Origin of the sequence: Pseudomonas sp., assembly GCF_049653025.1 — a bacterium.
In the GTDB taxonomy this organism is placed as follows: Bacteria; Pseudomonadota; Gammaproteobacteria; order Pseudomonadales; family Pseudomonadaceae; genus Aquipseudomonas.
The window spans coordinates 1-55,168 of record NZ_JBASFM010000011.1; the positions used below are offsets into that span (position 1 = coordinate 1).

Below are 55,168 nucleotides of genomic sequence, written 5' to 3' on the forward strand. Positions count from 1 at the left end.
GCTCAGTGGTGCGCCAGTCGATCTGCCCTCAGAGGCACAGTGGGAGTTCGCGGCCCGCAACCGGGGTCAGCACGTTATCTACCCGACCGATACCGGCACCCTGGATTTCGGCCGCAACTACCCACCAAGAACCGACGAAATGCATGTGCCTGTTCATCCCGTGGGTAGCTTTGCGCCTAACCCGCTGGGGTTATATGACATGGCGGGCAATGCCAAGGACTGGGTCAATGACTGGTACGACCCCGATTATTACCCTAATTCGCCGCTCGATAACCCCAAGGGGCCCGAAACGGGGCTCTACAAGATCATGCGTGGGCATGGCGTGGATGAGGCTCCGTCGATTCTAGCAAATACTGTCGTGCGTTGGCCGGAAGCACCCGACCAGACAGCCTATTCGACAACCGCCAGCTTTCGCTGCTCGGTCCAGTCGAGCAATTCTCTCAAATAAGAAACCACTCTAGCTTTAGGCAGCTATGCATTTAGTCCACGCTCGCGCTCCAGGTCGATCAAACGAGTAAGTTCGCGCTCATACTGCTTCGACAAGGATCGTCCAATGCTTTTCCGTGTGCCTCTGGCTGTTCTCTTATTGGCGTTAACGGGCTGCCAGGCCCAATCAGAACCGTTGCTCAGCAGTAGCAAACTAGCGCCTGCCAAGGTCAAGGCGATCGCAGCGGCGATCACCCAGCGCCACCCCGATCTGTCCGCCGAACAGCACGATGCGGTGCTACGCACAGTGGTGCGCTCGCTGGACGATATGGTGTTTATCGAAGGTGGCGAATTCGAGGCAGGCGACTTTGGCTGGCCCTGTGATCGCAATCTTGCAGATGTATGCGAATGGCCATGTGGCGTGCCGCGCGAGCTGCTGTGCCGGATCACCGTGAACGGCGAGGATGATGAGCTGCACCATGTGCGACTTTCTGGTTATCACTTGTCGCGTTATCAGACCCGCCTAGGCGACTTCGATCTATTCCAGCAGGTCAATGGTCGACCGATCATGGATGCCGACGAGCGCGAAGAAGAAGCATTGAAAGACTGGTATCAACCAGACAAGCCGGCACCAACCAAGGATTGGCAACAAGCTAAAGACTACTGCCGCTGGGTGGGAGATCTTAGTGGCTTGCCTGTCGATCTACCTACGGAAGCGCAGTGGGAGTTTGCGGCACGCAACCGGGGCAAACATGTGGTCTATCCCACAGACAACGGGCGATTGGATTTCGGACGCAACTATCCGCCGCGCCAGGAGGACTGGACGGATGGCACCTACCCCGTCGGTAGTTTTCCACCCAACCCCCTGGGGCTTTACGATATGGCCGGAAATGCCACGGACTGGGTCGGTGATTATGATCCGGGCTATGACGATGGCGTCCCACGCGAGAATCCCAGGGGGCTGAACACTGGTACCTACAGAGTCAAGCGTGGCAAGGGCATGGATGAGCACCCCTGGATTCTGGCAAATACCGTTGTAAGGTGGCCGGAACCGGCAGTGCAGGAAGACTATTCGCTGTACGCCAGCTTCCGTTGTTCGGTGCAGACGGATCAGCCCCTCAAGTAGCGGGGGCTTCGTTCAGGCCATTCCGTCAAAGTGGCCGCTGCGCCGTGCTGCCAGCACCATCAAGACTTACCTCGCCACCTGCTCCAATGGACTCGGGAGTGTTCCCGCCGTTTTGCGCCAATCGGGGCTGTCGAAATCGCGAACCACGAAGTACTTGAGCGTCGTAATGGTCGGTGAGAGCTGGCTAATCATGTAGCGGTCATTAAGGAAGAGTTCGAGCACGTCTTCGATATCGAAACTCACCGTCACCGCAACCGGTGCGTACCACTCGTCAAGCAGCGCCTGAGTCGGCGCGGAGTATGAGTGTCGGCCAAGCATATCGGCCTCCATCTGCACCTGCTCCAACCAACCCAGACTATTGCGGAGTGCGGCCTTACGGGCCCGCACCTGAGCCAGTACGCGGTCGCGGGTGGCGGCCTGAGCGGGGCTTTCGTTACCCAGGCCCAGGTGCCGGGCAAATACACCGCCACTGCCCATAAGCGGACGCTCCAGCCGTGCCTCCTCCTCCTCGAAGGCGCGGTATTGCTCGCGATACATCTGCCACAGCCCACGCAGACGGCGGATATACCAGCGCCGGTGCTGCAAAAATGCGTCGGCGGACGGTTGCCGAGCCCCTACTTTGTCCTGGTAGCGCGTGCTGGCATCGAGCGCGCTGATGCCGTTAATGTGGTCATTCAAAACAAAGAAGCTTGCTACGTATTTATCCTCACGCTGTAGCTGCTCCATCTGAGGAAAAGGCACTCCAGCCCGATACGCCGCCCGGTACATCTCGTGCAGGCAGGCCAGATGCAGCTCACGACTGGATGGCGCATCCTCTTTACGCAGACCGCCGCCGACATCTTCACTGATGCCCGGCACCAGCCGCTCCTCCCAGCGCGGGGTGGACACACCAGTGCCAATCAGGCGGGCGCGTCGAGTACCCCGGCATTCATGCGCCGCCACTAGGTGCAAGGCAGCCTTGGTGGGGCCTGGCAGGCATTCGCCATCGTCCACCTGACTCACCAGTGGCAGCCAATAATCCAGCACAATCGAGCTGGCCATGCTGCGATCCACCGCATCGAACAGCCCGGCAAAGACGATATCCAGGGCAATGCCCTGATAGCGCGTGGTGCCGGGTTCGCACTCGGCAAATAGCTTGTGACTAAAGGCCCGCGCCAGGGTCGCGCCAAAATCAAAGCCATACACCGATACGGCGATGCGCTTAAGGGGAACATCGCTTTGCGCACGGACTTTATTCAACGTGTCGTTCAACGCTTGAGCGGCGGCCTCCAGGCGTGTCTCCACCCCCGTCTTGAATAACTCGGCCATTTGTTCGTTGTCGCGCATAATTGGCACACCTTCGACACCGGCGGTGACCACGCCAGTAGCCGCGCCAGCAAGACCACGGACGCGCAGCTTTTCCGGGGAGAGGTTGTTTAGCATGCGTTCCCACCAGTTCTTGCCGGTGAGGATGTCCTGGCCTGCCTCTACGCCCATGTCTGTGGCAGTACCTGCGGGCAACTTACTCAGGTTGTCCTTGGCCTTGCTGGCGGCACCGGCCATTCCTGTACCCGCCAATGCAGCGCCGCCGCCCAATGTGGAATCGAAAGGTGCACCCAGCCCGGAGATATAGAAGCGCTTATGGCGCTCAAAGGAATTGGCCGAGGGGGCTAAATCATCGTCAGGATGCGCCATAAATAGACGCCCCACATTGCTGGCGCGATCATCTTGCAGGTCTTGCTCAAGATTGCGGGCAAAACCGTCGAAAAAACAGCCTATGTGCAAGGTGGCACCGCAAGGCAACACCGCCGTTTTACCCTTGCACGCATCGCTGCTGACACGCGCGCTAATGGCCTCAGCGCGATCGAGATTAGCCGGGGCGCTCATGGATTAGTTCCTTGCTCACTGGTCTTTGCTGTATCTGGGCGCGGCACAAACGGACTGAACAGATCGGGACTCCAACCCAACCGTACCTTGTTACCGGGGTCAAAACGTACATGCAGATAACGGTCATCACGACTTCGTGGTGGCATGGGCACCTCGATTTCGTGACGCTCAATTCTCATCCCTTGGTCTTCCTGTGATTGGGACATGCTTAGAATCCACACCACCTTGGCGGTCGAGTCATCCAGGCGGCGACAACACATGATGCCTCCCCCCCCCATTGCGGAAAGATTCCCCCCCCAGAAGTCGTTGACCCAAAAGCTCCCGACCGGTCTGTCCATATAGTTTTCAGACGTCAGCATCGCCCCTGGCGTACGTAACAATCCATAGAGATAAAAAATCGCAGAGGGCAGCAGCAATATCAGCAGGCCAAAAATCAACCCACGCCGCCGCCAGCTGCGTTGTCGAGGGGAGTTCAAAATCAGGCTCATGGCGTAACGTTCCTGTTATTGAGATGGGAGGTTTAGACTTGCCCAAGTAGGCGTCCGCCCGTACTTGTTGGTTGCGGCCTTCCCCGGCCAAAGCAGGAGCACGATCCAGCAAAAGCTGAGCATTAGTACGGGGACCACCCAGTAACCGCTGAAGCCCATGTCATGCAGGCGGCGTATTGCCAGGCTGAACTGGGCAATGGTCAAGTAGAGTAGGGAGATCACCACGAACGTGTTGATCAGCAGTGTCCGCACGCCGTTATCTGGCAGCAGAGAAAAGCTCATCAACACCAGAAATGGAGAGAAGCTGAGCAGTGTGAGAGCCAGGTAATGCAAGCGGGCGATACGGCCACTTGAAATCAGCGGGGCTATCGCCAAGAACAACAGGGCGTTACCGACCTTTGTCAGCATGCTCGTGAGATTCAGACTCATGCGGATAGCCTCTTCAGCGCCTGCGCGAGCGGCTGCTGTTGCTCTTGAACCTGGGTTAAAACTTGCGCCCAGTTCGGGTGATTGGCCGGGAAGTGGCGGTCAAACAGTTGCAGGGTGGCGAATAGGCTGAGATCGGCCGGCTGTTGCAGACCTTCGCTGCGGCCTGCATCGACGGCGCGTGTTACCTGCGCGAGGCGGTCACTATGACACTCGCTGGTAAACACTTCGGCGGCGCTCTTTTCCAATTCGCTGGTCAGACTAAAAGCCAGCGGATCAAGTTCCAAGGCTTGCCATAAGTCGGCATCCAGGTGGATCGGCTGGTAGTCGCCAGGGCGCTCCACGCTCAGGCCCGATAAGCACTGCCAATCTGCGTCGGCGCTTGGAAACCACCAGTCGTGCATCGGGCCGAACAACCAAGCATGCCAGGACGCGGCGCGGCGGGCATAAAGTATGGGCAATGTAGTTGGGGTGTAACTGCGCAACAGGTAAACACTATTCGCGTCATCCTTGGCCAGCAGGGCATCGCTCAAGTGTTCGACAAGATCGGTAAATGAGCAGTCGGTACGTATCCAGCCCATCAGGGGCGAGGTACCGATGAGCTCCTCCAGCGCTAGAAACTCATTGAATTCGAGATGGCCGAGATCCAGTAGCCAAGGACCATGTGCGCGTAGCGCAGCAAACTCTTCCTGCTGCATCAGTGACTGTTTGAGGAACTCGGTTTGCAGCAATTGCAAACGCGCTGAAGCTGACAGTAAACCAACCTCGACAATGGCATAGCAGTTCTGCTCGCTTTGCTGGGCATCAGCCCAGGCCTGTTCAACCTTACTCAACATCATCCTGGCGCTCCTGCTTGCAAGGCTTGATTTTCGCGTATGGCCTTTTTCCAGCACTCCACACAGATGCCTTGGGGCGGCTGCAATTTTGCTTGTTTGGGCGCGGCCAGCAGTGATTTACCAGCCTTATCCGCATCCGCCGGCTTAACCTTGCCCGGCAACATCGGCGCAGCGCCAGAGCCACTACCCGGCGCGCCGCCGGAGTTGAGTTTGACGATAGGGCCGACCAGGGTGACGCCGCTGGCATCCAGTTTGATAAAGCTGCCGGCGGCCTGGAAGGTCAGTTCGCTGCCGGCTTCGAGTACGACCTTCAGGCCGCTGGACAGGTGGATCTCCTGGCCCGCATTGATAAATTGGCCGGTGCCGATTTTGATGTGCTGGTTGTTGCCGACGCTGAGGTGGTCGTTGGCTTTGATTTCGCTTTTACGGTCGGCGTGGGTGGTGCGGTGTTCTTCGGCTTTGAATTCGCTGTAGCTGTTGGCTTCGACGCTGTCGTGTCGCTCATTACCGATACGAATCTTCTGGTCGTGCTCGATGTTTTCGTCCCAGTCGCGCTGGGCGTGCAGGTAGATCTGCTCGGCACCTTTCTTATCTTCGATGCGCAGCTCGTTGTAGCCGCCACCGCCCGGACTGCTCAGGGTCTTGAACAGGCTGCGGGTCTTGTTCGCCGGCAAGGCGTAGGGCACCACGTGTTCGGCGTGGTACAGGCAGCCGGTAACCAGCGGTTGATCGGGGTCGCCTTCGAGGAAGGTGACCAGCACCTCCATGCCCACACGCGGGATGGCGATGCCGCCGTAGCGGTCGCCGGCCCAGCTTGAACTTACGCGCAGCCAGCAGCTGGTTTTGTCGTCGGCCTGGCCTTCGCGGTCCCAGAAGAATTGCACCTTGATGCGGCCATATTCGTCGCAGTGAATCTCTTCACCCGCAGGCCCGGTGACCACCGCGCTTTGGCTGCCGAGAATGCGCGGTTTTGGATGGTGCTGCGGCGGGCGATACAGCACTGCCCAGGGCGTAGCGGTGAAGCGGTTGCGGTAGCCCTGCTGGAAGCCATCGCTGACTTCGGTATGGCTGGTGACTGACTCTTCCAGCACCTGCGGCTGCTTGCCCTGGTGATGGATTTCGCTGAGCAGCCAGAGGTCGTTCCAGCTGGAACGCGGATGCTCGGTCAGGGCCAGGAAATGGCCGCTGACAAGCAGCGGCTGATCGCCATCGCCTTGCGCCAGTTCGAAGTCGTGGCGATGGCGTTCGAGGATGCGCTGGCTAAGGTGTTTGCCGCGCTCGCGGTCGACAAACCGGCCAGGGTAGTCGTAATCCTCAAGGTCGGGCTTGAACGCGCTCTTGGCGGCCGCCTCCATCAGCAGCTTGGGCTTTTCAAAGTCGTAGTCGCGGCGGGTCACCCGGTTCGAACGGGTTTCCACACGCACACCGAAGCGCTTGATTACCGGCTTGTCGGCAACCAGGCCGCTGTCTTGTTGATAAGCGGTGGGCGCGAGCGTGGGGAACGGCGTCTGGTCGTCGCCGAACACTAGTACATGGCCTTGTCCGCTGTGCTGGAAGTGGTAGTGAATACCTTCTTCCTCGCACAGGCGTTGGACGAAGTGCAGATCGGATTCGTCGTACTGCACGCAGTACTCGCGCTCGGGGTAGATCGAGCCGAGTTGGAATTGGTAGGCGTTGGCCTGGATGCCGTGCTCTTGCAGCACTTGGCTGATGATCTTCGCAACTGTCAGGTGTTGAAAGATGCGCTGGTTAGTGCGGTGCGCCAGGTACGCCAGCTGTGGGCGCAGGGTCACGTGGTAGCGGGTCAGGCGTTTGCCGGACTCACCCTGGGCGACGCGGTAGATCAGCCCATGAATACCGTTGCCGGCCTGGGACAACGCCAGAAACGCCGGCTGATGCAGCAGGCTTTGCCGGTCGAGGTCGGGGCGTTCGCTGACCAGTTCCAGCTCGAACTCGAAGGGCTGACTGATCGCCTCACGACCTTTGAATTCAAGGACCTGCAGGTCGTGGCTAACGCCTTCGATGCTCAGGCTGAAATGCGTCTGGTTGGCAGGGGCGAACATTCGTTGTTCCTCTTGTTTCATTCCATGAATCGAACCGCTGCGGGTTTTTATCCCAGTTTTGACCTGACGGGTGTACGCCTTCGCGCTTTTCAGCATTGCCCTTAAGCGTTTGGCGAAGCAGGTCTCACTGAAAACGCAGCGGCCAGGACGATGCCTGGCCGCTGCGATGGAGCGCGATCTCAGCCTGGATTAGGCGGCGATCGGGGTACGCCAGTCGTCGGAACCGGAAGTACCGGACACTTCGTGGGTCCAAACGATTTTGCGATAGGTGAAGTACACGTCTTCCAGGTGAGTGAAGTGCGACATGTTCGGATCCTGGCAGTTCGGCATACGCGACTGCACGTCAACGATCACGGCATCTTCCAACTCGATGGTGAAGTAGTGCTCTTGAGTACCGGTGGAGGAGGTGCGGTACCACTCCAGACGGCACTTGGACAGACGCTCACCGGAAGTCAGGGAGTTGAAGATCAGTGGCGAGGATTTGTCGAAGACTTTGGTGATCATCAGCGGCTTGTGCACACGCTGACCAGTCGGCTGACCGGACTGCGGATCACGCGGGATGATCACCTGGTGGTTGAAGGCTTGAACCAGAATCTGGTCTTCATGACCTTCCTGGAAGATGTTGCCGACGGAATCTTCGGTGAAGGTGCCGGCGGTGATCAGGCCTTGTTTGGTGCCTTCGAGGGACAGATACGCGGGTGTTGGCATGAGTGCTTTCCTTGCCTTGGGTCATGGATCTAAACGTGATCCGGAGCCCTGCATAGAGCGATAAGCATGCCACTTATATAAAAAGTATATAAATCAATAAGATATAAAAACAACTGTGCTGCCAAAGAACATCCTGTGAGCGGACTCACATAAATCTGAGCAACATCCTGCGCAGCCCTGCGCAACAAACTGCTCACCCTCGACAAAGTCAGTAATCACGCGACGTTCAGGCTGTTTAGCCGAGATTTCCCGACAACATACTGCGCCAAAAGCTGCGCAGCAGATCGTAAGCAGGTTCTTAGCGCCAGCCGCGCTCCTTGTAATAGCGCAGCGCGCCTTCGTGCAGGGGTGCGCTGAGACCGCTGCTGATCATCTCGGCCTCATTCAGCTCGGCAAAGGCTGGGTGCAACTGCTTGAAGCGCTCGAGGTTGTCGAACAGCGCCTTGACCAGCTGATAGACCACTTCCGGGCTGACTTGGGCCGAGGTGGATAACACCGCTTTGCTGCCAATCGAGGGGGTCGGCGTTGGGTTGCCGGGGTATAGGCCACCGGCAATCTCGGCCTTGCTGTAGTACGTCTTGGCCTGCAGAAGCTGGTCGATTGCTGCGCCGCTCACCGGCACCAGCAGCGCATCGGTGGTGGTGGTGGCTTCCTGGATCGCCGCATTGGGATGGCCGACGAAGTAGGTCATGGCATCGATATTGTTATCGCCGAGGGCGGACGCCTGCTCGGCGGCGCGCAATTCAGCGGCCATGGCAAATACCGAACTGTCCCAACCCTTGGCTTGCATGATTTCTTCCAGGGTTTCGCGCTGCCCCGAACCGGGGTTGCCGATGTTCACCCGTTTGCCTTTAAGGTCGTCGAGGCTGCTGATAGCGGCGTCACGCCGGGCCAACACAGTGAACACTTCACTTTGCAGGGAGAACAGCGCGCGCAAGTCCGTTAACGGGCCGTCCTTATCAAAGGGCGGCACACCCTGCTGAGCCTTGTACTGATGATCGGCCTGCATAAAACCGAACATGAACTTACCGTCGCGGATGCCCTGCACATTGGCCACGCCGCCAGCGCTGGGCAGAGCATTACAGGTCAGACCGTGGGTGGACTCGGCGCGGTTGAGAAAGCGGCAGATCGATTGCCCGGCCACGTAATAGATACCGGTCTGCCCGCCTGTGCCGATGCTCAGCACCTGCGCAGCGTGCAGTGCGCCACTCTGGGTGAACGTGACCAGGGCCGCCAACAGCACCCAGGCGATGGGTTTAGCGTTCATGAGGTTCTCCTTGATCAATGAGCGTGACGGCCAGCACGAGCAACCTAGACTGCTGAGCCTAGCCAATCTGCCGGCGGTTGCCGGGCGATGACGCGCCAGGTAGACGCCGAAGACCTATCGTCAGGCCACGGCTTTGGGCAGAATCAGGCCATGCCAAAAACCACACTCGACTCGCAACACACCTCCGTCAGCGCCAGCATCACCCTGGCGGTGCTGCACGCGGCCAGCCGTCTGGGCCTTGATCGCAACCAGCTGATGCTTGAATGCGGGCTGCACGACAGCCAGCTGACCGACCCCGATGCCCGCGTGCCCTTCGCCGCGCAGGAACGCCTGTGGCAACTGCTCAGCCAAATTGCGCATGCCGAACCGGGGCTGGCCCTGGGTAGCAACCTCGCGCCGGGGCCGTTCAGCGTGCTCGGCTATCTGCTACAGAGCAGCCCGACCCTGGGCGATGCCCTGGCCGCCGGGCAGCGCTACCAGCGCCTGGTGGGCGAGGGTGGCGAAGTGCAGCTGCGCGAACAGGCGGATGAATTACTGCTGCTGTATCGCCCCTTGCACCCCGAGTTGCCCGCCACCCGTACGCGGGTATTGGCATTGATGGCCTGCTGGGTGCAGATGCTCCATCCGTTGCTAGAAAACTGGCAGTTGCTGCGTGCGCAATTCGTGCATGCCGAGCCGCCTGACCTCAGCGCCTATACGCAGACCTTTGCCTGCCCGCTGCAATTTGCCGCCAGTGATTACGGCATCGCGCTACCCAAAGCGCTGGCCAGCGCGCCGCTGATCCAGGCCAACCCGCCGTTGCAGAACCTGCTGCGTCAGCATGCCGAGGCGTTGCTCGCCCGCCTGCCCAGCGAGGGGCTGAGCGCCCGTGTGGTGGCTCTGCTTGGCGAACAGCTGGCGCGCGGTGAGCCGGACCGAGCCGAGCTGGCGCGTCGGCTGCACCTCAGCGAACGCACCCTGCAACGGCGCTTGGCCGAGGAAGGCTGCAACTACCAGCAGCTGCTCAACGACACACGCCAGCAGCTCGCCGAGCACCACCTGAGCAACGGCAGCCTGCCGGCCGCGGAAATTGCCCTGCTATTGGGCTATTCGGAGCCCAGCGTATTTTTCCGCGCATTCCGCCAGTGGACAGGGCTGACGCCCGGCGAATACCGCGCGCAGCAGAAACCGCACTAACCGAGACGGTTGCGCCCGGCAATGCCCTGCGCGCGCAGGAACGCGAGAAACGCCTCACGCGAGGTATAGCGCGGGCTAAAGCCGAAGTGCTGTTTCAGCCGGCGATTGCTCAGTACCGGACGATAGCGCAGAAAATCCACCTGCTCGGGGCCGTACTGGCTCAGGCCCAACGGCTTGAGCACCTGCAATACCGTGCGCACCAGCCAGGCCGGCAGCGCACGGTAGGGTTTGTCGAGCAGCACGGCGATTTCCTTGAGCGACAGTGCACCATCACCGGCCAGGTTGAAGATGCCTTCGCTGCCATTGCGCAGGCCGCGGCAGATGATGTCCACCACGTCCTGATCCCAGATAAACACGAAGCGGCTGTCGCTGCCGCGGATGCCCAGTACCGCCGGCTTCTTGAACAGCTCGGTGATCTGGTTGTTCACCTGCTTGCCCAGGATCGTGCCGGGGCGCAGCACCAGCTGCTTGAGCTGCGGATGGAGCAGACGGGTTTGCGCCAGCAGGCATTCAATTTCGCGCTTGTGCTTGGCGTAGGCGAAATGCGCATGGCCGCGCAGTGGCTGGTCTTCATCCAGCCACTCGGCATTCCTCGGGTCATAGCCATAGGCCGCGCCCGAACTGGTAACGATCAGCTGCTCGACGCCCTGCTCCAGCGCTGCCTGAATAATCGCCTGGGTGCCACCCACGTCGATGGCGTGCAGCTGCGCTTCACTCATGCCCGGCGGCGGGGTTACCACCGAGGCCAGGTGCACAATCGCCTGCGGCTTGCAGGCGGCCACACATTGGCGCACGGCCTCGGCCTGGCTGATGTCGAGTTGCACGGTTTCGATGTTCAATTTCAGACCGGCGCTGCACTGCGCACGGATATCGGCGGCGATCAGCGTCCACTGCGGGTGCTGAATAGCCAGTTGATTGAGCAGTTGCTGGCCGATAAAGCCGGCGGCTCCAGTGATCAAGACACGCATTAACTTCTCCGGGCGCAGTCCCTGGCCTGATTGACGACGGACATGGGGCCGCGCTTGTGGCGCGCCCTATTGCAGCCTAGTGCAGGGGCCTGCGGGCGGCAGTGGCAAGGCTGGCCACGGCCGATGACCAATCGCGCCAGTCGATTCAACCTTTTGCATGCCGCCGCGTTATGCTCTGCGCCCGCCACCCCAGCGACAACCGCCGCGCCGTATGGACGGAGTATTCGGATTCAACTCATGCACCTGCTGAAACAACAGATGTTCAAACTGATCGGCCTGATTCAACGCAACCCCGGCATGGTCGCGATCTTCGGCTTTGCCTCAGGGTTGGCGAGCTTTCTGCTGGTCGAGCGCCAGGCCGGACTGGCGCGGGTGTTGGCACTGGTGATGTTGGTCAGCTGGTTGTGGCTGATTCTGGAAAACATCCTGCGCGAGCGTATCGCTAAGTGGTTCGGCTTCGAACTACCGCCGCCGCTGCTGCGCTATGCCACGCAGATGATTCACCAGGAAAGCCTGTTCTTCGTTCTGCCGTTCTTCTTTATCACCACCACCTGGAACAGCGGTCAGCTGCTGTTCAGCGGGCTGCTGGCCAGCGCGGCGCTGGTGTCGATCATCGACCCGCTGTACTACAAGTGGCTGGCCCCCAAGCGCTGGCTGTTCCTCGCTTATCACACCCTGGCGCTGTTCGCCGTGCTGCTCACGGCGCTGCCGATCATCTTCAAGCTGACCACCCCGCAGAGCTACCAGCTGGCGCTGGCGGCAGCGGTCGTGCTGTCGTTTCCCTCACTGTTCGCGATCATCACCGTGCAGCGTTGGTGGCGTGGTTTGCTGCTGGTCGGCATGACCCTAGCGATAGGCGCAGGCGGCTGGCTGGCACGGGCCTGGGTGCCGCCGGCGACCCTGTGGCTGACCGAGGTGGCGGTGACCAGCGAATTCGATAACCAGAACCGCGCACCGGGCGAGAGCATCAAGCAGTTGAGCGTGGCGCAATTGCGCAGCCAGGGCCTGTTCGCCTACACCGCGATCAACGCGCCGCGCGGGCTGAACGAGCGGATTTATCACGTCTGGCGACGCGACGGTGGCGAAGTCGAGCGCATTGCCCTGGATATCCACGGCGGGCGTAAAGAGGGCTACCGCGCCTGGACCCACAAGCAGAACTTCCCCGTCGACGCCGTGGGTCGCTGGCAGGTGCAAGTACTGACCGAAGCCGGGCAGATGATCGGCGTGCTGCGTTTCCAGGTCACCGAATAACGCTTAGCCGAAGAACCAGTAACAAACGAATATAGCCGCCATCACCCCGGCCAACTCGGCCAGCAGGGCGCAGCCCACGGCGTGGCGCACGCGCTGAATACCGACTGCGCCGAAGTACACCGCCAACACGTAGAAGGTGGTTTCGGTGCTGCCCTGGATGGTCGCCGCGACCAGGGCCGGGAAGCTGTCGACGCCGTGGGTCTGCATGGTTTCGATCAGCATGGCGCGCGCCGCGCTGCCGGAGAACGGTTTGACCAGGGCGGTGGGTAGCGCCTCGACAAAGCGCGTATCCCAGCCCAACCATTCGATCAGCCAGCGAATGCCGTCGAGGCCGAATTCCAGCGCGCCGGACGCACGCAGCACGCCAATCGCGCAGAGCATCGCCACCAGGTAGGGCAGCAGGCTCTTGGCCACGTCGAAGCCTTCTTTCGCGCCTTCGACAAACTCCTCGTACACCGCCACCTTCTTCAGCGCACCAATCAGCAGAAACAGCAGGACGATGCCGAACAGGGTGAGGTTGCCCAGCAGTGACGACAGGGCCGCCAGCGCCGTGGCCGACAGCGTAGCCAGCAGCGCCATAAAGCTGCCGAGCAGCAGCGCACCGGGAATCAGATAGGCCAGCACCACCGGGTCCCACAGGCGCAGGCGCTGCATCAGCGCCACCGACAGCAGGCCAACCAGGGTCGAGGCGCTGGTGGCCAGCAGGATCGGCAGAAACACCAGAGTCGGGTCGGGCGCGCCCTGCTGCACCCGGTACATAAAGATGCTCACCGGCAGCAGGGTCAGCGACGAGGCGTTGAGCACCAGAAACAGGATTTGCGCATTGCTTGCCGTGGTGCTGCTGGGGTTGAGCGTTTGCAGCGCGCGCATGGCCTTGAGGCCGATGGGGGTAGCGGCGTTGTCCAGGCCTAAGCCGTTGGCGGCGAAGTTCATGGTGATCAGGCCCAGCGCCGGATGGCCGCGCGGCACCTCTGGCATCAGCCGCGCAAACAGCGGGCCGAGCAGACGCGCCAGGGCATCCACCAAACCGGCTTTTTCGGCGATGCGCAGCAGGCCGAGCCAGAGCGTCAGGGTGCCGAACAGCAGCACCATGACCTCGACCGACAGCTTGGCCATGGCGAACAGGCTCTCGACCATGGCGGCAAACACCGTCGGATCATCGCCAAGCAACCAGCGCGACAGGCCGGCAATCGCCGCCACCACGAAAAACCCCAGCCATAAGCCGTTGAGCATGCGTTCTCTCCCCCAATCGATGGGCGGGATAATAGCGCGGCTTATGCAGCTGGGGTGGGGCTTCGTGGCCACTGCGGCCCGAAACTGCAGCGGCACTGCTGGTGGCGGGCCGCTACAGCCTGTCGCGTTCCATCAGGCGCTGCCGATTGGGCATTGACAGCGCCAGGCTCTTAGACGTGGCTGGCGGCGACTGACGCCGTAGCGCGCGGCCTGACGCTTGCCGGCGCATGCTCGTCCTCAGCCACGATCGGTACTTCCTTACCCTCGGCGTCGAACAGCTTGCCGCCCTTGAAGTAATCGCCCTCGCTCAAGCCGGCCACATCCTGGTAACGCAGGGTGCGGTCGCTGCCCGCAACAAACACCGACTGTTGATCCGAGTTGCCCGCCTTGAGGTGGTTGAACGTCAGGTTGAGCAGGATTGCCATGATCGCCGCCGAGCTGATGCCCGAGTGGAAGATGGTTTCGAACCAGGCCGGGAAGTGGTGGTAGAAGGTTGGCGCGGCGATCGGGATCATGCCGAAGCCGATCGAGGTGGCGACGATGATCAGATTCATGTTGTTGCGGTAGTCGACCTTGGACAGGGTGCGAATGCCGCTCGCGGCCACGGTGCCAAACAACACCACGCCTGCACCACCCAATACCGCCGTTGGCACGGCGGCCACCAGGCGACCCATCACCGGCAGCAGGCCGAGGGTTACCAGAATCAGGCCGGCCGAGGCCACTACATAGCGACTCTTCACCCCGGTGACGGCGACCAGGCCGACGTTCTGGGCGAACGCGCTCTGGGTAAACGAGCCGAAGATCGGCGCGAACATGCTGGAGATCATGTCGGCACGCAGGCCATTGCCCAGGCGCTTGGAATCGACCTTGGTCTCGATGATGTCACCGACCGCGAGGATGTCCGCCGAGGTTTCCACCAGGGTAACGATGATCACGATCAGCATCGAGACGATGGCCGCGATGTGGAAGGTCGGCATGCCGAAGTGGAAGGGGCTGGGGAATGCCACCATTGGCCCCTCGGCCACCTTGGAGAAATCCGCCATGCCCAGCGCTACCGCCACCAGGGTGCCGATGACCATGGCCAGCAGAATCGACAGGCGCGAGATGCTGGCGCTGCCCAGTTTGCTCAGCAGCAGCACGGTGACCAGGGTCAGCGCGGCCAGGCCGATATTGTCCATGCTGCCGAAGTCCGCCGCCTGGCTGTTGCCACCCATTGCCCAGCGCGCCGCGACCGGCATCAGCGTCAGGCCAATCACGGTGATGACGATGCCATTCACCAGCGGCGGGAAGAACTTGGTAATTCGCGAGAACACCGGGGTGATCAACAGCCCGATAAATGAGGCGGCAATCACCGCGCCGAGCACCGCCGGCATGCCGCCGGCTCCGTCGCTGCCGATGATCGCGATCATGGTCGCCACCCCGGAGAACGACACGCCCTGCACCAGTGGTAGTTGGCAGCCGAAGAATGGCAGGCCGATGGTTTGCAGCAGGGTCGCCAGGCCACCGGCGAACAATGAAGCGGCGATCAACAGGCCGATATCCGCCGGCGACAGACCCGCCGCCTGGCCGATGATCAGCGGCACGGCAACGATGCCGCCATACATGGTCAGTACGTGCTGCAGGCCATAGGCGAGGTTGGCACCGATACCAAGGTTTTCGTCTTCCGGACGCTGCGCGGAGGACGGCGTAACAGGTGAAGTCGTCATGCTGAGGTACTCGCTGTTTGTTCTTGTCCGGACAATGTAGACAAACAAAAAGCCTCTTGGCTACAACTTTGTATACATTTTCAGACAAAAGAGCGTCTACAGAACGATTACCGAATGAGCAGTCTAAAAATCAACGAGCCGGCATAAAAAAACCGCCGAGGCAGACGCTGCTCCGGCGGTCGTTAATTAACAGAACGCTAACAGCGCTTTTCAGTGCTGCGCAGCCATCCCGGCCAGCACCACCAGCAACGCTGCCGTCTGCGTATCCGGCTCGCCGTCATAGCGCGCCGGGCGGTACTTCATCTGGAAGGCGGCGATGACATTGCGCGTGGCCTGATCCAGCTCGCCATGGCTGGGCACCGTATAGCCCTGGCGCGCCAACTGCTGCTGGAACCACTGCACGCTGGGCAGACTGCTGGCGAACAGCGCCTGCTGGCGCGCCACGGCGTCGGCATCCGGCCAGGGCAGCAGGCCGGCCTCGGCCAGGCGCTGCCAGGGGAACAGCGGGCCCGGGTCGACCTTGCGCTGCGGCGCGATATCACTGTGCCCGAGGATGCTGCCAGGGGGCAGTTGATGGCGCTGCATGATGTCTTTCAGCAGCACGATCAGCGCGTCGATCTGCGCCGGAGCATAGGGCTGCCAGGTGCGACCATTGGGGCCGTCAGAAAAGCCCTGGTTGACCAGCTCGATACCGATCGTGGTGCCGTTGAGCCAGGTGCGGCCCTGCCACTGGCTGTCGCCGGCGTGCCAGGCGCGGCGGTCTTCATCGACCAGACGGTAGATGGTCGCAGGCGCTTCACCGATCAGGTAGTGGCTGCTCACCTCGGTCTCGGTCAGCAACTGCAGCGAACGCGCCAGATCGGTGGAGGTGTAGTGCAGCACGATGTACTGCACCCGACTGTTTTGTCCGCTGGCAATATGGCTGTCGTCGATCCGTAGACCGCTGCTGCAACCGGCCAGCAACAGCAGCAAAACACTGAGGCAAAAAACTTTCATGGGGCGATATGCAACACGCTTTGCAGGTTATCCAGCAGCATGTCGACGCTGAGCATGATCAACAGCATGCCCATCAGCCGCTCCACTGCGGTCAACCCGCGAGGTCCGAGAAAACGCTGCAGGAACGAGGCCTGCAACAGAATGAATGCGGTCGCCGCCCAGGCCAGCAACACCGCGACGTAGAGTTCCCAGAGCGGCCCGTCATGGGTATTGCGCAGGGTCATCAACACCGCCAGGGCCGACGGCCCGGCCACGGCCGGCGTGGCCAGCGGCACCAGCATCGGCTCGCCATCGGGTACATCACCGAGCACCCCTTGCGGGCCGGGGAAGATCAGGCGCATGGCGATCACAAACAGGATGATACCGCCGGCAATCGCGGTTGCCTCCCGCGACAGGCCGAGGGCGCTGAGCACTTTGTCACCAAAGGTGAGGAACAACAGCAGCAGAGCCAGGGCGAACAGCAATTCGCGGCCGGCCACCCACAGGCGGCGCTTGGCCGGCACGTTTTTCAGCGCGGCGATAAAGATGGCGATATTGCCGAACGGGTCGGTGACCAGAAAGATCAATGCGGCGATGCCGAAAATGTCCATGTAGCACTCCTCAACAGATCAACAGAGTTTAGTGCTTGTCGGCGCAGAAAACGCCTTTGATCCCGCAGAACAGCTGCGTCGGTCTGCTGCTGGAGGCGTGCGCGAGGTGACGCTGCTAAGCTTGAACTGTACAAGAAAGGAGTTTTTGTACAGCTATTGGAGGGCAACCCATGCGTGCGCTGCTGTGGTTCAAACAGGATCTCCGCCTCGACGACCACCCCGCCTTGCAGGCCGGCCTGACGGCCGAGTGCCTGCTGCCGCTGTATGTGCTGGACCCCGCACTGCTGCAACTCAACGAATTTGGCACACGCCGCATGGGTGTACACCGCGCGCGCTTCCTCCTGGAGAGCCTGGTCGCGCTGGAAAGCGAACTGCGCCAGCGCGGCTCGCACCTGCTGGTGATTATCGGCACAGCCGAGCAGACCATCGCCCAGCTGGTGGCCCAGTTCAACCTGGACCAGGTGCTGACCCTGGAGGAAATCGCCCCGGATGAGCGTGCCCAGGTGGCCCGCGTGGCCCGTCGCCTCGGCGATATAGCGCTGCTACAAGCCCCGGCCAACAACCTGCTGCGCGTGGAAGAGCTGCCGTTTAGCCTGGAACAACTGCCCCACGTGTTCAGCGCTTTCAGAAGCCAGGTTGAAGAGCGCCTGCAGGTGTTCCAGCCGCGGCATGCCCCCGAACGCCTGCCGGCCCTGCCCGATGGCGCGCTGGCGCTGATGCAGCCCTTGCCGACCCTGTCCCAGCTGGGCCTGGGCGAACCGCTCAGCGTAGCGGCCAGCGCCTTCCCGTTCTCCGGTGGCGAGACCGCCGCCCTCGGCCGCCTGCGTGATTACTTGTGGAAAACCCAGGGTGTGCGTCAGTACAAGGACACCCGCAACGGCATGATCGGCAGCGAGTATTCGTCCAAGCTCTCGCCCTGGCTGGCCAACGGCAGCCTGTCCGCCCGCCGCGTGGTCGCCGAGTTGCGCCGGCATGAGGCGCAGTTCACCCGCAATGACTCCACCTACTGGCTATGGGTCGAGATGCTCTGGCGCGATTTCTTCCGCTGGACCCTGCTGCGCCATGGCAGCGCGCTGTTCAAGGCCGGCGGCCTGAAGATCACCGCGCAGGCCTCCACGCTGCTCGATCAGCGCTTTCAGGACTGGTACCGCGGCAGAACCGGCATGCCGCTGGTCGACGCCAATATGCGCGAACTGTCCGCCACCGGCTTTATGTCCAACCGCGGTCGCCAGGTGACGGCCAGCTACCTGATCAATGACCTGCAACAGGATTGGCGACACGGCGCGGCCTGGTTCGAAGAACACCTGATCGACTACGACCCGGCCAGCAACTGGGGCAACTGGGCCTACCTGGCCGGCGTGAGCAAGGACCCACGCCACAGCCAGGTGTTCAACGCCCTGCGCCAGGCCCGCGAATACGACCCCGACGCCAGCTATGTCAGCCTCTGGCTGCCGGAACTACGCGACGTACCACAGGCGCTGCGGCACACCCCGTTCCTGCTCGCTGGCGGGCATTTGCGCAGCCTTGGTTATCCGCAACTGAAGAGCATTCCGGAGAACTGGAAGCCCTATCTGCACAACGTCGCCTGAGCCTGGCGCAGGCGGGTCGGCAAGGCCCGGCTAGCCATGCTCGACGCGGTTGCGCCCAGCGCTCTTGGCGCGGTACAGCGCCTGATCGGCACGCTCGAATACCTTGTCGCCGTCCTCGTCATTGGCAAAGGCCGTCAGCCCGGCAGACAGGGTGATGGTCACGCGCTCGCCACGGAAATGAAACGGGCACTGCTCGACGCCATCGAGCAGGGTTTGCAGCAATTGCAGCCCGCCTTCGAGAGGGGTCGACGGGATCAGCAGGACGAACTCCTCACCGCCGAAACGCGCGATAAAGTCGGTTTTGCGCAACCGTTTGGCCAACTCACCGGCGATGATCTTCAGCACCTTGTCGCCAGCCAGGTGGCCGTAGTTGTCGTTGATGCGCTTGAAGTGATCGATATCCAGCACCGCCAGCAGCAGTTCGCCGCCATAGCGCTTCCAGCGCGCCATCTCCAGCTCCAGGCGCTCGCTCCAGCCGGCGCGGTTGGGCAGCCCGGTGAGCGGATCGATCAGGGCTTTCTGCCGCTGCTCCTCGAGGTGATCGCGGAAGCTCTGCGCCTCCTGCTCCATGTCGGCAACCTTCTGCGTCAGGCTCTGCAGGCGCTTGGCGACATCTTCCTCATGGCCATCGCGGTGCTTCTGGTGCTCGCTGACGGTACTCAGCAAACCATCCAGACGCGCCTCGAGGGATTGCTTGAGGGTCTGCAGGTCGGCGGCCTCTTGCACGCTGGCCTGCAAGCCGCTGACCTGCTCACGCAACTCCTGGTTAAAGCTGCGCGCGCTTTCCACCGACTCGCTGTAACCCTCGTGCGCCTCGCTGAGGGTATTGAGAAACGACGCCAGGCGCTCGTTGAGCTGCTTCAGGTAACTGGCAAATTCGCGCTGACCACTGTCGGTCACCGCCAGCACCAGCACGGCCAGGTCGTCCAGCACCGATACCAGCTCGTACCAGTTCAAGCCGCCCTGCACCCGCTGGCGCAACGCCTCGCCCTGCGGCTGGTGGCGCTCCGGCAGCTCCAGCTCGTCGAGCAGGCCCATCAGGCTGTCGCCGATATGTGGCGCGACGACACTGTAACCAGGCTCGGGAATTTCCGGCAGGGCGTAGGCCGGATCGTCGGCAACCCGCGGCGGCGTGGCAATTTCAGGCGCTGGCCCGGGCTCCGCCAACGCGGCGGGCAGCACCGCGTGCACGGCCTGGGCCACAGGTTCCGCCGGCGATACCGACGGTGCTGCAACAGCGGGCAGCGGCACCTCAAGATCCAGGTTCGCCAGCACGGCCTCCGCAGGTGGCGGGCTGGCGGGCTGGACAGCGGCGGCGGGTTGCAGCTCAGCCTGCGCTGGCTCGCTGCCGGTCGGGCTGGCTGGCACCACCTCCTTGCCGCCAAACAAACGCTGCAGCAAGCCCGGGCGCACCACGGCCTCGCCACCCTCGAGCGCAGCCAGGGCCTGCTGTTGCAGGCTGCTCAGTTCACCCAGCAGGGCCGGTAGTTCACGGGGCTGACTGGCGCGCTCCTCGATGCGCTTGGCAAACTGCTTGAGCGCCTTGCGCACCTCGCGCGGCGGCTCCAGGGCAAGCAGCTGATCGGTCAGGCTGGTAACCCCGGAGATGTTCTGCGCAACCCGGTCCTGACGGCGCTTTTCCGAATCCAGCACAGCCTTTTCCAGCCGCGGGATCAAGGCCGAGAGGCCGGCATCGATATCGTCACGCCGCAGGATGTCGCGCAATTCCTGCATGCACTGGTCGACCGACTTGTCACTGCCCTCGGCGGCCAGCGAGCTGCGCACCAGGCCGCGCCTTAGCAAATCGAGCCGCGCATCCCAACTGCGCTCAAGCTTCTCTTGCTGTTCCAGGCTTTCCAGATACTTGCTTTTCCAGCGCTGGGAATCATCGGTCATGGTGGTGATCCAAACTTAGGGCTCAATCAGCATAGGCGTTGCAGGGACGCACAGTGAAGTGGGTAGACGAATCTGCACCGCCACCGGCAGATGGTCGGAAATCGGCTGCGCCAGCACTTCACAGCGCTGCAGCTGCAGGCCGGGGCTGAGCAGAATGTGGTCGAGACAGCGCTGCGGCCGCCAGCTGGGGAAGGTGGCCTCGATCTGCGGGGCCAGCAGGCCAAGATCGCGCAGCGGTGAATGCAGCAACAGGTCATTGGCGTGGGTATTCATGTCGCCCATCAGCACCATGTGCCGATAGCCGCCGAGCAGTTCGCGGATATAGGCCAGCTGACGGGTACGGGTTCGCGCGCCGAGCGACAGGTGCATCATCACCACGGCAATCGCCTCGGGACCCGCGCCGAGACGCAGTAATATCGCCCCGCGCCCGGGCGGGCCAGGCAGCGGATGGTCTTCCAGCAGGTTCGGCCGCAGTCGGCTGAGCACGCCATTGCTGTGTTGAGCCAGGCGGCCGAGGTTGCGATTGAGTTGCTGGTACCAGAACGGGAAGCCGCCGAGGTGGGCGAGGTGTTCGACCTGATTGATATAGCCGGAGCGCAGGCTGCCGCCGTCGACTTCTTGCAACGCGACCAGGTCGAAGTCGCCGAGCATGTCGCCAATCCGCTGCAGGTTGCCGCTACGCCCGGCGTGCGGCAGCAGGTGCTGCCAGCTACGGGTCAGGTAATGGTGATAACGCTGGGTGCTGATGCCAACCTGGATATTGAAGCTGAGCAGGCGCAGGCAGCCATCTTCAGGCCAGTCGGCGGCCGGCGCGCAACGCGGGTTGACCTGCGGGTGACAGAGGTCAACCGCGCGTTTTGCCGGCCAGCGCCTGAGCATCTGCGCAATACGCGCGCGGGCCGCTTACTGCGCGGCGCGCTCTTTGGCGATCAGCTGGTCGGCCACTTGCAGGGCTTGCTGCGGGCCACCCGAGCTGCTGATGTCGAAACGGTATTTGCCGTTGACGATCATCACCGGCACGCCGCTGATCTGATAGGCCATGGCCAGTTTCTTGGCCTTCTCGACCATGCCCTTCACCGCGAAGGAGTTGTAGGTACTGAGGAACTTGGCACTGTCGACGCCCTGGCCCGCGAGGAACTCGGCCATTTCTTCCGGGGTGGCGAGCTTCTTGCCCTGCTTGTGGATACCGTCGAATACCGCGGCGTGTACCTGCGGTTCGACCTTCATCGCATCGAGGGTGATAAACATCTGCCCGTGCACGTTCCACATGCCGCCAAACATGGCCGGGATGCGCACGAAGTTGACGTCTTCCGGCAGGGTTTCGATCCACGGATTGATGGTCGACTCGAACTGATAGCAGTGTCCACAGCCGTACCAGAACAGCTCAACCACTTCGATCTTGCCGGGTTTGGCAACCGGTACCGGGTTGCCCAGTTCAACGTATTGCTTGCCGGCTTCGATCGGCTCGGCTTGCGCGGCCATGCCGAACAGGCTGGCGGCGGCGAGAGTGGCACTGAGGATCAGGTTACGCATGCATGACTCCTTGGCTATAAACGGTACGGGATGACGAACCAGGGTTCGACTCGCGAGGCACCGACGGGTTCCGCTCATTGTAGCGATGCGCAGAACGAAAAAGGGTGGCCGAAGCCACCCTTTTTCGATCACTGCATGTCGTGGTGTTACACGATCAATGCAGGCCTTGGATAAAGCTGGAAACCGCTTCGATGTCCTTGTTGCTCAGCTTGGCTGCAATCGAACGCATGATCATGTTGTCGCCGTCGTTGGTGCGGTTGCCTTCGCGGAAGTCAGTCAGCTGCTTGGCGATGTAGGTTGCGTGCTGACCACCCAGCTGCGGGTAGCCTGCGGCATCCAGGCCGGCACCGTTCGGCGAATGGCAACCGGTGCAGGCCGGCATGCCTTCAGTCAGCTTGCCGCCGCGGAACAGTTCACCGCCGCGCGCGACCAGCTTGGGATCAGCTGCGCCAACGCCCATCTGCTGGCTGGCGAAGTAAGCAGAGATGTCCGCCAGGTCTTCATCGCTGAGGTTGTCGAGCAGACCGGTCATTTCCACCACCTGGCGGTTACCGGATTTGATGTCCTTCAGCTGCTTGAGCAAGTAACGCTCGCCTTGCCCAGCCAGCTTCGGAAAGTTCGGGGCAGCGCTGTTGCCGTCGGCACCATGGCACGCGCCACACACAACAACCTTACCCTGGCCGGCTTCAGCATTGCCTGCGGCATGTGCCAGGCCGGTGATGCCCAGGGTCAACAGCAGACTCACGAGTACTTTGTTCATCAGCTAATCCAATTTACGGCTAAGAGAAAGAGTTTATAAGCCGGGCTTACTCGGTCATCAACTTGATGACCGCTTGGTAATCCTCGGCCGAGCAGTCCATGCACAAACCACGCGGCGGCATAGCGCCCAAACCATTGGTGACACTCAGCACCAGGGCATCAGTGCCTTTGGCCAGGCGCGGCTCCCAGGCGGCCTTGTCGCCTTTCTGCGGCGCGGTCGGGATCTGCCCGTTATGACAGACGCCGCAAGCGCGCGCGTAGACGGCTTCTGGGTCCTGTGCAGCCTGAGCACTCAACGACAGCATCAATACACTGGCTGCAATCAGCAAGTTTTTCATCAGATCAACCTCATCAGGGAGAGGAACGTCCTGCTTTCTACGGGCAGATGATCTAAATCGTTCCGGTGAACACTTATCCAACAGCGGGAGAAAGCGCACACAAAATCTGCGCCATTATATACTGGCGTCATTGAAACGGAAACGACGCAGCTTGCCGCGCTACCCCCGCCAGGCAGGCTGCGCGCAAATGTCGCAAGGGCATCGCGCCTGTAACGCCACCCTACGCTCGCCCTCACGGATACCCAGATGCAAGCCAAGAACCCAATTATCGGTCTGTGCCAACAGGCTACTTTCCTTATCAGCGCGGCCAAAGTTGACCAGTGCCCTGAAGATTTCGGCCATGAAGTGGCCTTTGCCGGGCGTTCCAACGCCGGTAAATCCAGCGCCCTGAACACCCTGACCCACGCCAGCCTGGCGCGCACCTCGAAGACCCCAGGGCGCACCCAGCTGCTCAACTTCTTCAAGCTGGATGAAGAGCGCCGCCTGGTCGACCTGCCGGGTTATGGCTACGCCAAGGTGCCGATCCCGCTGAAACTGCACTGGCAGAAACACCTGGAAGCCTATCTCGGCAGCCGTGAGTGCCTGCGCGGGTTGATGCTGATGATGGATATCCGCAAACCGCTGACCGAGTTCGACGTGCTGATGCTCGACTGGTCGGCCGCCAGCGAAATGCCCATGCACATCCTCCTGACCAAGGCCGACAAGCTGGCCTTTGGTGCGGCGAAAACCACGTTGCTTAAGGTGCGTCAGGATATTCAGCAGCGCTGGGGCGACCGCGTCAGCATCCAGTTGTTCTCCGCGCCCAAGCGCATTGGCATCGAAGATGCCCAGGAAGTGCTGGCGCAATGGATGCAGCTGGGCGAGTTTGCCCTGCCGGATGACGAAGAAACCGAGGCCTGATCCAGACTGCAGCAATCGCAGGAACAAAAAATTGCCCGGAACAATTTTTAACGCTGCGTAGCAGCGGCCCGAAGGGTGGTCGCCATGGATGGCGAACATAAAAAAAACCCCGAACTTCTTATGGGGGAGGGAAGTTCGGGGTTCAACGTCTGAACCGCTAGGGCGGGGTCCAGAATCTGCCAACACTTAACACAACAAAGGAGCATCGAAGGGCTGTCTAAGCCGTTCATAAGCTCTGAGTGCTCAAGCCAAAACAAAGTTCAGGGCCAGGCGTAATTAATTAGTTATAAGCAGCGTCGTATTGATACTCATGCGCCTTTAGCGCCCGCCATCCGGGCGCTGCAGCCAAAAACAGGGGCGCAAATTAATGTGCCTCATCCCAGTTATCGCCCACACCCACTTCGACCAGCAGCGGCACATCCAGCGCGGCGGCATTGCCCATCAGTGGCTTGATCTGCTCGCTCACCTGCTCGACCAGATCCTCACGCACCTCCAGTACCAGTTCGTCGTGTACCTGCAGGATGACCTTGGCATCCAGGCCGGACTCGCTCAGCCAGCTGTCCACCGCGACCATGGCGCGCTTGATGATGTCCGCCGCGGTGCCCTGCATCGGCGCGTTGATCGCCGTGCGTTCGGCCCCCTTGCGCAGGGCCTGGTTCTTCGCGTGGATATCCGGCAGGTACAAGCGACGACCGAACAGGGTCTCGACAAAGCCCTGCTCGGAAGCCTGCTCGCGGGTGCGCTCCATATAGGCCAGCACGCTGGGGTAACGGGCGAAGTACACGTCGATATAGGCCTGCGCCTGCTTGCGGTCGCAGCCGATCTGCTTGGCCAGGCCGAAGGCACTCATGCCGTAGATCAGGCCGAAGTTGATCGCCTTGGCGCTGCGGCGCTGATCACCGGTGACCTCTTCCAGCGGCACGCCGAATACCTCAGCAGCGGTGGCCTTGTGCACATCGCGGCCATGGCGGAAGGCGTCCAGCAAACTCTCGTCCTTGGCCAAGTGCGCCATGATGCGCAGCTCGATCTGCGAGTAGTCCGCCGCCAGCAGCTTGTAGCCCTTGGGCGCGACGAAGGCCTGACGAATACGCCGCCCTTCGGCCGTGCGGATCGGGATGTTCTGCAGGTTCGGGTCGGTGGACGACAAGCGCCCAGTCGCGGCTACCGCTTGGTGGTAGCTGGTGTGGATACGCCCGGTGCGCGGGTTGATCTGCTCCGGTAGGCGGTCGGTGTAGGTGCTCTTCAGCTTGCTCAGGGTGCGGTACTGCATCAGCACCTTGGGCAGCTCGAAGTCCTGCTCGGCCAGTTCGGCCAGCACCGCTTCGGCGGTCGATGCCTGGCCCTTGGCGGTCTTGCTGATGATCGGCAGGCCGAGTTTCTCGTAGAGAATCACCCCGAGCTGCTTGGGCGAGGCCAGGTTGAATTCCTCGCCGGCAATCTCGAAGGCCTGGCGCTCCAACGCCACCAGCTTTTCACCCAGTTCGTTGCTCTGCAGGCCGAGCAGGTTGGCATCCACCAGCGCGCCCTGGCGTTCGATACGCGCCAGCACCGGCACCAGCGGCATCTCAATCTCGTGCAGCACTTTGGCCAGGCTCGGCTCGGCCGACAGTTTGGCCCACAGGTGCTGGTGCAGACGCAGGGTCACGTCGGCGTCTTCGGCGGCATAGGGCGCGGCCTGGGCCAGATCGATCTGGTCGAAGGTCAGCTGCTTGGTGCCTTTGCCGGCGATGTCCTCGAAACGGATATTGCTGTGATCCAGGTACTTGAGCGCCAGGCTGTCCATATCGTGACGGGTGGCGGTGGAATCCAGCACATAGGATTCGAGCATGGTGTCAAAGGCCACGCCCTGCACCGCGATGGGCGTGCTGGCATTGGCGAGGATATTGATGTCGTACTTGGCGTGCTGACCGACCTTGGCCTTGTTCGGGTCTTCGAGAATCGGCTTCAACGCCTGTAGCACAGCATCGCGATCGAGTTGAGTCGGCACACCCATATAGGAATGCGCGACCGGGATATACGCCGCTTCGCCGGCCTTGACCGCAAAGGACAGGCCGACCAACTGGGCCTTCTGCGCATCCAGGCCGGTGGTTTCAGTGTCGAAAGCGATCAGCTCGGCGTTGCGCAGTTTCTCCAGCAACTGATCGAACTGCGCCTGATCGAGGATGCACTGGTAATCGCCCAACGAGGCCGCGGCGGGCAACTCGGCAACAACCGCGTCGGCAGTCGGTGCATCAGCGGCCACTGGAGCTGGCGCGACTAAAGCGGCGGCACTGGCGCTAGGAGCCAGAGCAAACAAGTCACCGGCAGGCACTGCGACCGGGGCTTTGACCGCCGGGGCCGGATTGCTGCGCAGCAGTTCATCACGCCAGGTTTTGAATTCCAGCTCGGCGTAGAGCTCGACCAGTGCAGGTACATCCATCTGGCCCGGATGCAGCGACTCGATGGCGATATTCAGCGGCACATCCAGCTTGATGGTCGCCAGGGCGTAGGACAGGTATGCCATGTCCTTGTGCTCGGCGAGTTTGGCCGGCAGGGTCTTGGCACCGCGGATCGGCAGTTCCGGCACTTTATCGAGGTTGGCGTAGAGCACATCCAGGCCGCCACCGACGCCGACCAGCAGGCCCAGCGCGGTCTTTTCACCGACGCCCGGCACGCCGGGAATGTTGTCGACCTTGTCGCCCATCAGCGCCAGGTAATCGATGATCAGCTCAGGACCGACACCGAATTTCGCTTTCACGCCATCGATGTCATAGACGCTACCGGTCATGGTGTTGACCAGCGTAACGTGCGGGCAAACCAGCTGGGCCATGTCCTTGTCGCCGGTGGAGATCACCACATCACGCCCCTCGGCCGCGCACTGGCGAGCCAGGGTGCCGATTACGTCATCGGCCTCGACGCCCTCGACGCACAGCAGCGGATAACCCATGGCCTTGACACTGGCATGCAGCGGCTCGACCTGCACGCGCAGCTCATCCGGCATCGACGGGCGGTTGGCCTTGTAGTCGGCATACATTTCGTCGCGGAAGGTGCCGCCCTTGGCATCGAACACCACGGCAAACGGGCTTTTCGGGTACTGCTTGCGCAGGCTCTTGAGCATGTTCAGCACACCCTTGACCGCGCCGGTGGGCAAGCCCTTGGAGGTGGTCAGCGGCGGCAGCGCGTGGAAGGCCCGGTAAAGGTAAGAAGAACCGTCAACCAGAACGAGGGGAGCTTGGCTCATGAGCAGGATCAACCTTTTCGGCGGGGGCGGCGGTAACAGGCCGTTGAAAAACGTAAGCGAGGCCGGCAGGACCAGGCAAAAACAGGCGAGGAAGCGGAGTTTACGTGCTGTAAATGAGCATTCCGAGCCTGTTTTTAACGCAGGATTGCCAACGCAGGTAGTTTCTCAACAGCCTGTTAGAATGGCCGCACCATTGGAATCAAAGGGACAAGGTTATCATGCGCGCACTCAATCGCCTGTTGCTGGCCAGCCTGCTGGCATTCACCTCCCTGGGCGCTCACGCCGAGGACCCGGTCTCGGCCGACCCGGACGTAACCATTCGCCAGGATGGCGACAAGACCATCCATGAATACCGGGTCAACGGTTTTCTCTACGCGGTCAAGGTCATCCCGAAAGGCGGCAAACCGTACTTCCTGGTACGCGCCGATGGTAGCGATGGCAACTTCGTCCGTTCGGACAGCCCGGATATGCTGATCCCGGCCTGGGAAATCTTTAGCTGGTAAATAGCGATGTCTGTCTTTACGCCACTCGAACGCCACGAACTCGAAGACTTTCTCGCCCCCTATGGCCTAGGTCGTTTGCGCGACTTTCAGGGTATTGCCGCGGGCAGCGAGAACAGCAATTTCTTCGTCAGCCTGGAGAAGGGTGAGTTCGTTCTGACCCTGATCGAACGCGGCCCCAGCAGCGACCTGCCGTTCTTTATCGAGCTGCTCGATGTGCTGCATGAGGCCGGCCTGCCGGTGCCGTACGCCCTGCGCACCGCCAGCGGTGAGGCGTTGCGCAGCCTGGCGGAAAAACCGGCGCTGTTGCAGCCGCGCCTGGCCGGCAAGCATGTGCACGAAGCCAACCCACATCACTGCCAGGAAGTCGGCGCACTGCTGGCGCGTATTCATCTGGCTACCCGTAATCAGCCGCTGCCGCGCAAGAGTGATCGCGGGCTGGACTGGATGCTCGCCGAAGGGCCGAGCCTGGCGCTGCAGCTACCCGATGAGCAGCTGCCGCTGCTGCGCGATGCGCTGGCGGAAATCCACGCACTCAAACCGCGCATTCTCGCCTTGCCACAGGCCAACCTGCATGCCGACCTGTTCCGCGACAACGTGCTGTTCGACGGTAACCATCTGGCCGGGGTGATCGACTTCTACAACGCCTGCTCGGGGCCGATGCTCTATGACTTGGCAATTGCCCTGAATGATTGGTGCTCTTGCGAAGACGGCAGCCTCGACAGCAAACGCGCGCAAGCGCTGCTCGGTGCCTATGCCGGCTTGCGGCCGTTTACTGCAGCAGAAGCCGAGCTGTGGCCGTCCATGCTGCGCATTGCCTGCGTACGCTTCTGGTTGTCACGCCTGATTGCCGCGGAATCCTTCGCTGGCCAGGAAGTGCTGATCCACGATCCAGGCGAATTCCAGCGGCGCCTGGCCCAGCGCCAGCAGGTGGATCTGACGCTGCCATTCGCGTTCTAAAGCGTTTCGAGACAACCCGCCAACTCACCCGCCAGATTTTCCAGCAAGGCTTCGTAGCCGTTTGCATCCACCGCCAAGCCGGCACCCATGGCGTCTAGCTCGGCCAGGGTAACCGGCAGGCCGGCGGTCAGGGTTTGCGCCAGACGCGGGCGTAGCGGCGGCTCGCTGAATACGCAAGTCGGGCCAACCTGTTGCAGGCGCTCACGCATGGCCGCGACATGCCGCGCACCAGGCTGCACTTCGCCGAGCACGCTGAACACCCCGGCGTGCCTGAGGCCGTAAGCGGCTTCGAAGTAGTCATAGGCTTCGTGGAAGACGAAGTAAGGCTTGCCCGCCAGCCCTTGCAAACGCTTTTTCAGACGCTGATCGAGGGCGCTCAGGCGTTCGCCAAAGGCGTTGGCGTTGGCTTGATAACGCGCAGCATTGCTCGGATCGGCGGCGGCTAGATCGGCGGCGATCTTCGCGGCAATCACCTGGGCATTGGCCGGCAGCAACCACAGATGGGCATCCAGGCTACCGGGACGGTGGGCATGGTCATGGATATCGTCATGCTCATCCGCCGCCTCGTCATGCCCATGGCCGGCGTGTTGCGCATGCTCGTCGTGCGACTCGCCAAAGTGACGCAAGTGCATGCCCGGCAGGTCCTGCACGGCCACGCTGGGCTGGCTGCGGCCAGCCAGCACGCGCGGCAGAAAAGTCTCCAGATCGGCACCGACCCAATACAGCAGCTGCGCTTCACGCACGTTACGCACATCGGAAGGACGCAGCGCATAGTGATGCGGCGAGGCCCCCGGCGGCAGCAATACGGCGGGTTGGCCGACACCGTCCTGCACGGCAGCGGCAATCAGCTGCAGCGGCTTGATGCTGGTCAGCACGCGCACATCGGCATGCGCGGCAAGGCTGGCGGTCAAAGTAAGCAGAAACAGGCAGGCAACAGAAAAAAGACGTGACACGGGCAGCACTCAAACGGAAAGGAACGGGTAATATAATAACGTCTCTCACCATTTTCGTCGTTGCCCATGACTCAAGCGCCCTTGGCTTCACGCCCACATGACCATTCCCACTGCGTCAACCATGCCCTGACTGAGGCCGAAACGATCTGCGAGCGCCAAGGTTTGCGCCTGACCGCTCTGCGTAAACGCGTGCTCGAGCTGGTCTGGCAGAGCCACAAGCCGCTGGGGGCCTACGACATTCTCGGCGTACTGAGCGAAGCCGACGGCCGCCGCGCCGCGCCGCCGACCGTTTATCGGGCGCTGGATTTCCTTCTGGAACACGGCCTGGTGCACCGCATCGCTTCGCTCAACGCCTTTATCGGCTGCAACCATCCGCAGCATGCGCATCAGGGCCAGTTTCTGATCTGTCGTGGCTGCCATGCGGCCATCGAGCTGGAGCAGCCGACCATCAGCCAGGCGATCATCGCCGAGGCCGCTGGTGTCGGCTTTGCCGTGGAAAGCCAGATGGTCGAAGTGGTCGGCCTCTGCGCAGGCTGCCGGGAGGCCGCATGAGCGATGCCCTGATCCGTCTCGACGCGATCAGCGTGACCTTTGCCGGCCAGCAGGTGCTGCAGAACGTGCAGCTGAGCGTCAAACCGGGCGAGATTGTCACCCTGATCGGCCCCAACGGCGCGGGCAAAACCACCCTGGTGCGCAGCGTGCTTGGCCTGCTCAAGCCGGACAGCGGCAGCGTCTGGCGCAAGCCCAAGCTGCGCATCGGCTATATGCCGCAGAAGCTTCATGTCGATGCCACCCTGCCGCTCTCGGTGCTGCGTTTTCTCCGGCTGGTGCCAGGTGTGGCGCGTGCTCAGGCATTGGCGGCGCTGGCCGAAGTCGGCGCCGAGCAGGTAATCGACAGCCCATTGCAAAGTATTTCCGGCGGCGAACTGCAGCGCGTGCTGCTGGCCCGCGCGCTGCTGCGCGAGCCCGAACTGCTGGTGCTCGATGAGCCGGTGCAGGGCGTCGATGTCAGCGGCCAGGCCGAGCTGTACCGGCTGATCACCCAGCTGCGTGATCGCTATGGCTGCGGCGTGCTGATGGTGTCCCACGACCTGCACCTGGTGATGAGCACCACCGACCAGGTGGTCTGCCTTAACCGCCACGTCTGTTGCTCTGGCCACCCGGAGCAGGTCAGCTTTGACCCGGCCTTTGTCGAGCTGTTCGGCCAGGACGCCAAGAGCCTGGCGATCTACACCCACCACCACGACCATGACCACGACCTGCACGGCGCGGTGGTGCCCCCTACGGGCGCTGGCCTGAGCATCAAAGGCCCGGTAAAACCCCATATCCACGGTGATGACTGCACGCATGGCTGACTTTCTCCTCAACGCCCTGCTCGCCGGCCTCGCCCTGGCGCTGGTTGCCGGCCCGCTGGGTTCCTTTGTGGTGTGGCGGCGCATGGCCTATTTCGGCGACACCCTGTCGCACGCCGCACTGCTCGGCGTCGCCCTCGGCCTGATGCTCGACGTCAGCCCGACCCTGGCGGTGACGGTCGGCTGCGTGCTGTTGGCCGCGCTGCTGGTGACCCTGCAAAGCCGCCAGCCGCTGGCCTCCGACACCTTGCTCGGCATCCTCGCCCACAGCACCCTGTCGCTGGGCCTGGTGGTGCTGAGCTTTATGCAGGACGTGCGCATCGACCTGATGGGCTACCTGTTCGGCGACCTGCTCGCCGTTGGCCCGAGCGACTTGGCCTGGATCATCGGCGGCAGCGCGCTGGTGCTGGTGCTGCTGGCGCTGCTGTGGCGGCCGCTGCTGGCGATTACCGTGCACGAGGAACTGGCCAAGGTCGAAGGCCTGCCGGTGGCGGCGATTCGCCTGAGCCTGATGCTGCTGATCGCCGTGGTGATCGCCGTGGCGATGAAGATAGTCGGCGTGCTGCTGATCACTTCGCTGCTGATCATTCCCGCCGCCGCCGCCCAACGCCATGCGCGCACCCCGGAGCAGATGGCGCTGGGCGCCAGCCTGCTAGGCATCGTCGCGGTGTGCGGCGGGCTGAGCCTGTCGTGGTTTCAGGACACTCCGGCCGGCCCGTCCATCGTGGTGGCGGCCGCCAGCCTGTTTCTATTGAGCTTTGCCCTACCTCGGCGCACAGCCTAGGACCTGCGGTTAAACGGCTTCTCGTAGGGTGGGTTAGGCGCTTGTTACAAGCGGGACGGCCTGTGCGATTTGCCGTTGCGCCGTAACCCACCATCGACGCAACACGGGAGATCGCCTGGCGGGTTACGCGACGCGCCGAAGGTGCAGTGCTTGGAAGTACGGGCATGGCGTCGCTAACCCACCCTACGGTGAGCCTACCAAGACGAACAGCCTGAAAGATTGGTTGTGATCGGCAGCGCAGTGTAAACTTGCGCGTTTTTTGCACAACTCGAGACGCGCAGTAATGAAATCGTTCGCTTTACATGGCTTTCCCCTGATTTTGGTTCTGCTGCTGGCCGGCTGCCAGAGCGCGCCAAAACCGGCCAATCTGCCGGTGGATGATCTGGTCAGCGCCTTTCGCCAGCTCGATCAAAGCTTCGCCAGCGGCGACCTGAGCAGCGCCGAAAGCCAGCTCGGCAGCCTGCAGCAACGCGCCGCCGGCGATACCCGCCTGGAGCAATACCAGCGCCAACTGGCCGAAGCGTATCTGCAGCAAGGTCAGAAAGCCCTGCAGGCAGGCGACCTGGACAACGCCACCACGTCCCTTAGCCGCGCCCGCAGCCTGATGCCGCAAGCACCCGCGCTGACCACCGGCCTGGATGGTGCCATCGCCCAGGCCCGCGAAGCCGAACTGGCTGCCGCCGAACAGCAGCGCCAGGCCAGCGCACAGGCCGCCGCACGCGCCGAAGCTGCCCGCCTCGAACAGGCTCGCCAGCTGCGTCTGGCCGCCGAACGCCAGGCCGCCGCGATTCAGGCCACTCAGCTGCCGAATACCCCTCCAGCCGAAGCGCCCGCGCCGGCCCCGGCCAAGCCGCAGGCCCGACTGATCGACCCGGCCGCCGCCAGCAGCGTGATTGGCATGCCGATGCTCGACAACCAAGACAACGAGCGCCTGCGCAGCCTGCTCGACGGCGTCGCCGCGGATATGGTCGCGTTCAATTGCGCGGTGCGTATCGAAGTGCGCCAGGCCAAGGATTTCCCCTGGGTCGCCTCTCTGCTCAACGCACGGATCAAGCGCATCGACCCGAGTTTCAGTCCGCGCATGAGCCAGGTGATCAAACCGGCTCAGGTGCCGCAGCTGGTGCTCAGCCCCAAGCGCTGATACGGCTTGGGCAGCATAACGACCGGGCTTGCCCGGTCGTTTGCATTGGCGCTGGCTACACTGCCCAGAGCCGTCAGGCATCTAATGCAATTTAGCTATAACCATAGGTCTACAAAGATTTTTGCGACCTAAACAGCGCCGGGTAGACTAGCCGCCGTTTCGGCCTACCCGGCAGCCCGAAAAACCCAAAAGGTTTACCCCGTGATCAACTTTCATCAGGTCCACAAGGCGTACCGCGTCAGTGGCCAGGACATCCCCGCGTTGCAACCGAGCGATCTGCAGATTGCCCGGGGCGAAGTGTTCGGCATCATCGGTCACTCCGGGGCCGGAAAAAGCACCCTGCTACGCCTGATCAACCGCCTGGAACAGCCTTCCGGCGGGCGTATCGAGATCGACGGCGAAGATGTCACCGCGCTCGACGCCAACGGCCTGCGCAGCTTCCGCCAGCAGGTCGGAATGATCTTCCAGCACTTCAATCTGCTTTCATCGAAGACCGTCGCCGACAACGTCGCCCTGCCGTTGAAACTGGCCGGCGAGCTGTCGCGCAGCGCGATCAATGCCCGTGTCGCCGAGTTGCTCGCCCGGGTCGGCCTGCAGGATCACGCCAACAAGTACCCGGCGCAGCTCTCCGGCGGGCAGAAACAGCGTGTCGGCATCGCCCGCGCCCTGGCCACCGAGCCGAAGATTCTGCTGTGCGACGAAGCCACCAGCGCCCTTGATCCGCAGACTACCGCCTCGGTGTTGCAATTGCTGGCCGAGATCAACCGCGAGCTGAACCTGACCATCGTGCTGATCACCCACGAGATGGACGTGATCCGCCGGGTCTGTGACCGCGTGGCGGTGATGGATGCCGGCGTAATTGTCGAATCAGGCCCAGTGGCCGAGGTGTTTCTGCATCCGCAGCACGCCACCACCAAGCGCTTTGTGCAAGAAGCCGAGCAGATCGACGAGAACGAACAGCGTGACGATTTCGCCCATGTCGCCGGGCGTATCCTGCGCCTGACCTTCCAGGGTGAGGCCACTTACGCGCCGCTGCTGGGCACCGTGGCCCGCGAAACGGGGGTGGATTACAGCATCCTCGCCGGGCGTATCGACCGCATCAAGGACACCCCCTACGGCCAGTTGACCCTGGCCCTGACCGGCGGCGATCTGGACGCCGCGCTGGCGCGCTTTGCCGCCGCCGACGTGCATCTGGAGGTGCTGCGCTAATGGAAGCTCTACTGACTCGCCTGCTACCGAACGTCGACTGGGCGGAAATCGGCTACGCCAGCCTGGACACCCTGAGCATGCTCGGCGGCTCCATGCTGTTTACCGTGCTGCTCGGCCTGCCGCTGGGTGTGCTGCTGTTTCTCACCAGCCCACGACAGATGTTCGAGCAGAAGGCCTTCTACGGCTTCCTGTCGCTGCTGGTAAATATCCTGCGCTCGGTGCCGTTCGTGATCCTGCTGATCGTGATGATCCCCTTCACGGTGATCGTCACCGGCACCTCGCTGGGCGTCGCCGGGGCCATCCCGCCACTGGTGGTGGGGGCCACGCCGTTCTTCGCGCGCCTGGTGGAAACCGCGCTGCGTGAAGTCGACCGCGGGATTATCGAAGCCACCCAGGCCATGGGCGCAACCACCCGGCAGATCGTGGTCAACGCACTGCTGCCCGAAGCACTGCCCGGGATTATCGCGGCCATCACCGTAACGGCGATCACCTTGGTGTCCTACACCGCCATGAGCGGCCTGATTGGCGGCGGCGGCCTCGGCGACCTGGCGGTACGTTACGGTTATCAGCGTTATCAGCCAGACGTGATGGCGGTGACGGTGATCCTGCTGCTGGTGCTCGTACAGATTCTGCAATCCGTCGGCGACAAGCTGGTGGTGCACTTTTCCAGAAAATAGCGTGCCCCACGGGGCGCACAAGACAGCGGGATACCGGTTACCTGCCGGCCTCCGCACACATCCCACAAGGAGCTTTACGATGAAAAAACTGATCGCTGCATTCGCTGCCCTGGCAGCTTTTTCTGCCCAGGCCGAAAGCCTGAGCGTCGCGGCCACTGCCGTACCGCACGCGGAAATCCTCGAATTTGTTAAGCCGGCCCTGGCCAAACAAGGCGTTGAGCTGAACATCAAGGTCTTCACCGACTACGTGCAGCCGAACGTGCAAGTTGCCGAGCAGCGCCTGGATGCCAACTTCTTCCAGCACCAGCCGTACCTGGATGAATTCAACAAGAGCCGCGGCACCGAACTGGTCAGCGTAGCCGGCGTGCACGTCGAGCCCTTCGGCGCTTATTCCAGCCAGCACAAAACCCTCGCCGACCTGCCGCAAGGCGCTAACGTGGTGATCCCTAACGACGCCACCAATGGCGGCCGTGCCCTGTTGCTGCTGCAAAAAGCCGGGCTTATCACCCTGAAACCAGAAGCCGGCATCCTCGCCACACCAAAAGACATCGTCGAGAACCCGAAAACCATCAAGGTGCGTGAACTGGAAGCGGCCACTCTGCCGCGCGTGCTGACCCAGGTCGACCTGGCACTGATCAACACCAACTACGCCCTGGAAGCCAAGCTCAATCCGACCAAGGATGCGCTGATCATCGAAGGTAACGACTCGCCGTACGTCAACATCCTGGTTGCGCGTTCCGACAACAAGGACAACGCCGCCCTGCAGAAGCTGGCCAAGGCGCTGAACAGCGCCGAAGTGAAAGCCTTTATCGCTGAGAAGTATCAGGGTGCCGTAGTTCCGGCGTTCTAAGAACCTGTTTCGGACCTGCTGCGCGTCGGCCAAACTGCGTTGAAAACGGCTTCGGAATGCTCATTTACAGCCAGTAAACTGCGCTTCCTCAGCCGCTTTCGCCTTATTTTGCTCTAGCTCGCGAGCTCCGAAACAGATTCTATGCACCGGCGTTATCTGCACCCTCTGCCAAACCCCGCCCTGTGCGGGGTTTGTCGTTTAGAGCGGCTTCGCGCAGGCACTCCAGCAGGCAGTCCAAAGCGGGCTGGCGCTGAGCGCGGCGCAATATCGCCACCAGTTCGCGATGGAAGGTCAGCTCGCCCAGCTCGATCACCCGCAACTGCGTCGGCCGCTGCAGCCACAGACCGGCCCGCGGAATCAGCGACACGCCAAGGCCGCACTCGACCATGCGGACGATGGCCTCCAGCTCATCCAGCTCCAGCGCTTCCTGCACTGCCAGGCGCTGCTCGCGGAGGAACTGGTTGACCCGCCGGCCACCGAACGAACGGCGGTCGTAACGCACGAACGGCTGTTCGGCGAGGATCTGCAGCGGATCATCCGCCGTTACGCCGAGCGGGGTGATCAGCACAAACGGCTCGCGCGCCAGGCTGATCTGCAGCAGCTCCTTGGGCAGCTCGAACGGCGGCTTGATCAGCAACGCCAGGTCCAGCTCACCGGCATCGATCTGGCTCAGTAGACTCAGCGACACGCCGGGCACCAGCTTCAGCTCGACTCGCGGGGCGGCCGCGCGAAAACGCGGCAAAGCCTCGGGCAGCAGACCAGTCTGCAAGGTGGCAATCGCGCCGACCTTTAGTTCGCCCTGCCACTCGGCCAACGCAGTGGGCAGGGCCATCTGCGCATACAGCCCGAGCATCTGTTCCGCCAGCGGCAAGGCATGCCGACCGGCAGCATTCAGCACCGCCGAACGCCCACTGCGCTCAAACAGCCGGACGCCCAGCCCCTGCTCCAGCACACGCATCTGTGCGCTCACTGCAGACTGGGTCAGGCCAACCTGCTGACCAGCCGCCGCGAAGGTGCCATGTCGCGCCACCGCCACAAAGGTTTTCAACTCGCGCAGCATCGACGCCTCGACTGATCAATTTTGTTTGTGCTTGCGAGCAAGGATATTCGCTTTTAATCAGAATCGCTGTTGCTGAGAATCAGCAGACCGCCCTTTCAAGGAATCTCAGCATGGCTCTCGCACCCTTTCACCTGGCTATTCCCGTCTACGACCTGGCGGCTGCCCGGCATTTCTATGGCGAGGTGTTCGGCTGCGCGGAGGGCCGCAGCAGTGCGCACTGGGTGGATTTCGACTTCTTCGGCCACCAACTGGTGATCCACCAGACGCCGAAGATGGCCTACCAGGAAGCGGCGCACAGCAACCCGGTGGACGGTCACGACGTGCCGGTGCCGCATTTCGGTGTGGTATTGAGTTGGGAGGATTGGCAAACGCTGGCGGCGCGGCTACAGAGCAAGGGCACGCAATTTGTGATCGAACCCTATGTGCGCTTCGCCGGCCAGGTCGGCGAGCAGGCCACGTTGTTCCTGCTCGATCCGTGCGGCAACGCCCTGGAGTTCAAGGCGTTCAAGGATATCAGCCAGCTATTCGCCAAATAGCTGCTTAAGGCCGCTCAAGCAGACCGGGCAACTGCGCGGCCAGCTTGGTGTTGTTGATCGGTGCGCGGATAAAGCCGCGCTGCTTGCCGTCCGGCCCGATGATCACCAGGTTGCCGCTGTGATCGACGGTGTAGTTTTCCTTGCTGGTATCCGCCGGGATATACGGGATGCTCACGCCGTTGGCGAGCTTCTGCAGAGTGGCCTGCTCGCCGGTCAGGCCGATAAAGCCGGCGTCGAAGTAATCCAGGTACTTCTTCAACTGCTCCGGTGTGTCGCGATGGGGGTCAACCGTGACCAGCACGATGCGCAGCTTGGCCAGGGTTTCCGGCGGTAGCTGGCCCTGTAATTGGCGCAGCTGGGCGAGGGTGGCCGGGCAGATATCCGGGCAGAAGGTGTAGCCGAAGAACAACAGACTCCACTGATCCTTGAGCTGATCAACCGCCACGGTCTGGCCATCCTGGTTGGTCAGGCTCAGCTCCGGCAGGCTGCGGCTCTGTGGCAGCAGGACGATGCCGGCATCGAGCAGTACGGTGGGATCACCCTGGCCCTTGCTGGTCAGCACCTTGTTGACGGTCAGGCCCAGTACCAGGGCGACGATGGCAACGAGAACAAAAACGGTGATCTGGGTTCGGGTCATGGGGCCTCAGATATTGAGCAGAAGGTAGTGATCCACCAGCAGGGCGATAAACAGCGCGAAAAGATACCAGATGCTGTATTTGAACGTGTTGATCGCCGCATGCGGTTTGCTGTCACGGTACAGCACCACTGCCCAGTGCAGGAAACGCCCGCCCAGCAGCACGGCGCAGGCGAGATAGAGCAGCCCGCTCATATGAATGGCGTAAGGCAGCAGGGTCACAGCGAACATCGCCAGGGTGTAGAGCAGGATATGCACCTTGGTGTAGTGCTCGCCGTGGGTCACCGGCAGCATGGGGATATCGGCCTTGGCGTACTCCTCTTTACGGTGGATGGCCAGGGCCCAGAAATGCGGCGGCGTCCAGGCGAAGATGATCAGGACCAGCAGCAGCGGTTCGGCGCTGATATGCCCGGTAACCGCGACCCAGCCGAGCAGCGGTGGTGCTGCACCGGCCAGCCCGCCGATGACAATGTTCTGCGGCGTGGCGCGCTTGAGAAAGCCGGTGTAGAGCACCGCGTAGCCGAGCAGCGAGGCCAGGGTCAGCCAGGCCGCCAGCTCATTGGTAAAGGTTAGCAGCAGCGCCATTCCGGCTACCGCCAACAACAGGGCAAAACCCAGAGCTGCGGTCGGCGACAAACGCCCGGCCGTCACGGGCCGTTTATGGGTGCGCGCCATAATCGAATCGATGCGCCGGTCCACCACATGGTTGACCGCCGCCGCCGCACCGGCGCACAGGCCGATGCCGAGGTTACCGAAAATCAGCACCTGCCAGGCCACGCCCGCCCGCGTGGCGAGGAACATGCCGACCAAGGAGGTGATCAGCATCAGCACCACCACCCGCGGCTTGGTCAGTTCGAGGTAGTCGCGCCAGCTGGCGTGGGCTTGGTGTTCGCGCACTAGAGTAGCCATAGGGTCTCTCCTCGATTGTTCTTGTTATTGGCCAGGCAGCGCAGCCAGGCCAGCCTGTGCGTCAGCCGCCCGCGATGCCAGCGGGACGCTGCTGCGCACCCGGTAATTAATCAGCACCAAGCACAGCAGCAGCGCCGCGCCGCCGAGGTTATGCGCCACCGCCACCAGCAACGGCAGGTGGAATACCACGTTGCTGATGCCCAGGCTGATTTGCACCGCCAGCGCCAGCAGCAGCAAACCGGCCAAGCGCGGCAAACCATGGCGTTTGAGTTGCCAGGCCAACAGCAGCAGCACCAGGGTCACCAGCAGCGCACCGATACGGTGGGTCATATGAATGGCGGTGCGCGCGTCGCTGTCGAGCTGACCGCCGAGGTAGTTGGGGCCGATATGCTGGGTCAGGTGAAAGCCATTGGCGAAGTCCATTGCCGGCCACCATTCGCCATGGCAGGTCGGCAGATCGACACAGGCCACCGCCGCATAGTTGCTGCTGACCCAGCCACCCAGGGCGATCTGCCCAATCACCAGCAGCAGACCAAGCGCCGCCAGACTGCGCAGCCGTGCGGGAAGATTGGCCAAGACGGCCGCCTTGCCGGAGAGACGCAGCGTCAACAGAAACAGCAGACTGAGAGTGGCAAAGCCGCCGAGCAGGTGGGCCGTGACCACCTGCGGCCACAGCTTGAGCGTTACCGTCCACATGCCGAAGGCCGCCTGCACGATCACCAGGCCAAGCAACAGCAGCGGTAGTTTGAGTGGTTGACCGATCTCTGTACGACGGCGCAGCGCCTGTATCGCCAGGCCCAGGATCACCAGGCCGAGGCTGCCGGCAAAGTAGCGGTGGACCATCTCGTACCAGCCTTTGGCCACTTCCACCGGCGCTTCGGGGAAGCGCGCCTCGGCCAGCGTCTGTTTGTGTTCGCTCATCGGCACGCCGATAAAGCCGTAGCAGCCCGGCCAGTCCGGGCAACCCAGGCCGGCGTGGGTCAAGCGGGTATAGGCACCGAGCAGCACCACCACGACCGCCAGCACAGTGGCGAACAGGGCAAAACGGTAACCGGGCTTGCTCATCATCAGTCCTTAGCCGTGGGCAGCATTAACCAATCTGGGAGATTTTTAGCAGATGCCGCAGATCATTGAGAATCGCCTTGCCCTTGCTGGTAGCGTCATAACGCAGCACCAGATTGCCGTGCGGATCGACTATCCACAGCTGTGCGCCGGAGACGTTGCCAGCTGTCTTACCGTAGGCCTCTAGCTGCAGTTGATAGCGCGCCAGTTGCGGGTATTCACGGCGCAACTGGGCGTCATAGTCGTCGCTCAGCGGCTGAGCCACAGCCAAACCATGGGCGGCGCGACCGACATCGCGGTTAAGGCCGATATGCACCTGGCGGGCGAGAAACACCAGCTCCTTGCACGCCGCATCGCAGACATCCGGTACGGTCACCAGCAGCTGCCAACGGATTTCGGCGGGGCCACTCACGCCGAGATCGGCGCGGGTCTGCCCGGTGCCGATCAGCTCGCCGTGGTAGCTGCGGGTTTCCGGTACCCAGAAACGCCACTGGTACATGGCGCTAGCGAGAATCATCGGGCCGATAACCACGGCCAGAATCAGGATCAGCTGCAGCCGCCCACGACGACGCTGGCTGGGCGGCACTTCAGGTGAGGCATCAGGCAGGGCGATGGCTGGGTTCATGGCGAGTCTCCCGCGCGTTATATAGACCGAAATAGATAAACAAACCGAGCAGGGCGGCCGCCAGGGCAAACCATTGCACGGCATAACCGAGGTGTTTGTCCGGGCTCATGGCAACCACCGGCCAATCGTTCTGCAAGGAAGCGGGGCCTGGCTCCAGACGCAGTTCGTAGCTCAAGCCACCGCGCCCCAGCTGTTGCCACAGGGCATCCGGCTTGATCTCGCTGACCACCCGCGGCCAGCCCGTAGCGGGTGCGCCGGCCTGCAACTGCAAGGCCTCGCCCAGCGGAACATAGACCGAAGCCTGTAGGCGCAGCGGAGTATCCGGGGTGGCGAAGGTCGGGGTAATCCGGCGATCCGGCCAGGGCAGCCAGCCGCGATTGAGCAACAGCCAGAGGCCGCTGTTTTGGTCATAGAAGGGTTGCAGCACTTCCACGCCGACCTTGCCGGCGCGGGTACGGTTATCCAGCAGCAGGGTATGGCGCGCATCGAAATAACCCTGCAACTGCACGCGCACATAGGCTGGATTGGGGTAGCGCTCAAGCTCAGTGAGGCTGATGGGGGCGGCAATCTGCCGGGCCTGGTGCGCGGCCAGCAATTCGCGTTTTTCCTCGGCACGCGCCAGCTGCCAGAAACCCAGGGCCAGCAGCCCGGGCAAGAGCAGCAGCACCAGCACACTGGGCAGCAGGCCAGGACGGAAGGCGCTCATGACGAACCCCCGAAAGCCCTGGTCAAGGTGGCTATACTGCAGCTGCTGCACATTTCCCTTCCCCGAAGTTCCGCATGGGAGTCAAGCATGCTCAAGGCCGCTATCGTCCTGCTACTACTGGCTACTCTGGTCAGCTTATTCAGTGGCCTGTTTTTTCTGGTCAAGGATGAAGGTAAAACCTCCCGGGTGGTTAACGCGCTGACTGTGCGCGTCACCCTCACCGCCTTGACCGTCGCCCTTATTGCCTGGGGCTTCTACAGTGGCCAACTGGTCTCGCATGTCACCTGGTAAGTCTCGTCACAGCACATAAACGAAGACAAACAGGCCAATCCACACCACATCGACGAAGTGCCAGTACCAGGCCGCCGCCTCGAAACCGAAGTGCTGATCCGGGGTGAAATGGCCACGCAGGATGCGGATCAGCATGATGCTCAGCATCAAGGCCCCCAGAGTCACGTGGGCGCCGTGAAAACCGGTGAGCATAAAGAAGGTCGCGCCATAGATGCCCGAACCCAGGGTCAGGCCCAGTTCGGTATAGGCGTGGATATATTCCTCGACCTGAAACACCAGGAAGGCGATGCCCAGGATCACCGTCAGCGCCAGCCAGAGCTTCAGCTGCTTGCGGTGGTTCTTGCGCAACGCGTGGTGGGCAAAGGTCAGGGTGAAACTGGAGGTCACCAGCAGGATGGTGTTGAGCAGCGGCAGGCCCCAGGCGCTGATCACCCCGCTGGGTGCCGGGTAGAGCTTGGGATCTGGCGTGTTAAGCAGCGGCCAGGTGTATTGGAAATTCGGCCAGAGCATATTGGCGACGCCCTTGTCGCCCTCGCCGCCAAGCCATGGGCCGGCCCAGGTGCGCACGTAGAACAGCACGCCGAAGAACGCGGCAAAGAACATCACTTCGGAAAAGATAAACCAGCTCATACCCCAGCGGAATGAACGGTCCATCTGCGGGCTGTACATGCCGGAGCGGCTTTCCTTGATCACATTGCCGAACCAGCCGAACAACATGTAGGCGAGGAACAGGCCGCCGACGAAGAAGATCAGCGGGCCATTAGAGTCGGCCCGCTCGGCCTTCATGTCGTTGAACCAGGTACCGACGCCGTAGACCGAAAACAGCATGCCAAGGGTGGCAATGATCGGCCACTTGCTTTGTGCGGGAACGTAATACTGCTCGTGACTCGACATTTATTATTCTCCTTATGGAGTCGCCTGGGCTACAGACGGTTTACTCGCAGTGATATCGAACAGGGTGTAAGCCAACGTCAGGTGGCGTACATCGGCGGGTAACGCTTGATCAACGATAAAGCGCACCGGCATTTCGATGCGCTCGCCGGGCTGCAAAACCTGCTGGGTAAAGCAAAAGCATTCGGTCTTGTGGAAATAGGCTGCTGCCTTGGACGGTGCCACGCTGGGAATCGCCTGGGCGGTCATCGGCTTGTCCGTTGGGTTGTAGGCGACAAACAGCATCTGCGTACTGGCCCCCGGATGTACCACCACCTCATCGGCCTGCGGGCGGAACTCCCAGACCATGTCGGCGGCATTGGTGGCGAGAAACTGCACGCGCACCTGCCGCGACTGATCCACGCCGTCCTGCACGGCCTCGTAGGCACCAGCGGTCTTGCCGTTGATGCCAAAGGCCTGGCACATCACGTCGTAGATCGGCACCAGAGCGAAGCCGAAGCCAAACATGCCGACTACCACCAGTGACAAGCGGATAACCAGGCGGCGGGTCGACAGGGCTTCACTCATCGGCAGGCGTCCTTATTTCACTTCAGGCGGCGTGGTGAAGGTGTGGTACGGCGCCGGTGACGGCACGGTCCACTCCAGCCCTTCGGCACCGTCCCAGGGCTTGGCCGCAGCCGGTTTACCGCCACGGATGCACTTGATGACAATAAACAGGAACAGCAACTGGGTAGCGCCGAACATAAATGCACCGACGCTGGAGACCATGTTGAAGTTGGCGAACATCATGTTGTAGTCGGGAATCCGCCGCGGCATGCCGGCCAGGCCGACAAAGTGCATCGGGAAGAACGCCATGTTCATGCCGATAAAGCTCATCCAGAAGTGCAGCTTGCCGAGGGTCTCGTCATACATATGGCCGGTCCACTTCGGCAGCCAGTAGTAGGCCGAGGCGAAGATGCCGAAGATCGCCCCGGGCACCAGCACGTAGTGGAAGTGCGCCACCACGAAGTAGGTGTCGTGGTACTGGAAGTCCGCCGGGGCGATGGCCAGCATTAGGCCGGAGAAGCCGCCGATGGTGAACAGGATGACGAAGGCCACGGAGAACAGCATCGGCGTCTCGAAGGTCATCGAGCCGCGCCACATGGTACTGGCCCAGTTGAACACCTTCACCCCGGTCGGCACGGCAATCAGCATGGTCGCGTACATAAAGAACAGCTCACCCGTGAGAGGTATCCCCACAGTGAACATATGGTGCGCCCAGACGATAAACGACAGAAAGGCGATTGAAGCGGTGGCGTAGACCATCGAGGTGTAACCGAACAATGGCTTGCGGGCGAAGGCCGGGATGATTGCACTGACCGCGCCGAACGCCGGCAGGATCATGATGTACACCTCGGGATGGCCGAAGAACCAGAACACGTGCTGGAACAGCACCGGATCACCACCACCGGCGGCACTGAAGAAGCTGGTGCCGAAGTGGATATCCATCAGCATCATGGTCACGCAACCGGCCAGTACCGGCATCACCGCGATCAGCAGGAACGCGGTGATCAGCCAGGTCCAGACGAACAGCGGCATCTTCATCAGGGTCATGCCGGGGGCACGCAGGTTGAGGATGGTGGCGACCACGTTGATCGCACCCATGATCGAACTGATGCCCATCAGGTGCACGGCGAAGATAAAGAAGGTCACGCTTTCCGGCGCGTAGGTAGTCGACAGCGGCGCGTAGAAAGTCCAGCCGAAGTTGGGGCCGCCGCCTTCCATAAACAGCGTGCTGACCAACATGCTGAACGCGGCCGGCAGCAGCCAGAAACTGAAGTTGTTCATCCGCGGCAGAGCCATGTCCGGCGCGCCGACCATCAGCGGAATCATCCAGTTGGCCAGGCCGACGAACGCCGGCATCACCGCACCGAAAACCATGATCAGGCCGTGCATGGTGGTCATCTGGTTGAAAAATTCCGGCTGCACGATCTGCAGGCCCGGCTGGAACAACTCGGCGCGAATCACCATGGCCATGCTGCCACCGAGCAGGAACATGGCGAAGCTGAACCACAGGTACATGGTGCCGATGTCTTTGTGGTTGGTGGTCAGTACCCAGCGCATCAAACCTTTGGCCGGGCCATGGTGGTGGTCAGTATGACCGTGGTCAATCACTGCACTCATGTCCTTACTCCTGAGCCTTTTTGAACGCGAGGATGTCTTTCGGGGTGACCATGTCACCGACCTTGTTACCCCAGGCATTGCGTTCGTAGGTGATGATGGCGGCGATATCTACTTCCGACAGTTGCTTACCGAAAGCGGCCATGGCGGTGCCGGGCTTGCCGTTGACCACGATGCCGATATGCCCGGCAGCCGGTCCGGTGGCGATGGCTGAGCCCTTGAGGGCCGGGAACATCGGCGGCAGGCCTTCGCCAGTCGGTTGGTGGCAGGAGGCGCAGTTGGTCTGGTAGGACTTCTCGCCGCGGCTCATCAGCTCATCCATGGTCCACTCTTTGCTGGTTAGCTCCTTCTCGGCAGCAGCTTTCTGCTTGCGCTCGGCGAGCCAGGTGGCGTAGTCCTCTTTCGATTTGGCCTCGACCACCACGGGCATAAAGCCGTGATCCTTGCCGCACAGCTCGGTGCATTGGCCACGGTAGATGCCGGGCTCATCGATGCGCGTCCAGGATTCGTTGATAAAGCCAGGGATGGCGTCTTTCTTCACCGCCAGGGCCGGTACCCACCAGGAGTGGATCACGTCGGCGGCGGTAATCAGGAAGCGCACCTTGGTGCCGACCGGAACCACCAACGGCTCATCGACCTCCAGCAGGTAATGCTCACCCTTGGTGGCCTTGTTGTGGATCTGCTCTTGCGGCGTGGTCAGGTTGCTGAAGAACTCGACGTCTTCGCCCAGGTATTTGTAGTGCCATTTCCACTGATAGCCGGTGACCTGGATATCCAGTTCCGACTCGCTGGAGTCGTAGATCTCGATCAGGGTCTTGGTGGCGGGTATCGCCATCACCACCAGGATGACCAGCGGCACGACCGTCCAGAGAATCTCGACCGTGGTGCTTTCATGGAAGTGGGCGGGCTCCTGACCTGTGGAGCGGCGGTGGACAAGCATCGACCAGAACATGGCACCAAACACGATCACGCCGATCACGACGCAGATCCAGAAGATGGTCATGTGCAAATCGAATACTGAGCGGCTGACCTCGGTGGCACCCGGCATCATATTGATGCCCCAGCCGGCCTGCGCCGAGCTGAATACCAACCACAACAGGAGGCCCATCCAGACTCGTGGATGTCGCATCATTGCGGGTTCCCCTTAATTTTTCTTGTTATCCCGCCGGGTCCGCCTGTGGCTGAGGTGTCGGGCATCCATCACAGTAAGAATGCTGACGAAACCTCTCCATGCCGAGACATCCCCGGTGTTATCAGGTACTGCCTTTCGAATTCGAGTATAGACACGGACTTGCAGCTGGCAACGCGAAAACCGAAATGAACAACCGGGCGCAGGCCACGCGCTAAAGACCGCGGCGGCTGTGGGATAGGGCGAAATCCGGACCATCACATATAGCCGACTCGCATAACTGTTTAGAAATTATGACAATCGAGTCTTAGCAGCGCCTCTCAGCCAGCTAAGGTTCTCGCCCATGTCCTCATTTCAGGAGCAGTCATGAACATCGCCGCTTTACACGCGCTGATCCAACGGGCGCATCAGCACGAAGCCAGTACGGGGCATCTCGCCAGTCAGATGCAGGCACAACTGGGCCGCCTGCACCCGGCCATTCGCCTGCCGAACGATGGCACCGAGGGCGTGCTGCAGGGTTTTGTCAGCGCCTATATCGAGCAGGTGCCGGAAATGCTGCAGGCCGCGCAGCAGGTAGCCTTTGAGGCGGGAATCGAGGCGCAGATCAAGCCGGTGCTCACGGTGGCCGAACAGTTTTTCCTGCAACCACCCGCGCTGATGAACGGCCATGAGGGACTTGAGGGGCTGCTCGATGAGGCCTATCTGGCGCATCGCCTGGTCGAGGAAGTGAATGACCGCTATATCGCCCATCTAGGTGCGCCGCTGATCCCGCTGGACACCACGGTGGCCAACCTGATCGCCCACCAGCTGATCGGCGAGCCTTTCGCCAACCAGCTGGATGAAGCCGTGCACCATGCCGTCGAGGGCATGCTGGATGACGCCAGCTTTGCCCAGGACTCGGTGCTGGCCTACCGCGAGCGTTTGCACAACCCACAAACCGAGGCGGCCTGGCTGCGTTGGCCATGCCTGTCGCGTCAGCTCGGGGTGGAATTGCAGCTGGATGAAACCCGCGCCGCTGGCTAGCGACGCGGACTCTGGCAGAACGCGTGCGACTGCCGACTAGCTGCTCGGCAGGTAGCGCGCGCGCGGCGTGGCCATCGGCAGCGGACCGTCGCCGATCAGGCGAAACTCGCCCTTTTCCGCGTCGTAGGCCTTGATCTCGCTGGTTTCGATGTCATACACCCAGCCGTGGATAAACAGCTGGCCGCAGGCCAGGCGTGAAGCCACCGAAGGGTGAGTGCGCAAGTGGTCGAGCTGCGCCACGACGTTTTCCTCGGTGAGAATGCCCAGGGTGTTGTGGTCGGTACAGCCACAGTTTTCCGCCACCACGGTTTTCGCCACCTCGGCATGCCGCAGCCAGGCTTTTACCGTGGGCATGCGTTCCAGGCCTGCCGGGTCTAGCACTGCCTTCATCGCGCCGCAGTCGGAATGCCCGCAGATGATGATGTGCTGCACACCCAGCGCCACCACCGCGTACTCGATAGCAGTAGAAACCCCGCCCATCATCTGCCCGTAGGGTGGCACCACGTTGCCGACGTTGCGGTTGACGAACAGGTCGCCCGGCGAGCTCTGGGTGATCAGCTCAGGCACCACCCGCGAGTCGGCGCAGGTGATAAACATCGCGCGCGGGTTCTGCGCGGTGGCCAGCTTCTTGAACAGCTCTTCCTGCTGCGGAAAGATCTCGCTGCGAAAGCGCTGGAAACCATCGACGATGCTTTGCAGGGCTTCCTCGGCAGTCTCGGTGCCTGTGCGCCCCTGCAGCGGAATCAACTGATGCTTGTATGGCATGTTTGCGACCTCTGTGAGCCTGATTAAACGCTGCTAAAACGACAGCCAAGGCCGCTAGCGAGTCACATGCCAAGTGTTACCTCCGATGACTCAGACAGCAACTCAAAGCAGCGCCAGCTGGCCACCTGGCGGACAAAAACGCGTGCAATCGAGATTGAACCCCTCGCGCCGCTGCAGCCCTAGACGTTTACTGGCCAGGGCAAACCGTTGCGCGAGCAACTCGGCAAAGGCCCCTTCACCGCGAAAACGCAGGCCAAAACGGCTGTCATACAGCGCACCACCACGGCTCTGGCGGATCAGACTGAGCACATGCTCGGCGCGCTGCGGGTAATGCGCCTGCAACCACTCCTCGAACAGCGGCGCGACTTCACGCGGCAGGCGCAGCAGCATGTAGTTGGCGCTCTGCGCGCCGGCGTCCTTGGCCGCCGCCAGCAAGTGCTCCAGCTCCATGTCGTTGATCATCGGGATCATCGGCGAACACAGCACGCCGACCGGAATGCGGTTGTCACGCAGCACTCGGATCGCCCGCAAACGCGCCGCCGGAGCCGCCGCCCGCGGCTCCATGATGCGCTTGAGCTCATCATCCAGGGTGGTCAGGCTGATCATCACCGCCACCAGGCGCTGCTGCGCCAGCTCAGTGAGTAGGTCGAGGTCACGCAGAATCAGCGAACCCTTGGTGACGATGGTCACCGGATGGCGATAGTCGAGCAGCACCTTGAGGCTGTTACGCGTCAGCAGATGCTGGCGCTCGATCGGTTGATAAGGGTCGGTATTGGAACCCAGGTTGATCGGCGCACAGACATAACCCGGCTTGCTCAGCTGCTGTTCGAGCAGAGCCACGGCGTTGCTCTTGGCGATCAGCTTGGTCTCGAAATCCAGCCCGGGCGACAGATCCCAGTAGGCATGGCTCGGCCTGGCGTAGCAGTAGATGCAGCCATGCTCACAGCCGCGATAGGGATTGAGCGAGCGGTCGAACGGCAGATCCGGCGACTGGTTACGGGTGATGATGGTCTTGGCGAGTTCCGTACGCACCTCGGTGGCGCGACTCGGCGGCACTTCCTGAAACCAGCCATCATCAGTGGCGATGATGCGCGTCGGCGCAAAGCGATTGGACGGATTGGTGGCGGTACCGCGACCGCGCGGCGGCAAGGAAACGGACATGGCTCGACTCCGACAAATAACTGTTTATATATACAGTTATTTGTCGGAGCCACCAAGCACCTGCTGTCGCTGCGCGCCGATAGACCGTCAACCCGCCAGCAGGCTCAGGATCAACGGCAGGCTGGCCGCCGCCAGCAAGGTCTGCAGGGTGATAATGCCCGCCATCAACTGGCTGTCGCCGCCCAGCTGGCGGGTCAACACATAGGCCGTTGGCGCGGTTGGCAGGGCAAAGAACAGCACCAGCACAGTGCTTTCCATCGTTGGCAAGTCCAGACCATAGGCCACTGTCCAGGCCAACAGCGGCATGGCTAGCAGACGCAGCAGGCTGTTCCAGCTCAGCGCCGGAATCTCCCCGCCCAACTGTTCCGGCTTCAACGCCGCACCGACGCAGAGCAGCCCGAGCGGCAAACTGGCTGCCGCCAGCAAGCTGAGCAGACGATCACTGCCGCCCGGCAAGCCAAGGCCACTGAGGTTGACCAGCGCACCACCGAGGCAGGCGAGGATCAGCGGGTTCTTCAGGATCGGCAGCAGCAGGCTGCGCGCACTGACGCCGCGTTCGGCGGTCAGCGACCATACCGAGAGCACATTCACCGTCGGCACCATCAGCGCCAGCATCAACGCCGCCAGAGTCAGCCCTGGCTGACCGAACAGGCTGCCGACGGCGGCCAATCCAAGATAGGTATTGAAGCGCAGAATGCCTTGGCTAAACGCGCCGAAGCGCCCCGCCGGCCAACCGCGCAAACGCCGCAACACCAACAGAGCCAGCCAGGCAATGCCCAACGCCAGCAGCACGGCCAGAGCCAGGCGCGGCAACGCGGGGTTATCCAGCGGCGCATTGGCCAAACTGCTGAACAGCAGCGCCGGGAACAGAATGAAATAGTTCAGCCGCTCGGCACCCGGCCAGAACGCCTCATTGGGAAACGCCCAACGGCGCAGGTAATAGCCGGCCACGATCAAGGCGAACAATGGCCATAGGGCCAACAGCAACTCCAGCACGGCAACCTCCAGTCACAGCCAAGCCGCCATCTTGAGCAGCCACATGGGGTGACGCAAGGTCGAGGTCGGGATTAGGCTGTTTTACCTGATCGTCACGACGAGAACGCCTATGTCCGCTATCCATCAAGGCGGTTGCCAGTGCGGGGCCTTGCGCTATGAGTTCGAAGCGCCGCTGCGGAACATTGCCCACTGCCATTGCTCAATCTGCCGACGCACCACCGGCGGCATCGTCACCACCTGGATCACCGTGCCGCTGACGAGCTTTCGCTGGCTGGCCGGCACGCCGCGTGAATACGCCTCGTCAGCCAGCTGCACGCGCAGCTTCTGCCCGACCTGCGGCGCGCACCTGACGCTGTTTACCACGCTCAGCCCGGGCAGCCTGGATATCACCATCGCCACCCTCGATTGCCCCGAGCGGGCTGCGGCGGATCGGCATATCTGGGTGCAGAACCGGCTGTCCTGGCTGCAGGTCGATCCACAGCTGCCCGAGCAACAGCAGGAGTACATCCCCTAGGGCAAGACCAGGCCACCGCTGGCCTTGTGCAGTGCACGCAGGTGTTCGCCGAGCTGGCTGAGATTGGCCTCGTTGGCCTGCAGTTCGGCCAGACGCGTCGGCTCCAGCAGGGTGCGTACTTCCTGATCAAGGTCGTCGCTGAGCTGGCGCAGTTGCTGCTGACGCGCCTGGCTTTCGGTTTCCAGACGCTGCCATTCGGCGCGTTGCGGCAGGCCATAACCCGCATCGAGCAGCTCGGCCGGGCGACTGAGAAAGCCGCTGTTGGCGAGAATCTGCTGCAACGCACCGCCGGCTTTGCCCAGGCTCGGGTCATGCGTGTCACGGCCGCTCAGGTAACGCCGTTTGAGTTCGTCCTGGGCCAGCAGCAACTGCCGGCGCAACGCCGCCTGCTCAAGCAACAACAGGGCCGCACTGGTGCGCAGATCAGCCCGGGCAAACCAGCTTCGGCGCTCACTGGCGGGCAGCGCCAGCCAGTCTTCGACCTGGCCCTGGGCAATCGGCAAGTGCTCGCGCAACACCTTGAACATCGCCTGGTAACGCTCGCGGTAGGAATCGAAACGGTACCCCAGGCGCAAGGCTTCGCGCGGGTCATCGAGCACGCTGCGATCGGCCAGGTCGCGGGCCACCAGGGTATCGAGCAGGCCGTTGGGCATGATGCTGTCTAGTGCCTGCAGGCGCGGATGCTGGCTGCCACTGCGCAGCAGCTTGAGGGTTTCCACGGCACAGTTGTTGGAGAGAAACCAGTAGTCGCCGTCGTAACTCCAGTGCTGCTCGGCGGCGCGGGTCACCAGTTGCTCCAGCTGCGGGCGGTCCAGCCTGAGCGGTACCGAGGCCAGGCTGCGCAGTTCGACCTTGGTGTACTCCTCGATCACCTGGGCCAGCGGCAGAACGAACAGCCGCGACGGATAAACGCCGGTCAGGCCATCCCAGCTGGACAGCTGCACGTCGCCGACAAAGGCACGGTAGGACAGCACCAGGTGTTCCTGCATATCCAGCCGGCAGTCCGGCCCGCGCGGCCGCCCAGGCGCGCAGATCACCAGGCGCAACATGCTGTGCCCCCAGCGACTGGCCAGCACATCGTTGGCCTCGGCCAGCAGGTAATCCACCTGGTAAACCCGCTGCGGATCGATACTGCCCAGCGGCTGCCGGGCGAAATCCCGCCCGGCATTCAGGTAGGCCAGGCCTTCGGCGCAGGGCTGCTGGTTCGCCGGTGTCCAGGCGAAATGCGCGCTCAGGTAGCGCGCCAAAGAAGGGCGGCGGCAGGCGTAACTGGGGTCGAGGAGGAAGTACTCCATATTCACCGCCACGAATTCGCGCGGATTGCTCAGCTCGTAGCGGTCCGGGCTGCGCGCGACCTGGTGGTTTTCCTCATCCCGTGCGCCCCGGCGACCGACCTGCTGCGCCCAGCCGGCCAGATCGAGCAAGCGCGGGTCATCACTGAGGGTGAAGCGCCGTGTGGTCTGGCCGCGGCACCGGTCCGGCAGGCCCACCGCGCCGATGCTGGCCTGACGCTGGCGACACTGCCGTTGCAGACGCTGGTCATACTCAGGCCAGAGCTGCGCGCGGTCATACAGATGGCTGAGTTCGTGCACCACGGTGGCCAGCAATTCGCGCCGTACCGTGCCATGTGGCCGCCCGCTTGGCGCGCTCGCCGCGCGGCCATCGAGCAGCGTCGGTAACAAACCGGCATTCAGCTCGATGCCACTAAACCGCCCGGCGCGGCCATACACCTCGGCCGGCAGCTCGCGCCAGCGCAGGCTGACGCGGCGATCCAGACGTTTTTTGAACTGCGCCGGCAGGGCGCTCAGCGCTTCATCCACCAGCGCCTGACTGGCCTGCTGCTGCGCCGGGCTGAGACTGTCAGCCTCAAGCCGCACACGCAGGTCGGCATGACTGGCGCAGCTGGCCAGCAAGGCCCAGCTCAGCAGCCAGTAACGCAGCCCTCTCACAGGGCGAGGATGGCTTCTGCCAGCACCTGATCGGATGCGTTCTGCGCTTCAGGGAGGCGCTGACGCAAAGTACCGAGTGCCGCCTCGAGGTGGGCACCGCGAATCGCGCCCTGACTGGCAACGAAACTGGCCGCGTCATCACGCGCCTGCAGCACGACTTTCATGTCACGCACCGAGGTGGTGGTGTCCGAAGTGAAGTCGAAACTGCGGTCAAGCGCCCGCACGATGATATTGCTGGTGGCAACCAGGGTCTGCGCCTGGGCAGTGGCGCTGAACAGGGCCACAACGAATACCGCGCCGCGTAAAACAGGGTACATATGCATCTCCGAATAACAGCCGAGCACAATGATGGCTGCCTTGGATGCCGATTGTCGACCGCAGTTCAACCCCACCCGCCCAAGCGTGAAACAGCTAACAACTAGAGGCTGAGAATCGCCGCAGCCAGTTGCATGTCATCGCCCTGTAATGTCGGAGCTTGCTGGCGAATATGCTTGAGGGCGGCCTCCAGTTGCACGCCACGGATGCCGCCCTGGCTGGCGACAAAAGTGGCGGCATCATCTCGCGCGGCGAGGACGATCTTGTCATCACCAAACGACGACGACACATCGGACGTCGCTTCCGACGTGGCCCCCACCGCACCGACCACGGCATCGGTAGTGACCACAAAGCTGGTGGCACTGGCCTGGCCGGCCAACGCCAGCAGTGTCGCCAAGCCAAGCGTACGCATCACGTTCATATTCAAGCTCCTTTGCATGCCCGACAACCAGGCAGGTTCAGTGTAGACACTGATTGTTCGGCTTTTCTCCGGCACCGGGCTTAACGCCAGAACGGCTTGTCCAGTTCAAGCTGGCGCTGCGCCTCGCTGATCCCGGCATCGGCCAACTGGCGGCTATCGAGCCGCGCCAGTTGCCTCCGGGTTCGGCCGTTGCGCTGCCACTGCCGCAGTCGGGCGTAAAGGCTTAGCCAGTACGGACGGCTGATCTGTGCAGAGGGCGACTTGTCGCGATTGAGTGTGCGTTCCATGGCGCGCTTCCTTGTCAAAGACGGGGGATGGCAACCTAGGATGCGCGGACGTAGAGCAAAGGAGCAGACACAGCACCGCACAATTGTGCTGATGCAGTTCATGGACAACAGAAACTGTACCGCTTCTGCGCCCGCAGACTGTTGCGGACAAAAAATTGCCTGGAGCACTTTTGCCCAGCAGATAAAAAGAAAGCCCCAGCACGCTAGGCGCTGGAGCTTCCAAAAATCCCATCAAGGGAGGAGCAGAAATCGGTGTTGCAGAACAATTAACGCCAGAAAGGCTTGCTCAACTCGGCGTAGCGCTGGGCTTCGCTGATGCCGGCATCCGCCAACAGGCGGGAGTCCAGACGTGCAAGCTGGCGGCGGCTGATAACGCGGCGCTGCCATTGCAGGACGGAGGTAAACATACGCAGCGGCAGGGCGCTGGTGCCGTTAACTTGGCTGTGATCGAAAAACAGGTCGGAACTGAGGGTACGTTCCATGGTGGTCATCCTTCCGCTTGTGGCGGGTCAGTGGTGTGTTGCGATGGGAGAATTATTGCCGTTACCTCCGCTTCGCTGTAGCCACAGCTGGATGAAATTGCAGTACAAATAGATAGTTTGCTTTGTAACTGTTTTGCTTGTTTTATACACAACTGTACTGGCCATAAGTGCTTTAGCCTAAAAACCGTACAGACTCAGATAAAACAACTGCAAAACAAGCCAAAGCGCAGTGAATAGCAATAGGTACAATTACAGATTGCACTCTTGTTACAGCTGACCTGTTTTTCAGTTTTTACCCTGGTAAAAGCACTTTTCTGATCGAACGGACAGAAAATCACAGGCCATAAAAAAGCCCGGCACTTGGCCGGGCTTTTTCTACAACGTTGCAGCGAGGTTTAGTCGACCGCTTTAACCATATCTTCGATGACTTTCTTGGCGTCGCCGAAGACCATCATGGTCTTGTCCAGGTAGAACAGTTCGTTGTCCAGGCCGGCATAACCGCTGGCCATCGAGCGCTTGTTGACGATCACGGTCTTGGCTTTGTAAGCCTCGAGGATCGGCATACCGGCGATCGGCGACTTCGGATCGTTCTTCGCCGCCGGGTTGACCACGTCGTTGGCGCCCAGCACCAGCACCACGTCGGCCTGGCCGAACTCGGAGTTGATGTCGTCCATCTCGAACACCTGCTCGTAAGGCACTTCGGCCTCAGCCAGCAGCACGTTCATGTGGCCAGGCATACGACCGGCAACCGGGTGGATCGCGTACTTCACGGTGACGCCACGGTGAGTCAGCTTCTCCGCCAGCTCCATCAGCGCGTGCTGAGCACGGGCAACCGCCAGGCCGTAACCCGGAACGATGATCACGGTGTCGGCGTTGGTCAGCAGGAAAGCCGCGTCGTCAGACGAGCCAGACTTAACCGGGCGAGCTTCCTGAGCACCGGCTGGGCCAGCAGCTTCAGCCGCGCCACCGAAACCACCGAGGATCACGTTGAAGAACGAACGGTTCATCGCCTTGCACATGATGTACGAGAGGATCGCGCCGCTCGAACCCACCAGCGAACCGGCGATGATCAGCATCGAGTTGTTCAGCGAGAAGCCGATACCGGCCGCCGCCCAGCCCGAGTAGCTGTTGAGCATCGACACGACTACCGGCATGTCTGCGCCGCCAATCGGGATGATGATCAGCACGCCGATCACGAAGGCCAGAGCCAGCAGGATGGCGAATGCGGTCAGGTTACCGGTGAAGGTGAAGTACAGACCCAGACCGAGAATCGCCAGGCCGACTGCCAGGTTGATCCAGTGCTGGCCCTTGAACTGTACCGGTGCGCCCTGGAACAGGCGGAACTTGTACTTGCCCGAGAGCTTGCCGAAGGCGATCACCGAACCGGAGAAGGTGATGGCACCGATGGCCGCACCAAGGAACAGCTCCAGACGGTTACCGGCCGGGATCGCATCACCCAGCGCCG

General features: G+C 61.9%; 57 protein-coding genes (1 of these 57 cut by a window edge). 19 read left to right on the plus strand and 38 right to left on the minus strand.

The features are described 5' to 3' along the window. Both WBK23_RS09445 and WBK23_RS09450 read left to right on the plus strand, forming a co-directional pair. Positions 1-448, plus strand: a 448-nt coding sequence (locus WBK23_RS09445) for a formylglycine-generating enzyme family protein (RefSeq protein WP_424483722.1), incomplete at its 5' end; no start/stop codon positions are given. 105 nt (positions 449-553) lie between these two features. Beyond that, a complete protein-coding gene (locus WBK23_RS09450; RefSeq protein WP_424483723.1) occupies positions 554-1,552 on the plus strand; it encodes a formylglycine-generating enzyme family protein in 999 nt (332 codons plus the stop codon). A 66-nt stretch (positions 1,553-1,618) separates the two neighbouring features. On the opposite strand, the gene WBK23_RS09455 is transcribed toward WBK23_RS09450, so the two are convergent. From WBK23_RS09455 to WBK23_RS09485, 7 genes are all read right to left on the minus strand, one after another. Further along, entirely contained in the window at positions 1,619-3,418 is a 1,800-nt protein-coding gene (locus WBK23_RS09455; protein WP_424483724.1) for a hypothetical protein, read from the minus strand. Then, positions 3,415-3,906 carry a DUF3304 domain-containing protein gene (locus WBK23_RS09460; protein ID WP_424483725.1) on the minus strand — a complete coding sequence of 164 codons (492 nt, stop codon included), beginning with the start codon at positions 3,904-3,906 and terminating at the stop codon, positions 3,415-3,417. The genes WBK23_RS09455 and WBK23_RS09460 overlap by 4 nt, the downstream gene beginning before the upstream one ends. Before the next feature lie 15 nt (positions 3,907-3,921). Further along, positions 3,922-4,335 (minus strand): DUF805 domain-containing protein, encoded by a 414-nt coding sequence (locus WBK23_RS09465; protein ID WP_424483726.1) that lies wholly within the window; start codon positions 4,333-4,335, stop codon positions 3,922-3,924. Further along, on the minus strand, positions 4,332-5,171 hold the full coding sequence (locus tag WBK23_RS09470; protein WP_424483727.1) for a DUF4123 domain-containing protein: 840 nt from the start codon (positions 5,169-5,171) through the stop codon (positions 4,332-4,334). Before WBK23_RS09470 ends, WBK23_RS09465 begins: the two co-directional genes overlap by 4 nt. Further along, entirely contained in the window at positions 5,168-7,231 is a 2,064-nt protein-coding gene (gene tssI, locus WBK23_RS09475) for a type VI secretion system tip protein TssI/VgrG (protein ID WP_424483728.1), read from the minus strand. The genes WBK23_RS09470 and tssI overlap by 4 nt, the downstream gene beginning before the upstream one ends. A 189-nt stretch (positions 7,232-7,420) precedes the next feature. Then, positions 7,421-7,939 (minus strand): Hcp family type VI secretion system effector, encoded by a 519-nt coding sequence (locus WBK23_RS09480; RefSeq protein ID WP_424483729.1) that lies wholly within the window; start codon positions 7,937-7,939, stop codon positions 7,421-7,423. Between the two features lie 298 nt (positions 7,940-8,237). Beyond that, positions 8,238-9,206, minus strand: a complete 969-nt coding sequence (locus WBK23_RS09485; protein WP_424483730.1) for a TAXI family TRAP transporter solute-binding subunit — start codon at positions 9,204-9,206, stop codon at positions 8,238-8,240. Positions 9,207-9,356: 150 nt separating this feature from the next. Between WBK23_RS09485 and WBK23_RS09490 the strand changes: the two genes are divergently transcribed. Then, positions 9,357-10,382 (plus strand): AraC family transcriptional regulator, encoded by a 1,026-nt coding sequence (locus WBK23_RS09490; RefSeq protein WP_424483731.1) that lies wholly within the window; start codon positions 9,357-9,359, stop codon positions 10,380-10,382. Here the strand turns inward: WBK23_RS09490 and WBK23_RS09495 are convergent. After that, entirely contained in the window at positions 10,379-11,350 is a 972-nt protein-coding gene (locus WBK23_RS09495; protein WP_424483732.1) for an NAD-dependent epimerase/dehydratase family protein, read from the minus strand. The genes WBK23_RS09490 and WBK23_RS09495 overlap by 4 nt on opposite strands. Positions 11,351-11,587: 237 nt before the next feature. Here WBK23_RS09495 and WBK23_RS09500 point away from each other — a divergent pair, with 237 nt between their 5' ends. After that, a complete protein-coding gene (locus WBK23_RS09500; RefSeq protein ID WP_424483733.1) occupies positions 11,588-12,601 on the plus strand; it encodes a DUF5924 family protein in 1,014 nt (337 codons plus the stop codon). A 3-nt stretch (positions 12,602-12,604) separates the two neighbouring features. Here WBK23_RS09500 and WBK23_RS09505 read toward each other — a convergent pair whose 3' ends face one another. From WBK23_RS09505 to WBK23_RS09520, 4 genes are all read right to left on the minus strand, one after another. Next, positions 12,605-13,834 (minus strand): nucleoside recognition domain-containing protein, encoded by a 1,230-nt coding sequence (locus WBK23_RS09505; RefSeq protein ID WP_424483734.1) that lies wholly within the window; start codon positions 13,832-13,834, stop codon positions 12,605-12,607. A gap of 170 nt (positions 13,835-14,004) precedes the next feature. Continuing rightward, positions 14,005-15,540, minus strand: coding sequence for a nucleobase:cation symporter-2 family protein (locus tag WBK23_RS09510; RefSeq protein ID WP_424483735.1), 1,536 nt, complete (start codon positions 15,538-15,540; stop codon positions 14,005-14,007). A gap of 210 nt (positions 15,541-15,750) precedes the next feature. Then, a complete protein-coding gene (locus WBK23_RS09515; RefSeq protein WP_424483736.1) occupies positions 15,751-16,536 on the minus strand; it encodes an N-acetylmuramoyl-L-alanine amidase in 786 nt (261 codons plus the stop codon). Then, entirely contained in the window at positions 16,533-17,126 is a 594-nt protein-coding gene (locus WBK23_RS09520) for a MarC family protein (RefSeq protein ID WP_424483737.1), read from the minus strand. The genes WBK23_RS09515 and WBK23_RS09520 overlap by 4 nt, the downstream gene beginning before the upstream one ends. A 170-nt stretch (positions 17,127-17,296) precedes the next feature. Between WBK23_RS09520 and WBK23_RS09525 the strand changes: the two genes are divergently transcribed. Further along, positions 17,297-18,715, plus strand: coding sequence for a DASH family cryptochrome (locus tag WBK23_RS09525; protein ID WP_424483738.1), 1,419 nt, complete (start codon positions 17,297-17,299; stop codon positions 18,713-18,715). 30 nt (positions 18,716-18,745) lie between these two features. Here the strand turns inward: WBK23_RS09525 and WBK23_RS09530 are convergent, their stop codons facing one another. The 5 genes from WBK23_RS09530 to WBK23_RS09550 all read right to left on the minus strand — a co-directional run bounded on the left by WBK23_RS09530 (position 18,746) and on the right by WBK23_RS09550 (position 23,241). Next, positions 18,746-20,611 (minus strand): diguanylate cyclase, encoded by a 1,866-nt coding sequence (locus WBK23_RS09530; protein ID WP_424483739.1) that lies wholly within the window; start codon positions 20,609-20,611, stop codon positions 18,746-18,748. A 15-nt stretch (positions 20,612-20,626) separates the two neighbouring features. Beyond that, entirely contained in the window at positions 20,627-21,490 is an 864-nt protein-coding gene (locus WBK23_RS09535) for an endonuclease/exonuclease/phosphatase family protein (protein ID WP_424483740.1), read from the minus strand. Positions 21,491-21,514: 24 nt separating this feature from the next. Next, the gene (locus tag WBK23_RS09540; RefSeq protein WP_424483741.1) at positions 21,515-22,144 is read right to left on the minus strand and encodes a thiol:disulfide interchange protein DsbA/DsbL; all 630 of its coding nucleotides are present in this window, start codon (positions 22,142-22,144) and stop codon (positions 21,515-21,517) included. Positions 22,145-22,298: 154 nt separating this feature from the next. Beyond that, the gene (locus tag WBK23_RS09545) at positions 22,299-22,904 is read right to left on the minus strand and encodes a c-type cytochrome (protein ID WP_424483742.1); all 606 of its coding nucleotides are present in this window, start codon (positions 22,902-22,904) and stop codon (positions 22,299-22,301) included. A gap of 46 nt (positions 22,905-22,950) precedes the next feature. Then, positions 22,951-23,241 carry a c-type cytochrome gene (locus WBK23_RS09550; protein ID WP_424483743.1) on the minus strand — a complete coding sequence of 97 codons (291 nt, stop codon included), beginning with the start codon at positions 23,239-23,241 and terminating at the stop codon, positions 22,951-22,953. 246 nt (positions 23,242-23,487) lie between these two features. On the opposite strand from WBK23_RS09550, the gene yihA reads away from it, so the two are divergent. Then, positions 23,488-24,141, plus strand: coding sequence for a ribosome biogenesis GTP-binding protein YihA/YsxC (yihA, locus tag WBK23_RS09555; RefSeq protein ID WP_424483744.1), 654 nt, complete (start codon positions 23,488-23,490; stop codon positions 24,139-24,141). A gap of 364 nt (positions 24,142-24,505) precedes the next feature. Here yihA and polA read toward each other — a convergent pair whose 3' ends face one another. Continuing rightward, positions 24,506-27,361 carry a DNA polymerase I gene (gene polA / locus WBK23_RS09560; protein WP_424483745.1) on the minus strand — a complete coding sequence of 952 codons (2,856 nt, stop codon included), beginning with the start codon at positions 27,359-27,361 and terminating at the stop codon, positions 24,506-24,508. Between the two features lie 218 nt (positions 27,362-27,579). Here polA and WBK23_RS09565 point away from each other — a divergent pair, with 218 nt between their 5' ends. Both WBK23_RS09565 and WBK23_RS09570 read left to right on the plus strand, forming a co-directional pair. Further along, on the plus strand, positions 27,580-27,864 hold the full coding sequence (locus WBK23_RS09565) for a DUF2782 domain-containing protein (protein WP_424483746.1): 285 nt from the start codon (positions 27,580-27,582) through the stop codon (positions 27,862-27,864). Positions 27,865-27,870: 6 nt separating this feature from the next. Then, complete coding sequence (locus tag WBK23_RS09570; protein WP_424483747.1) at positions 27,871-28,821, plus strand: homoserine kinase; 951 nt, start codon at positions 27,871-27,873, stop codon at positions 28,819-28,821. On the opposite strand, the gene znuA is transcribed toward WBK23_RS09570, so the two are convergent. After that, positions 28,818-29,774 (minus strand): zinc ABC transporter substrate-binding protein ZnuA, encoded by a 957-nt coding sequence (gene znuA, locus WBK23_RS09575; RefSeq protein ID WP_424483748.1) that lies wholly within the window; start codon positions 29,772-29,774, stop codon positions 28,818-28,820. The genes WBK23_RS09570 and znuA overlap by 4 nt on opposite strands. Before the next feature lie 66 nt (positions 29,775-29,840). On the opposite strand from znuA, the gene WBK23_RS09580 reads away from it, so the two are divergent. The 7 genes from WBK23_RS09580 to WBK23_RS09610 all read left to right on the plus strand — a co-directional run bounded on the left by WBK23_RS09580 (position 29,841) and on the right by WBK23_RS09610 (position 35,787). After that, on the plus strand, positions 29,841-30,326 hold the full coding sequence (locus WBK23_RS09580; RefSeq protein ID WP_424483749.1) for a Fur family transcriptional regulator: 486 nt from the start codon (positions 29,841-29,843) through the stop codon (positions 30,324-30,326). Continuing rightward, positions 30,323-31,129: a zinc ABC transporter ATP-binding protein ZnuC gene (gene znuC / locus WBK23_RS09585; protein WP_424483750.1), complete on the plus strand. Its 807-nt coding sequence runs from the start codon at positions 30,323-30,325 to the stop codon at positions 31,127-31,129. Before WBK23_RS09580 ends, znuC begins: the two co-directional genes overlap by 4 nt. Next, on the plus strand, positions 31,122-31,910 hold the full coding sequence (znuB, locus tag WBK23_RS09590) for a zinc ABC transporter permease subunit ZnuB (protein ID WP_424483751.1): 789 nt from the start codon (positions 31,122-31,124) through the stop codon (positions 31,908-31,910). The genes znuC and znuB overlap by 8 nt, the downstream gene beginning before the upstream one ends. 283 nt (positions 31,911-32,193) lie before the next feature. Beyond that, the gene (locus tag WBK23_RS09595) at positions 32,194-33,051 is read left to right on the plus strand and encodes a PA5502 family lipoprotein (protein WP_424483752.1); all 858 of its coding nucleotides are present in this window, start codon (positions 32,194-32,196) and stop codon (positions 33,049-33,051) included. A 201-nt stretch (positions 33,052-33,252) separates the two neighbouring features. Beyond that, entirely contained in the window at positions 33,253-34,260 is a 1,008-nt protein-coding gene (locus WBK23_RS09600) for a methionine ABC transporter ATP-binding protein (RefSeq protein WP_424483753.1), read from the plus strand. Continuing rightward, entirely contained in the window at positions 34,260-34,937 is a 678-nt protein-coding gene (locus tag WBK23_RS09605; protein WP_424483754.1) for a methionine ABC transporter permease, read from the plus strand. The genes WBK23_RS09600 and WBK23_RS09605 overlap by 1 nt, the downstream gene beginning before the upstream one ends. A gap of 79 nt (positions 34,938-35,016) precedes the next feature. After that, the gene (locus tag WBK23_RS09610) at positions 35,017-35,787 is read left to right on the plus strand and encodes a MetQ/NlpA family ABC transporter substrate-binding protein (protein ID WP_424483755.1); all 771 of its coding nucleotides are present in this window, start codon (positions 35,017-35,019) and stop codon (positions 35,785-35,787) included. A gap of 139 nt (positions 35,788-35,926) precedes the next feature. On the opposite strand, the gene WBK23_RS09615 is transcribed toward WBK23_RS09610, so the two are convergent. Next, positions 35,927-36,847, minus strand: a complete 921-nt coding sequence (locus WBK23_RS09615) for a LysR substrate-binding domain-containing protein (RefSeq protein ID WP_424483756.1) — start codon at positions 36,845-36,847, stop codon at positions 35,927-35,929. Positions 36,848-36,957: 110 nt separating this feature from the next. Here WBK23_RS09615 and WBK23_RS09620 point away from each other — a divergent pair, with 110 nt between their 5' ends. Then, complete coding sequence (locus tag WBK23_RS09620; protein WP_424483757.1) at positions 36,958-37,383, plus strand: VOC family protein; 426 nt, start codon at positions 36,958-36,960, stop codon at positions 37,381-37,383. A 4-nt stretch (positions 37,384-37,387) separates the two neighbouring features. On the opposite strand, the gene WBK23_RS09625 is transcribed toward WBK23_RS09620, so the two are convergent. From WBK23_RS09625 to WBK23_RS09645, 5 genes are read right to left on the minus strand one after another with little or no spacing between them, the layout of a single operon-like run. Further along, positions 37,388-38,020: an SCO family protein gene (locus WBK23_RS09625; protein WP_424483758.1), complete on the minus strand. Its 633-nt coding sequence runs from the start codon at positions 38,018-38,020 to the stop codon at positions 37,388-37,390. A gap of 6 nt (positions 38,021-38,026) precedes the next feature. Beyond that, entirely contained in the window at positions 38,027-38,926 is a 900-nt protein-coding gene (gene cyoE / locus WBK23_RS09630; protein ID WP_424483759.1) for a heme o synthase, read from the minus strand. A 24-nt stretch (positions 38,927-38,950) separates the two neighbouring features. Beyond that, entirely contained in the window at positions 38,951-39,991 is a 1,041-nt protein-coding gene (locus WBK23_RS09635; protein WP_424483760.1) for a COX15/CtaA family protein, read from the minus strand. Between the two features lie 25 nt (positions 39,992-40,016). Then, positions 40,017-40,613 carry a hypothetical protein gene (locus tag WBK23_RS09640; RefSeq protein ID WP_424483761.1) on the minus strand — a complete coding sequence of 199 codons (597 nt, stop codon included), beginning with the start codon at positions 40,611-40,613 and terminating at the stop codon, positions 40,017-40,019. Beyond that, a complete protein-coding gene (locus tag WBK23_RS09645) occupies positions 40,588-41,319 on the minus strand; it encodes an SURF1 family protein (RefSeq protein ID WP_424483762.1) in 732 nt (243 codons plus the stop codon). The genes WBK23_RS09640 and WBK23_RS09645 overlap by 26 nt, the downstream gene beginning before the upstream one ends. 87 nt (positions 41,320-41,406) lie before the next feature. Between WBK23_RS09645 and WBK23_RS09650 the strand changes: the two genes are divergently transcribed. Further along, positions 41,407-41,610 (plus strand): twin transmembrane helix small protein, encoded by a 204-nt coding sequence (locus tag WBK23_RS09650; protein ID WP_108486646.1) that lies wholly within the window; start codon positions 41,407-41,409, stop codon positions 41,608-41,610. A gap of 6 nt (positions 41,611-41,616) precedes the next feature. Here WBK23_RS09650 and WBK23_RS09655 read toward each other — a convergent pair whose 3' ends face one another. Genes WBK23_RS09655 through coxB form a run of 4 tightly spaced genes read right to left on the minus strand, consistent with a single transcriptional unit; the run spans position 41,617 to position 45,793 of the window. Then, the gene (locus WBK23_RS09655; protein WP_424483763.1) at positions 41,617-42,504 is read right to left on the minus strand and encodes a cytochrome c oxidase subunit 3; all 888 of its coding nucleotides are present in this window, start codon (positions 42,502-42,504) and stop codon (positions 41,617-41,619) included. A gap of 12 nt (positions 42,505-42,516) precedes the next feature. Continuing rightward, positions 42,517-43,068 carry a cytochrome c oxidase assembly protein gene (locus WBK23_RS09660; RefSeq protein ID WP_424483764.1) on the minus strand — a complete coding sequence of 184 codons (552 nt, stop codon included), beginning with the start codon at positions 43,066-43,068 and terminating at the stop codon, positions 42,517-42,519. Positions 43,069-43,080: 12 nt separating this feature from the next. Then, the gene (ctaD, locus tag WBK23_RS09665; RefSeq protein ID WP_424483765.1) at positions 43,081-44,664 is read right to left on the minus strand and encodes a cytochrome c oxidase subunit I; all 1,584 of its coding nucleotides are present in this window, start codon (positions 44,662-44,664) and stop codon (positions 43,081-43,083) included. A gap of 4 nt (positions 44,665-44,668) precedes the next feature. Then, positions 44,669-45,793 carry a cytochrome c oxidase subunit II gene (gene coxB, locus WBK23_RS09670; protein WP_424483766.1) on the minus strand — a complete coding sequence of 375 codons (1,125 nt, stop codon included), beginning with the start codon at positions 45,791-45,793 and terminating at the stop codon, positions 44,669-44,671. 363 nt (positions 45,794-46,156) lie between these two features. Here coxB and WBK23_RS09675 point away from each other — a divergent pair, with 363 nt between their 5' ends. Next, entirely contained in the window at positions 46,157-46,813 is a 657-nt protein-coding gene (locus WBK23_RS09675; protein WP_424483767.1) for a hypothetical protein, read from the plus strand. 36 nt (positions 46,814-46,849) lie between these two features. Here the strand turns inward: WBK23_RS09675 and WBK23_RS09680 are convergent, their stop codons facing one another. The 3 genes from WBK23_RS09680 to WBK23_RS09690 all read right to left on the minus strand — a co-directional run bounded on the left by WBK23_RS09680 (position 46,850) and on the right by WBK23_RS09690 (position 49,747). Further along, positions 46,850-47,578: a carbonic anhydrase gene (locus tag WBK23_RS09680; protein WP_424483768.1), complete on the minus strand. Its 729-nt coding sequence runs from the start codon at positions 47,576-47,578 to the stop codon at positions 46,850-46,852. Between the two features lie 102 nt (positions 47,579-47,680). Beyond that, the gene (locus WBK23_RS09685) at positions 47,681-48,739 is read right to left on the minus strand and encodes a PA0069 family radical SAM protein (RefSeq protein ID WP_424483769.1); all 1,059 of its coding nucleotides are present in this window, start codon (positions 48,737-48,739) and stop codon (positions 47,681-47,683) included. Positions 48,740-48,826: 87 nt separating this feature from the next. Beyond that, positions 48,827-49,747, minus strand: coding sequence for an AEC family transporter (locus WBK23_RS09690; protein WP_424483819.1), 921 nt, complete (start codon positions 49,745-49,747; stop codon positions 48,827-48,829). A gap of 97 nt (positions 49,748-49,844) precedes the next feature. On the opposite strand from WBK23_RS09690, the gene WBK23_RS09695 reads away from it, so the two are divergent. Continuing rightward, on the plus strand, positions 49,845-50,249 hold the full coding sequence (locus WBK23_RS09695; RefSeq protein WP_424483770.1) for a GFA family protein: 405 nt from the start codon (positions 49,845-49,847) through the stop codon (positions 50,247-50,249). On the opposite strand, the gene WBK23_RS09700 is transcribed toward WBK23_RS09695, so the two are convergent. From WBK23_RS09700 to WBK23_RS09725, 6 genes are all read right to left on the minus strand, one after another. After that, positions 50,246-52,198 carry a DUF4105 domain-containing protein gene (locus WBK23_RS09700; RefSeq protein WP_424483771.1) on the minus strand — a complete coding sequence of 651 codons (1,953 nt, stop codon included), beginning with the start codon at positions 52,196-52,198 and terminating at the stop codon, positions 50,246-50,248. The two genes, WBK23_RS09695 and WBK23_RS09700, sit on opposite strands and share 4 nt — an antisense overlap. Continuing rightward, entirely contained in the window at positions 52,195-52,515 is a 321-nt protein-coding gene (locus WBK23_RS09705; protein WP_424483772.1) for a DUF2388 domain-containing protein, read from the minus strand. Before WBK23_RS09705 ends, WBK23_RS09700 begins: the two co-directional genes overlap by 4 nt. A 101-nt stretch (positions 52,516-52,616) precedes the next feature. Next, positions 52,617-52,934, minus strand: a complete 318-nt coding sequence (locus WBK23_RS09710) for a DUF2388 domain-containing protein (RefSeq protein WP_424483773.1) — start codon at positions 52,932-52,934, stop codon at positions 52,617-52,619. Between the two features lie 80 nt (positions 52,935-53,014). Then, positions 53,015-53,221, minus strand: a complete 207-nt coding sequence (locus tag WBK23_RS09715; RefSeq protein WP_424483774.1) for a DUF1127 domain-containing protein — start codon at positions 53,219-53,221, stop codon at positions 53,015-53,017. Between the two features lie 266 nt (positions 53,222-53,487). Continuing rightward, positions 53,488-53,703: a DUF1127 domain-containing protein gene (locus WBK23_RS09720; protein ID WP_424483775.1), complete on the minus strand. Its 216-nt coding sequence runs from the start codon at positions 53,701-53,703 to the stop codon at positions 53,488-53,490. A 395-nt stretch (positions 53,704-54,098) separates the two neighbouring features. Further along, positions 54,099-55,168, minus strand: partial view of an NAD(P)(+) transhydrogenase (Re/Si-specific) subunit beta gene (locus WBK23_RS09725; RefSeq protein ID WP_424483776.1) — the 3' portion only. The gene runs 367 nt beyond the window's last position; only the last 1,070 of its 1,437 coding nucleotides appear in the window; its start codon lies beyond the right edge, outside the window; its stop codon occupies positions 54,099-54,101.

Excerpts from the sequence above, each read along its gene's own strand:
- WBK23_RS09450 (WP_424483723.1), top strand. The coding sequence starts at position 554 with ATGCTTTTCCGTGTGCCTCTGGCTGTTCTCTTATTGGCGTTAACGGGC.
- WBK23_RS09455 (WP_424483724.1), bottom strand. The coding sequence starts at position 3,418 with ATGAGCGCCCCGGCTAATCTCGATCGCGCTGAGGCCATTAGCGCGCGT.
- WBK23_RS09460 (WP_424483725.1), bottom strand. The coding sequence starts at position 3,906 with ATGAGCCTGATTTTGAACTCCCCTCGACAACGCAGCTGGCGGCGGCGT.
- WBK23_RS09465 (WP_424483726.1), bottom strand. The coding sequence starts at position 4,335 with ATGAGTCTGAATCTCACGAGCATGCTGACAAAGGTCGGTAACGCCCTG.
- WBK23_RS09470 (WP_424483727.1), bottom strand. The coding sequence starts at position 5,171 with ATGATGTTGAGTAAGGTTGAACAGGCCTGGGCTGATGCCCAGCAAAGC.
- tssI (WP_424483728.1), bottom strand. The coding sequence starts at position 7,231 with ATGTTCGCCCCTGCCAACCAGACGCATTTCAGCCTGAGCATCGAAGGC.
- WBK23_RS09480 (WP_424483729.1), bottom strand. The coding sequence starts at position 7,939 with ATGCCAACACCCGCGTATCTGTCCCTCGAAGGCACCAAACAAGGCCTG.
- WBK23_RS09485 (WP_424483730.1), bottom strand. The coding sequence starts at position 9,206 with ATGAACGCTAAACCCATCGCCTGGGTGCTGTTGGCGGCCCTGGTCACG.
- WBK23_RS09490 (WP_424483731.1), top strand. The coding sequence starts at position 9,357 with ATGCCAAAAACCACACTCGACTCGCAACACACCTCCGTCAGCGCCAGC.
- WBK23_RS09495 (WP_424483732.1), bottom strand. The coding sequence starts at position 11,350 with ATGCGTGTCTTGATCACTGGAGCCGCCGGCTTTATCGGCCAGCAACTG.
- WBK23_RS09500 (WP_424483733.1), top strand. The coding sequence starts at position 11,588 with ATGCACCTGCTGAAACAACAGATGTTCAAACTGATCGGCCTGATTCAA.
- WBK23_RS09505 (WP_424483734.1), bottom strand. The coding sequence starts at position 13,834 with ATGCTCAACGGCTTATGGCTGGGGTTTTTCGTGGTGGCGGCGATTGCC.
- WBK23_RS09510 (WP_424483735.1), bottom strand. The coding sequence starts at position 15,540 with ATGACGACTTCACCTGTTACGCCGTCCTCCGCGCAGCGTCCGGAAGAC.
- WBK23_RS09515 (WP_424483736.1), bottom strand. The coding sequence starts at position 16,536 with ATGAAAGTTTTTTGCCTCAGTGTTTTGCTGCTGTTGCTGGCCGGTTGC.
- WBK23_RS09520 (WP_424483737.1), bottom strand. The coding sequence starts at position 17,126 with ATGGACATTTTCGGCATCGCCGCATTGATCTTTCTGGTCACCGACCCG.
- WBK23_RS09525 (WP_424483738.1), top strand. The coding sequence starts at position 17,297 with ATGCGTGCGCTGCTGTGGTTCAAACAGGATCTCCGCCTCGACGACCAC.
- WBK23_RS09530 (WP_424483739.1), bottom strand. The coding sequence starts at position 20,611 with ATGACCGATGATTCCCAGCGCTGGAAAAGCAAGTATCTGGAAAGCCTG.
- WBK23_RS09535 (WP_424483740.1), bottom strand. The coding sequence starts at position 21,490 with ATGCTCAGGCGCTGGCCGGCAAAACGCGCGGTTGACCTCTGTCACCCG.
- WBK23_RS09540 (WP_424483741.1), bottom strand. The coding sequence starts at position 22,144 with ATGCGTAACCTGATCCTCAGTGCCACTCTCGCCGCCGCCAGCCTGTTC.
- WBK23_RS09545 (WP_424483742.1), bottom strand. The coding sequence starts at position 22,904 with ATGAACAAAGTACTCGTGAGTCTGCTGTTGACCCTGGGCATCACCGGC.
- WBK23_RS09550 (WP_424483743.1), bottom strand. The coding sequence starts at position 23,241 with ATGAAAAACTTGCTGATTGCAGCCAGTGTATTGATGCTGTCGTTGAGT.
- yihA (WP_424483744.1), top strand. The coding sequence starts at position 23,488 with ATGCAAGCCAAGAACCCAATTATCGGTCTGTGCCAACAGGCTACTTTC.
- polA (WP_424483745.1), bottom strand. The coding sequence starts at position 27,361 with ATGAGCCAAGCTCCCCTCGTTCTGGTTGACGGTTCTTCTTACCTTTAC.
- WBK23_RS09565 (WP_424483746.1), top strand. The coding sequence starts at position 27,580 with ATGCGCGCACTCAATCGCCTGTTGCTGGCCAGCCTGCTGGCATTCACC.
- WBK23_RS09570 (WP_424483747.1), top strand. The coding sequence starts at position 27,871 with ATGTCTGTCTTTACGCCACTCGAACGCCACGAACTCGAAGACTTTCTC.
- WBK23_RS09580 (WP_424483749.1), top strand. The coding sequence starts at position 29,841 with ATGACTCAAGCGCCCTTGGCTTCACGCCCACATGACCATTCCCACTGC.
- znuC (WP_424483750.1), top strand. The coding sequence starts at position 30,323 with ATGAGCGATGCCCTGATCCGTCTCGACGCGATCAGCGTGACCTTTGCC.
- znuB (WP_424483751.1), top strand. The coding sequence starts at position 31,122 with ATGGCTGACTTTCTCCTCAACGCCCTGCTCGCCGGCCTCGCCCTGGCG.
- WBK23_RS09595 (WP_424483752.1), top strand. The coding sequence starts at position 32,194 with ATGAAATCGTTCGCTTTACATGGCTTTCCCCTGATTTTGGTTCTGCTG.
- WBK23_RS09605 (WP_424483754.1), top strand. The coding sequence starts at position 34,260 with ATGGAAGCTCTACTGACTCGCCTGCTACCGAACGTCGACTGGGCGGAA.
- WBK23_RS09610 (WP_424483755.1), top strand. The coding sequence starts at position 35,017 with ATGAAAAAACTGATCGCTGCATTCGCTGCCCTGGCAGCTTTTTCTGCC.
- WBK23_RS09615 (WP_424483756.1), bottom strand. The coding sequence starts at position 36,847 with ATGCTGCGCGAGTTGAAAACCTTTGTGGCGGTGGCGCGACATGGCACC.
- WBK23_RS09620 (WP_424483757.1), top strand. The coding sequence starts at position 36,958 with ATGGCTCTCGCACCCTTTCACCTGGCTATTCCCGTCTACGACCTGGCG.
- WBK23_RS09625 (WP_424483758.1), bottom strand. The coding sequence starts at position 38,020 with ATGACCCGAACCCAGATCACCGTTTTTGTTCTCGTTGCCATCGTCGCC.
- cyoE (WP_424483759.1), bottom strand. The coding sequence starts at position 38,926 with ATGGCTACTCTAGTGCGCGAACACCAAGCCCACGCCAGCTGGCGCGAC.
- WBK23_RS09635 (WP_424483760.1), bottom strand. The coding sequence starts at position 39,991 with ATGAGCAAGCCCGGTTACCGTTTTGCCCTGTTCGCCACTGTGCTGGCG.
- WBK23_RS09640 (WP_424483761.1), bottom strand. The coding sequence starts at position 40,613 with ATGAACCCAGCCATCGCCCTGCCTGATGCCTCACCTGAAGTGCCGCCC.
- WBK23_RS09645 (WP_424483762.1), bottom strand. The coding sequence starts at position 41,319 with ATGAGCGCCTTCCGTCCTGGCCTGCTGCCCAGTGTGCTGGTGCTGCTG.
- WBK23_RS09650 (WP_108486646.1), top strand. The coding sequence starts at position 41,407 with ATGCTCAAGGCCGCTATCGTCCTGCTACTACTGGCTACTCTGGTCAGC.
- WBK23_RS09655 (WP_424483763.1), bottom strand. The coding sequence starts at position 42,504 with ATGTCGAGTCACGAGCAGTATTACGTTCCCGCACAAAGCAAGTGGCCG.
- WBK23_RS09660 (WP_424483764.1), bottom strand. The coding sequence starts at position 43,068 with ATGAGTGAAGCCCTGTCGACCCGCCGCCTGGTTATCCGCTTGTCACTG.
- ctaD (WP_424483765.1), bottom strand. The coding sequence starts at position 44,664 with ATGAGTGCAGTGATTGACCACGGTCATACTGACCACCACCATGGCCCG.
- coxB (WP_424483766.1), bottom strand. The coding sequence starts at position 45,793 with ATGATGCGACATCCACGAGTCTGGATGGGCCTCCTGTTGTGGTTGGTA.
- WBK23_RS09675 (WP_424483767.1), top strand. The coding sequence starts at position 46,157 with ATGAACATCGCCGCTTTACACGCGCTGATCCAACGGGCGCATCAGCAC.
- WBK23_RS09680 (WP_424483768.1), bottom strand. The coding sequence starts at position 47,578 with ATGCCATACAAGCATCAGTTGATTCCGCTGCAGGGGCGCACAGGCACC.
- WBK23_RS09685 (WP_424483769.1), bottom strand. The coding sequence starts at position 48,739 with ATGTCCGTTTCCTTGCCGCCGCGCGGTCGCGGTACCGCCACCAATCCG.
- WBK23_RS09695 (WP_424483770.1), top strand. The coding sequence starts at position 49,845 with ATGTCCGCTATCCATCAAGGCGGTTGCCAGTGCGGGGCCTTGCGCTAT.
- WBK23_RS09705 (WP_424483772.1), bottom strand. The coding sequence starts at position 52,515 with ATGTACCCTGTTTTACGCGGCGCGGTATTCGTTGTGGCCCTGTTCAGC.
- WBK23_RS09710 (WP_424483773.1), bottom strand. The coding sequence starts at position 52,934 with ATGAACGTGATGCGTACGCTTGGCTTGGCGACACTGCTGGCGTTGGCC.
- WBK23_RS09715 (WP_424483774.1), bottom strand. The coding sequence starts at position 53,221 with ATGGAACGCACACTCAATCGCGACAAGTCGCCCTCTGCACAGATCAGC.
- WBK23_RS09720 (WP_424483775.1), bottom strand. The coding sequence starts at position 53,703 with ATGGAACGTACCCTCAGTTCCGACCTGTTTTTCGATCACAGCCAAGTT.